The sequence below is a fragment of the Streptomyces sp. NPDC087440 genome (assembly GCF_044744005.1).
Classification (GTDB): Bacteria; Actinomycetota; Actinomycetes; order Streptomycetales; family Streptomycetaceae; genus Streptomyces.
Map to the genome: position 1 here is coordinate 294547 of NZ_JBIUXN010000006.1, position 57671 is coordinate 352217.

General features: G+C 71.0%; 49 protein-coding genes (2 of these 49 only partly in view). 28 read left to right on the forward strand and 21 right to left on the reverse strand.

Annotation, left to right across the window (positions count from 1 at the left end; genetic code table 11):
- A protein-coding gene (locus ACIO3O_RS16000; protein WP_401745723.1) for a LysE family transporter crosses the window boundary here: on the forward strand, window positions 1-220 show its 3' portion. It extends 389 nt beyond the left edge of the window; only the last 220 of its 609 coding nucleotides appear in the window; its start codon lies off the left edge, out of view; the stop codon is at window positions 218-220.
- A gap of 22 nt (window positions 221-242) precedes the next feature.
- On the opposite strand, the gene ACIO3O_RS16005 is transcribed toward ACIO3O_RS16000, so the two are convergent.
- Both ACIO3O_RS16005 and ACIO3O_RS16010 read right to left on the reverse strand, forming a co-directional pair.
- Window positions 243-1478 (reverse strand): pyroglutamyl peptidase, encoded by a 1236-nt coding sequence (locus ACIO3O_RS16005; protein WP_401745725.1) that lies wholly within the window; start codon window positions 1476-1478, stop codon window positions 243-245.
- Between the two features lie 194 nt (window positions 1479-1672).
- Window positions 1673-2242 carry a TetR/AcrR family transcriptional regulator gene (locus ACIO3O_RS16010; protein ID WP_401745727.1) on the reverse strand — a complete coding sequence of 190 codons (570 nt, stop codon included), beginning with the start codon at window positions 2240-2242 and terminating at the stop codon, window positions 1673-1675.
- A 187-nt stretch (window positions 2243-2429) separates the two neighbouring features.
- On the opposite strand from ACIO3O_RS16010, the gene ACIO3O_RS16015 reads away from it, so the two are divergent.
- Entirely contained in the window at window positions 2430-4886 is a 2457-nt protein-coding gene (locus ACIO3O_RS16015; RefSeq protein ID WP_401745729.1) for a glycoside hydrolase family 3 protein, read from the forward strand.
- Window positions 4887-4979: 93 nt separating this feature from the next.
- Here the strand turns inward: ACIO3O_RS16015 and ACIO3O_RS16020 are convergent, their stop codons facing one another.
- Window positions 4980-5891 (reverse strand): SGNH/GDSL hydrolase family protein, encoded by a 912-nt coding sequence (locus ACIO3O_RS16020; protein WP_401745912.1) that lies wholly within the window; start codon window positions 5889-5891, stop codon window positions 4980-4982.
- 369 nt (window positions 5892-6260) lie between these two features.
- On the opposite strand from ACIO3O_RS16020, the gene ACIO3O_RS16025 reads away from it, so the two are divergent.
- A complete protein-coding gene (locus ACIO3O_RS16025; protein WP_401745731.1) occupies window positions 6261-6755 on the forward strand; it encodes a DUF3145 domain-containing protein in 495 nt (164 codons plus the stop codon).
- Between the two features lie 113 nt (window positions 6756-6868).
- The gene (locus ACIO3O_RS16030; RefSeq protein WP_401745734.1) at window positions 6869-8464 is read left to right on the forward strand and encodes a PQQ-binding-like beta-propeller repeat protein; all 1596 of its coding nucleotides are present in this window, start codon (window positions 6869-6871) and stop codon (window positions 8462-8464) included.
- Window positions 8465-8578: 114 nt separating this feature from the next.
- Here the strand turns inward: ACIO3O_RS16030 and fabF are convergent, their stop codons facing one another.
- The 5 genes from fabF to fasR all read right to left on the reverse strand — a co-directional run bounded on the left by fabF (window position 8579) and on the right by fasR (window position 13472).
- Window positions 8579-9847, reverse strand: coding sequence for a beta-ketoacyl-ACP synthase II (fabF, locus tag ACIO3O_RS16035; protein WP_401745736.1), 1269 nt, complete (start codon window positions 9845-9847; stop codon window positions 8579-8581).
- 121 nt (window positions 9848-9968) lie between these two features.
- A complete protein-coding gene (locus ACIO3O_RS16040; protein ID WP_401745738.1) occupies window positions 9969-10217 on the reverse strand; it encodes an acyl carrier protein in 249 nt (82 codons plus the stop codon).
- Between the two features lie 69 nt (window positions 10218-10286).
- Window positions 10287-11318: a ketoacyl-ACP synthase III gene (locus tag ACIO3O_RS16045; RefSeq protein ID WP_401745740.1), complete on the reverse strand. Its 1032-nt coding sequence runs from the start codon at window positions 11316-11318 to the stop codon at window positions 10287-10289.
- A gap of 13 nt (window positions 11319-11331) precedes the next feature.
- The gene (locus tag ACIO3O_RS16050; RefSeq protein WP_401745742.1) at window positions 11332-12252 is read right to left on the reverse strand and encodes an ACP S-malonyltransferase; all 921 of its coding nucleotides are present in this window, start codon (window positions 12250-12252) and stop codon (window positions 11332-11334) included.
- A gap of 89 nt (window positions 12253-12341) precedes the next feature.
- The gene (gene fasR / locus ACIO3O_RS16055; protein ID WP_401745914.1) at window positions 12342-13472 is read right to left on the reverse strand and encodes a fatty acid biosynthesis transcriptional regulator FasR; all 1131 of its coding nucleotides are present in this window, start codon (window positions 13470-13472) and stop codon (window positions 12342-12344) included.
- A gap of 315 nt (window positions 13473-13787) precedes the next feature.
- Here fasR and ACIO3O_RS16060 point away from each other — a divergent pair, with 315 nt between their 5' ends.
- Window positions 13788-14444: a pirin family protein gene (locus tag ACIO3O_RS16060; protein WP_401745745.1), complete on the forward strand. Its 657-nt coding sequence runs from the start codon at window positions 13788-13790 to the stop codon at window positions 14442-14444.
- Here ACIO3O_RS16060 and ACIO3O_RS16065 read toward each other — a convergent pair.
- Window positions 14438-16183: a serine/threonine-protein kinase gene (locus ACIO3O_RS16065; RefSeq protein ID WP_401745748.1), complete on the reverse strand. Its 1746-nt coding sequence runs from the start codon at window positions 16181-16183 to the stop codon at window positions 14438-14440. The genes ACIO3O_RS16060 and ACIO3O_RS16065 overlap by 7 nt on opposite strands.
- A gap of 132 nt (window positions 16184-16315) precedes the next feature.
- Between ACIO3O_RS16065 and ACIO3O_RS16070 the strand changes: the two genes are divergently transcribed.
- Both ACIO3O_RS16070 and ACIO3O_RS16075 read left to right on the forward strand, forming a co-directional pair.
- A complete protein-coding gene (locus ACIO3O_RS16070) occupies window positions 16316-16540 on the forward strand; it encodes a toxin-antitoxin system HicB family antitoxin (protein ID WP_401745750.1) in 225 nt (74 codons plus the stop codon).
- Window positions 16527-16892, forward strand: a complete 366-nt coding sequence (locus ACIO3O_RS16075; protein WP_401745753.1) for a fic family toxin-antitoxin system, toxin component — start codon at window positions 16527-16529, stop codon at window positions 16890-16892. The genes ACIO3O_RS16070 and ACIO3O_RS16075 overlap by 14 nt, the downstream gene beginning before the upstream one ends.
- A 36-nt stretch (window positions 16893-16928) precedes the next feature.
- Here the strand turns inward: ACIO3O_RS16075 and ACIO3O_RS16080 are convergent, their stop codons facing one another.
- The 3 genes from ACIO3O_RS16080 to ACIO3O_RS16090 form a co-directional block, all read right to left on the reverse strand.
- Window positions 16929-17090, reverse strand: a complete 162-nt coding sequence (locus tag ACIO3O_RS16080; protein WP_401745755.1) for a hypothetical protein — start codon at window positions 17088-17090, stop codon at window positions 16929-16931.
- 23 nt (window positions 17091-17113) lie between these two features.
- A complete protein-coding gene (locus ACIO3O_RS16085; protein WP_401745757.1) occupies window positions 17114-17935 on the reverse strand; it encodes a serine hydrolase domain-containing protein in 822 nt (273 codons plus the stop codon).
- 63 nt (window positions 17936-17998) lie between these two features.
- Window positions 17999-18496 (reverse strand): GNAT family N-acetyltransferase, encoded by a 498-nt coding sequence (locus ACIO3O_RS16090; RefSeq protein WP_401745760.1) that lies wholly within the window; start codon window positions 18494-18496, stop codon window positions 17999-18001.
- Window positions 18497-18606: 110 nt separating this feature from the next.
- Between ACIO3O_RS16090 and ACIO3O_RS16095 the strand changes: the two genes are divergently transcribed.
- Window positions 18607-19077, forward strand: a complete 471-nt coding sequence (locus ACIO3O_RS16095) for a MerR family transcriptional regulator (protein WP_401745761.1) — start codon at window positions 18607-18609, stop codon at window positions 19075-19077.
- Between the two features lie 8 nt (window positions 19078-19085).
- Window positions 19086-20111: an aldo/keto reductase gene (locus tag ACIO3O_RS16100; RefSeq protein WP_401745763.1), complete on the forward strand. Its 1026-nt coding sequence runs from the start codon at window positions 19086-19088 to the stop codon at window positions 20109-20111.
- A 56-nt stretch (window positions 20112-20167) separates the two neighbouring features.
- On the opposite strand, the gene ACIO3O_RS16105 is transcribed toward ACIO3O_RS16100, so the two are convergent.
- From ACIO3O_RS16105 to ACIO3O_RS16135, 7 genes are all read right to left on the reverse strand, one after another.
- Window positions 20168-21379: an acyltransferase gene (locus ACIO3O_RS16105; protein ID WP_401745764.1), complete on the reverse strand. Its 1212-nt coding sequence runs from the start codon at window positions 21377-21379 to the stop codon at window positions 20168-20170.
- Between the two features lie 189 nt (window positions 21380-21568).
- Entirely contained in the window at window positions 21569-22597 is a 1029-nt protein-coding gene (locus ACIO3O_RS16110; RefSeq protein WP_401745766.1) for an alpha/beta hydrolase, read from the reverse strand.
- A gap of 422 nt (window positions 22598-23019) precedes the next feature.
- On the reverse strand, window positions 23020-23700 hold the full coding sequence (locus tag ACIO3O_RS16115) for a response regulator (protein WP_401745768.1): 681 nt from the start codon (window positions 23698-23700) through the stop codon (window positions 23020-23022).
- A complete protein-coding gene (locus tag ACIO3O_RS16120) occupies window positions 23697-25199 on the reverse strand; it encodes a sensor histidine kinase (protein ID WP_401745771.1) in 1503 nt (500 codons plus the stop codon). Before ACIO3O_RS16120 ends, ACIO3O_RS16115 begins: the two co-directional genes overlap by 4 nt.
- 123 nt (window positions 25200-25322) lie before the next feature.
- Window positions 25323-26231 carry a DUF4429 domain-containing protein gene (locus ACIO3O_RS16125; RefSeq protein WP_401745773.1) on the reverse strand — a complete coding sequence of 303 codons (909 nt, stop codon included), beginning with the start codon at window positions 26229-26231 and terminating at the stop codon, window positions 25323-25325.
- 84 nt (window positions 26232-26315) lie between these two features.
- Window positions 26316-27542 carry an alpha/beta hydrolase gene (locus ACIO3O_RS16130; protein ID WP_401745775.1) on the reverse strand — a complete coding sequence of 409 codons (1227 nt, stop codon included), beginning with the start codon at window positions 27540-27542 and terminating at the stop codon, window positions 26316-26318.
- A 254-nt stretch (window positions 27543-27796) separates the two neighbouring features.
- The gene (locus ACIO3O_RS16135; RefSeq protein WP_401745777.1) at window positions 27797-28444 is read right to left on the reverse strand and encodes a TetR family transcriptional regulator; all 648 of its coding nucleotides are present in this window, start codon (window positions 28442-28444) and stop codon (window positions 27797-27799) included.
- Window positions 28445-28678: 234 nt separating this feature from the next.
- Between ACIO3O_RS16135 and ACIO3O_RS16140 the strand changes: the two genes are divergently transcribed.
- Together ACIO3O_RS16140 and ACIO3O_RS16145 are read left to right on the forward strand one after the other, a co-directional pair.
- On the forward strand, window positions 28679-30172 hold the full coding sequence (locus tag ACIO3O_RS16140) for an MFS transporter (RefSeq protein WP_401745916.1): 1494 nt from the start codon (window positions 28679-28681) through the stop codon (window positions 30170-30172).
- A gap of 185 nt (window positions 30173-30357) precedes the next feature.
- A complete protein-coding gene (locus ACIO3O_RS16145) occupies window positions 30358-30735 on the forward strand; it encodes a peptidase inhibitor family I36 protein (protein ID WP_401745780.1) in 378 nt (125 codons plus the stop codon).
- Here the strand turns inward: ACIO3O_RS16145 and ACIO3O_RS16150 are convergent.
- Both ACIO3O_RS16150 and aceE read right to left on the reverse strand, forming a co-directional pair.
- Window positions 30716-31519, reverse strand: a complete 804-nt coding sequence (locus ACIO3O_RS16150) for a potassium channel family protein (RefSeq protein WP_401745783.1) — start codon at window positions 31517-31519, stop codon at window positions 30716-30718. The genes ACIO3O_RS16145 and ACIO3O_RS16150 overlap by 20 nt on opposite strands.
- Before the next feature lie 65 nt (window positions 31520-31584).
- Window positions 31585-34317: a pyruvate dehydrogenase (acetyl-transferring), homodimeric type gene (aceE, locus tag ACIO3O_RS16155; protein ID WP_401745786.1), complete on the reverse strand. Its 2733-nt coding sequence runs from the start codon at window positions 34315-34317 to the stop codon at window positions 31585-31587.
- Window positions 34318-34788: 471 nt separating this feature from the next.
- Between aceE and ACIO3O_RS16160 the strand changes: the two genes are divergently transcribed.
- The 17 genes from ACIO3O_RS16160 to wecB form a co-directional block, all read left to right on the forward strand.
- Window positions 34789-35229, forward strand: coding sequence for a DUF3052 domain-containing protein (locus ACIO3O_RS16160; protein ID WP_401745789.1), 441 nt, complete (start codon window positions 34789-34791; stop codon window positions 35227-35229).
- A gap of 119 nt (window positions 35230-35348) precedes the next feature.
- On the forward strand, window positions 35349-35807 hold the full coding sequence (locus ACIO3O_RS16165; protein WP_401745791.1) for a peroxiredoxin: 459 nt from the start codon (window positions 35349-35351) through the stop codon (window positions 35805-35807).
- Between the two features lie 184 nt (window positions 35808-35991).
- Window positions 35992-36567: a TerD family protein gene (locus ACIO3O_RS16170; protein ID WP_401745794.1), complete on the forward strand. Its 576-nt coding sequence runs from the start codon at window positions 35992-35994 to the stop codon at window positions 36565-36567.
- A 102-nt stretch (window positions 36568-36669) separates the two neighbouring features.
- Window positions 36670-37245, forward strand: coding sequence for a TerD family protein (locus tag ACIO3O_RS16175; protein ID WP_401745796.1), 576 nt, complete (start codon window positions 36670-36672; stop codon window positions 37243-37245).
- 49 nt (window positions 37246-37294) lie between these two features.
- Complete coding sequence (locus tag ACIO3O_RS16180) at window positions 37295-38440, forward strand: DUF475 domain-containing protein (RefSeq protein WP_401745798.1); 1146 nt, start codon at window positions 37295-37297, stop codon at window positions 38438-38440.
- 153 nt (window positions 38441-38593) lie between these two features.
- Complete coding sequence (locus ACIO3O_RS16185) at window positions 38594-39349, forward strand: Tellurium resistance (protein ID WP_401745801.1); 756 nt, start codon at window positions 38594-38596, stop codon at window positions 39347-39349.
- A gap of 298 nt (window positions 39350-39647) precedes the next feature.
- Complete coding sequence (locus tag ACIO3O_RS16190) at window positions 39648-40253, forward strand: hypothetical protein (protein WP_401745803.1); 606 nt, start codon at window positions 39648-39650, stop codon at window positions 40251-40253.
- A gap of 39 nt (window positions 40254-40292) precedes the next feature.
- A complete protein-coding gene (locus tag ACIO3O_RS16195) occupies window positions 40293-40445 on the forward strand; it encodes a hypothetical protein (protein ID WP_401745806.1) in 153 nt (50 codons plus the stop codon).
- A gap of 1 nt (window position 40446) precedes the next feature.
- Window positions 40447-41805: a glycosyltransferase family 2 protein gene (locus ACIO3O_RS16200; protein ID WP_401745808.1), complete on the forward strand. Its 1359-nt coding sequence runs from the start codon at window positions 40447-40449 to the stop codon at window positions 41803-41805.
- A complete protein-coding gene (locus ACIO3O_RS16205; RefSeq protein WP_401745811.1) occupies window positions 41802-42734 on the forward strand; it encodes a septum formation family protein in 933 nt (310 codons plus the stop codon). The genes ACIO3O_RS16200 and ACIO3O_RS16205 overlap by 4 nt, the downstream gene beginning before the upstream one ends.
- Window positions 42731-44419, forward strand: a complete 1689-nt coding sequence (locus tag ACIO3O_RS16210; RefSeq protein WP_401745814.1) for a hypothetical protein — start codon at window positions 42731-42733, stop codon at window positions 44417-44419. The genes ACIO3O_RS16205 and ACIO3O_RS16210 overlap by 4 nt, the downstream gene beginning before the upstream one ends.
- 157 nt (window positions 44420-44576) lie before the next feature.
- Window positions 44577-48059: an isopeptide-forming domain-containing fimbrial protein gene (locus ACIO3O_RS16215; RefSeq protein ID WP_401745817.1), complete on the forward strand. Its 3483-nt coding sequence runs from the start codon at window positions 44577-44579 to the stop codon at window positions 48057-48059.
- Window positions 48060-48291: 232 nt separating this feature from the next.
- On the forward strand, window positions 48292-51456 hold the full coding sequence (locus ACIO3O_RS16220) for an isopeptide-forming domain-containing fimbrial protein (protein WP_401745821.1): 3165 nt from the start codon (window positions 48292-48294) through the stop codon (window positions 51454-51456).
- A 296-nt stretch (window positions 51457-51752) separates the two neighbouring features.
- Window positions 51753-52430 carry a hypothetical protein gene (locus ACIO3O_RS16225; RefSeq protein WP_401745824.1) on the forward strand — a complete coding sequence of 226 codons (678 nt, stop codon included), beginning with the start codon at window positions 51753-51755 and terminating at the stop codon, window positions 52428-52430.
- 253 nt (window positions 52431-52683) lie between these two features.
- Window positions 52684-54321, forward strand: coding sequence for a hypothetical protein (locus tag ACIO3O_RS16230; protein WP_401745827.1), 1638 nt, complete (start codon window positions 52684-52686; stop codon window positions 54319-54321).
- 345 nt (window positions 54322-54666) lie between these two features.
- On the forward strand, window positions 54667-56595 hold the full coding sequence (locus tag ACIO3O_RS16235; protein ID WP_401745830.1) for a hypothetical protein: 1929 nt from the start codon (window positions 54667-54669) through the stop codon (window positions 56593-56595).
- A gap of 51 nt (window positions 56596-56646) precedes the next feature.
- Window positions 56647-57671, forward strand: the 5' portion of a protein-coding gene (gene wecB, locus ACIO3O_RS16240; RefSeq protein ID WP_401745833.1) for a non-hydrolyzing UDP-N-acetylglucosamine 2-epimerase. The gene runs 124 nt beyond the window's last position; 1025 of the gene's 1149 nt are visible here — the first part of the coding sequence; it begins with the start codon at window positions 56647-56649; the stop codon falls past the right edge of the window.

The following is a 57671-nucleotide window of genomic DNA, read 5'->3' on the forward strand; positions in this document are numbered from 1 at the left end:
GACGTTCACGCAGGTCGTCGGGCCCGACACGGCGCTGTGGCAGCAGGCGGGGTACGGGCTGTTCATGTCCGCCGCGCACTTCGGGTGGTTCGCGCTGGTGGCCCTCTTCTTCTCGGACGGGCGGCTGCGCGCGGCCATGCTCCGCCGCCAGAGGGCCCTCAACCGGGGCATCGGCTCGGTGCTGGTGGGGCTCGGGGTGACGCTGGGGTTCGCGCGCTGAACCCCGGCGTCACCCTGGTCGGCTACTTCGCCGCGGCCACCCGCAGCACCTCCCGCACCTGCGCCACGATCTCCGACCGGTTCTTCACGAACACCGGGTCGGTGATCTCGGTGCTGTTTGTCTTGTCGAACTCCAGCACCGGCGTGTGCAGATGACCGCCCGGGATCTTCAGGCCGAGCCGGTCGCGCAGCAGCGTCGCCCGGTAGGCGATCTCGTTGGAGAGGTAGTCGCCGCCGCCCCCGGCCCGCGCCGCCGAGCCCGGCGTGGGCCCGTCCGGGCGGACCACCGGGCCGCTCTGGCCCGCCGGGATCTCCGTCACCGACGTGTTGTCGTACACCGGGAACGGACCCGTGCGTGCCGCGACGATGCGCCGGTACGGGAGCGAGGTCGTCGTCCACTGGGGCTGCGAGGCGGGGTCGGCGACCGGGACGAGACCGGTCCGGCCCACGTTCAGGTTGTCGCCGAAGCCGCCCCGCCACGCCCCGTTGAACCGTTCGACGTCGAAGCGGCCCGGCCGCCCCTGGCTGATCGTCGTGAACAGGTCGACCCCGCGCAGGTGCGGGCGCAGCGCCCGCTCCACCTCGCCGTCGGCGAAGTCGTCCCAGCGCACCGGGAAGACGGCCGTCTCGATCCGGGCGTACCGCCCGTCGGCGGTACGGATCACGGTGCCGTCCAGCGCCAGGGCGGTGGCCCCCGACGGATTGCCGATCCGGATGTCACGGTCCAGCGTGAACGGGTCGAAGCCCGTCACCAGCACCCGCCGCAGGTTCTTCGCGGCGGAGAAGCGGATGCTGTCCTGGCCCCGCGAGGACCGCTCCAGCTGTTCCAGGAGACGGTTCCTGTCCCGGTCGGAGAGGGCGAAGTGCGGTGCCCAGGAGCGGAGTTCGCGGGTCAGGGCCAGGCGCGCCCAGTACAGGGGGCGGTCGTCGCCCCGGCTCAGGTCGCCGCCCGCCGGGCCCCGTCCCTGCACCCGGTCCACGGCCCGCCGCCACAGCTGCGCCCCGTGCCGTTCGGCGATCTCCTGCGCCCTGCGGTACGTCGTCGCCCCGGCCAGCGCCTTCGCGAAGCGGGGTGCCGCCGCGTCGAAGCCGCTGCGGCGCAGGATCTCCCGCGGGGCGGCCCGCTCCAGCCGGGCCTCCTCGACCGTGACGGCCGCCGTCCGCTGTGCCGGGTCCGCCTGCGCGGCGACGGCGGGCAGGGCCGTCGTACAGGCGAGGGCGGCCAAGACCAGTGCGGCCGTCCGTGTGCTGCGTCGCATCCCGCGTCCTTCCGTGGTGCCTCGTACCGACGAGGCCCCAGTATCGGAGCGCGACCACCGTTGCGGAAGGGGGAGTTGGGGCGACCGTGTCACCCCGGGGCCGTGCCCGACGCCGTCCGCAGCTGCCGCACGATGTCCGACCGTACCGGCGGCGAAGTCGTCCCGGTGGGCCGGTCCGTCGAAGCCCCTGGCCGTCAGGGCGTCGGCCGCAGCAAGGACAGGAAGTCCCGGAACGCCCCGGGCATGTCCACCGACCCGGGGTCCAGCAGCCATTGGTACTGCAGCCCGTCCATCACCGCCACCAGAAGCGGAGCCGCCTGCTCCGGGGTCAGTCCGCCGGGCAGTCGGTCCCCGTACTCCGTGCGCAGCGCCCCCGCCATCCCCTCGCGCACGAGCGCGTACCGCTGGGTGAAGAACTCCTTCGCCGGGTGCTCGTCCGTCACGGACTCCCCGAGCAGTGCCGAGAAGGTCTGCACGACGCCGGGGCGCATCGCGTTGTAGTCCACCAGGGACGCCATCAGGTCCAGCCGCCACGCCTCGGGGCTGAGCCCCGCCCCGCCCGTGTCCCACTGGTCCCGCTCCTCCAGGACGGCCACCAGCAGCGCCTCCTTGGTCGGGAAGTAGTGCAGCAGCCCCTGCTGGGTGAGGCCCACACGCTCGGCGACGGAGGCCAGCGACGCCCCCCGGTAGCCGCGCTCGGCGATCACTTCGAGGGCGGCCCGCAGGATCTCCGCCCGCCTCTCCTCGCTCCTGGCCCTGGCCATCCCCGTACGTCCTTCCCTGTGCATCCCCTGTGATCTTGCTGGTCAGGACGGTACGCCATGCCCGGACGACCCCTCCGGGCATGGCGGAAACCACCCCGCATCACGAAAAGATAACGAACCCTACCGCCCTACAGGTAATCGGAGTATCTATGGGGGCACCAGCAGATCTCAATGAGGAGGTACGGCCGTGGCAGGCGAGCCCACCACCCAGCACACCCGTGACGAGCAGCTCCGCGAGGACGTCGTCAGCGCCGCACTCGGCAAGCTCGACCTCGACGCCAAGGCCCGCCTCCTGGCCGGGCAGGACATGTGGTCCATCCCGGCCCTCCCCGAGATCGGGCTGAAGTCCCTGGTCTTCTCGGACGGCCCGATCGGCGTCCGGGGCGTGCGCTGGACCGCCGACGACCCGTCGATCGCGCTGCCCTCGCCGACCGCGCTCGCCGCCACCTGGGACCCGGAGCTGGCCCGCCGCGCCGGCCGCCTCCTCGCGCAGGAGGCCCGCCGCAAGGACGTGCACGTCCTCCTCGCCCCGACGGTCAACCTGCACCGCTCGCCGCTCGGCGGCCGCCACTTCGAGTGCTACTCCGAGGACCCGTACCTGACCGGCGAGATCGGCTCCGGCTACGTCAACGGCGTCCAGGACGGCGGGGTCGGCACCACGGTCAAGCACTTCGTCGGCAACGACGCGGAGACCGACCGCTTCACCGTCAACAACCTCATCGACCCGCGCCCGCTGCGCGAGCTCTACCTCGCCCCCTTCGAGGCGATCGTCGCCAACGCCCACCCGTGGGGCATCATGTGCGCCTACAACTCGGTCAACGGCACCACCATGTCCGAGCACCGCTACCTCCAGAACGAGGTGCTGCGCGGCGAGTGGGGCTTCGACGGCGCGATCGTCTCCGACTGGATGGCCGCCCGCTCCACCAAGGGCGACATCGAGGGCGGCCTCGACGTCGCGATGCCCGGCCCGCAGACCGTGTACGGCGAGGCCCTGGCCGGTGCCGTCCGCGCCGGTGAGGTCGAGGAGTCCGTCGTCGACGAGGCCGTACGCAATGTCCTGCGCCTCGCCGCCCGCGTCGGCATCCTGGACGGCGCCCCGGCGGTCGTCTCCGAGCTCCCCGCCGAGATCGACGGCCAGGCCGTCGCCCGCGAGGTCGCCCACCGCGCCATCGTCCTCGTACGCAACGAAGCCGACGTCCTCCCGCTCTCCTCCAGCGGTACGGTCGCCCTCTCCGGCGCGGCAGCCCGCGACGCCCGCGTCCTCGGCGGCGGCTCCGCGACCGTCTTCCCGGAGCGCATCGTCTCCCCGCTCGACGGCCTGACCGAGGCCCTCCCGGCCGGGTCCCTCACGTACTGTGTCGGCGCCGACCCGAGCGACGAGCTCGCGGTCGCCGACAAGGGCTTCGAGCTGCGCGCCGTCTGCCGCGACGAGAACGGCGAGACCCTCGGCGAGGGCTCCCTCCCCAACGGCCAGGTCCAGTGGATCGGCGACGACCTCCCCGAGGGCGTCACCCACGACAACCTGCACACCATCGAGGTCACCGGCACCTTCACCCCCCGCGAGACCGGCGAGCACGTCTTCGGTACCCGGGGCCTGGGCCGCTTCACCCTCTCCGTCGGCGGCGAGACCTTCTACGACGACTTCCACGGCCCGCGCGAGGGCGCCGACCCGTTCGAGTCCTTCTTCGGCGCCCCCGAGGAGCGCGGCCGCACCCACCTCACCGAGGGGCAGCCGGTCACGGTCTCCCTCACCCACACCGTCCAGAAGAACACCGGCTCGCCGCTCACCGCCGTGATGTTCTCCCTCTCCCACCTCTCGCCGCAGCGCGACGAGGACGAACTGATCGCCGAGGCCGTCGAGGCCGCGCGCGGCGCCGACACGGCGGTCGTCGTGGTCGCCACCACCGACCGCGTCGAGTCCGAGGGCTTCGACCGCACCGACCTGACCCTCCCGGGCCGCCAGAACGACCTGGTCCGCGCCGTCGCCGCCGTCAACCCGCGCACCGTCGTCATCGTCAACTCCGGCTCCCCGGTCGAGCTGCCGTGGCGCGAGGAGGTCTCCGCGATCCTCCTCACCTGGTTCCCGGGCCAGGAGGGCGGCGCGGCGCTCGCCGACGTCCTCCTCGGCGCGCAGGAGCCGGGCGGCCGCCTGCCCACCACCTGGCCGGTCGCCTTCGCTGACGTCCCGGTCACCCAGGTCACCCCCGCCGACGGCGAACTCCCGTACACCGAGGGCGTCTTCATCGGCTACCGCTCCTGGGAGAAGGCGGGCACGGCTCCCGCCTACTCCTTCGGCCACGGCCTCGGCTACACCACCTGGTCGTACGAGTCGGTCACCGTCTCCGGCACCACCGCCACGGTCCGCCTCACCAACACGGGCGCCCGCGCGGGCCGCGAGGTCGTCCAGGCGTACGTCGCCCCGAGTGCCGACACCGTCGAGCGTCCGGCCCGCTGGCTGGCCGCCTTCGCGAGCGTCACCGCCGAGCCGGGCGAGACGATCGAGGTCACCCTCGACCTGCCGCGCCGCACCTTCGAGATCTGGGACGAGCCGGCCGGCGGCTGGAAGCTGATCGAGGGCTCCTACGAGGTCCAGGCCGGCCGCTCCATCGCCGACCGCCGGGTGAGCGCGACCCTGGAGGTCTGAGCCCCCGCCGCCGGGCCCGCACCCCTCGGGGCGCGGGCCCGGCAGCGGTGCACGGGGGAAGGGGCGGGCCCGGTCGAGGGGGCCGGGCCCGCCCTACTGCGCGCCCGTCACCCCTCGGTAGGCGATCTCCGCCAGCCGCCCCTGGCCGTCCAGACTCGGGTGGAACCAGTCCCACTGGCTCAACTGGGTTCCTGTGAAGGCGTAGTCGAAGACGGCGCCCCGGTCGTACCGGCACTTCGCGTCCCGCCCGCACACCTCCGCGAGGACCGCGTTGTACGCCACCACGCGCTCGCGCACCGCGTCCCTGCGCGCCACCGCCGACGCGTCCACCGCGTCCGCGTCGCCCAGCATCGACGGGCAGATCCCCAGCTTCCACACCTGCTTGCCGAGCGGATTGCCCCGCCCCTGCGACCACAGCCGCTTCAGGTCCGGCACGCTCGCCACGTACACCTGCGTCTTCGGCAGCGTCTCCCGCAGTTCTCGCAGCGCCCGCTCGAACGATCGGCGGAAGTCCGCCACCGGTGTCATCTGCCCGACCGAGCTGCGGCACGCGTCATTGGCCCCGGTCATCACCGTGACCAGCTCCGGCCGGTGCTCCGCCGCCCGCTCCATCTGCCGGGGCAGGTCGGAGATCCGCGACCCGGTCACCGCCAGGTTCCAGCTGTGCTGCGCCGCACCGGACGCGCCCAGCAGCCGTACCGCCAGGCTGTTCACGGACGCGTTCGTGCCGGTCGCCCAGGACGCCTCCGGACAGTCCGCGAGAACGGCGCATGCGTCGAACCCGCGTGTTATCGAATCGCCGACGGCAACGAGCGAGGACGGCGACCGGTCCCACGTGGGAGTGGGTTTCGGGGTGGGCTTCGCGACGGCCCGCGAGGAGGGTTCGCCGGACGCCGCGTCCGCCCCGCCGCCGGAACACCCGGCGACCAGCGCGACCAGGGCCGACACCGCCGCCGCAGCCGTGCGCAGCCGCCGCACGGGCCCCTTCGTACCGCTCTCCCGCATGTCCGTCATCCCTCCGCGCCGTGGCCGTCCGGTGTACCCGGGGTGGAAAAGCCCGGAATCCAGCCACAAACCCGGTAATCTCCCCGCCCCCGGACCGACAGTACGTCACCCTCCGGCGCGCGCCGCACGGTAGCTTTTCCCCACCGGAGCCGCACCGGGCGCGGCACAGGGCGACGAGCTGCCCCGCCCCATCGGCCCCGGTAAATTACATGACGTCACATACTGTCCCTTTTCAGGAGTTTCACTCCCGATGCTGTTTACTGTTGACAACCTCGGGAGCCGGCCAGGCGTGTCACCTCGACCGCAGGGCGCAGGGAGCACGAGGCCGCAGGTGTTCGCGAACCTCGACCCAGACAGCAGGAGGTCCCGGTGACGACACGTGGAGTTCTCTACGTCCACTCCGCGCCGCGCGCGATGTGCCCCCACGTCGAATGGGCGGTGGGTTCCGTCCTCGGTGTGCGCGTCGGACTCGACTGGATCAGGCAGCCGGCCGCGCCCGGCACCTGGAGATCCGAGTTCTCCTGGCAGGGCAGGGCGGGCACGGCCTCGAAACTGGCCTCCGCCCTGCGCGGCTGGGACATGCTGCGCTTCGAGGTGACCGCCGAGCCCTGCCCCACCGCCGAGGGCGAGCGCTACAGCTCCACCCCGGCGCTCGGCATCTTCCACGCGGTGACCGGCATGCACGGCGACATCCTCATCCCGGAGGACCGGCTGCGCGCCGCCCTCGCCCGCTCCGTGCACGGCGAGAGCGACCTGGAGGCGGAGATCTCCCGGCTGCTCGGCAAGCCCTGGGACGACGAACTGGAGCCCTTCCGGTACGCGGGCGAGGGCGCCCCCGTGCGCTGGCTCCACCAGGTCGTCTGACCGGACCCCGCCCGACCTCCCCTCCCGGTTTCGGCCTCCGCCGACCGCCCCGGCCATGATCGGGATAGATTCCGCCCACAGTTGATCGAGTTTTTACCTGTGGGGGGTACGCGGTGCGTGTGGGTCAGGTGGTGGCAGGGGCCGCCGTCGTCGTCTCGGGGGGCCTGGTCGCGGCAGCGATACGGTTCCACATCGAGGATTCCCGGCTGGAGCGGCTCGAAGGCGTCTGCACCGGCGAGACCTGTCTGCCCGGCTCGTCCGCCGTCGACGGCTGGGCCCACACCTTCACGATCTTCGGCGCGCTCGCGCTGCTGATCACCGGACTGATCTTCCTGGGCGTCGTCGCACCGCCGCTCAAGGACCGCGACGGCAAGATCACCGGCCCCTCCCCGCACCGCAGGCGGGGCTGGATCGCCCTCCCGCTGGCACTGGCGGGCGTCGCCGCGTTCCTGTGGCCCGCGGGCGCCTGGGCCACCTCGCTGCCCGGCAAGGCCCGCTCGGTGGCCTGGTCCCTCCCGTACGAGAAAACGGGACCGCGCAACGGCGGCTCCAGCACGCCCACCGACTGGATCCTGCCCGCCGGCCCGAACCTGGTGCGGGCCACCCCGGACGCGCTCACCGCGTACTCCCTGGCCGACGGCAGCCGCCGGTGGAGCACCCCGGTGCCGACGCGCCGCACGGTGTGCGGCACCGACACCCGCACCGCCGGGGGCCTCGCCCTCGTCGGCTACGCCCGCTTCGACCAGCCGTGCGCCGAGCTGACCGCCGTCGACCTCACCACCGGCAGGACCCGCTGGCAGCAGAAGCTCCGCTTCGACCCGTACGACTCCAGAGCCGCGACCGGCACCTTCGCCCTGGCGGGCCGTACCGCCGTCGCCGTGGAGACGGACCGGCTGCGCGCCTTCGACGCGACCACCGGCAAGCCGGTCTGGACGCGGCCGTTCACCACGAAGCGGCTGTGCACGGCCGGTGCACTGGACGCCTCCGCGGACCGCGTCCTGCTCGTCGAGGAGTGCCGCAAGGACTACATCGCGGAGACCACCGTCTCCCGGCTGATCACCCTCGACGCCGCCACCGGCAAGCAGCTCTGGCGCGCCGTGCTCCCGGTGGAGTCGTCCGCGCTGAGTGCCTGGTTCGCCGCCACCTCGCCGCCGGTGCTGCGGATCAAGGAGCGGGACCAGCGCGGCGTCGACGCCTTCCTGTCGTACGACGACAAGGGGCGCGCCCGCGCGGTCCTGAAGGTGTCCCGGCACGCGACCGGCACCCCGAACGCCAACTCCGAGGCCGAGGGCCTCATCGGGCTCACCGTGCAGGCGAGGGTGGTCGGTGATCGGCTCGTCACCGGGGTGATCACGCCGGGGGAGACCGGGGTGCGCTGGGTCGGCGCGTTCTCGCTGGCCACCGGAGAGAGGCAGTGGCTCAAGCGGCTGCCCGACACGGCCACGGCGCTGCTGGCCGGCACCGACGGGCGGCTCAGCGTCCTGCTGCGGGGCGACGAGACGCCCTACCTGGCCGGGTACGACCTGCGCACCGGGCGCAGGACCGAGGCCCCGCTGGGCGTCCTCGGGTCGCGCACCCCGAACCCCTCGTCGGCGTCGCTGTTCCAGGGTCCTGGCTCCACCGTGGTCGTGGTCAACGGGGACAGGCCCAACGAGTACAGCAGCGACAAGCGGCTCTCGGAGCCCGCCCCGGTCTTCGCGATCCGCTGAGCCGGGTCCGCTGAGCCGGGTCCGCCGAGCCGCTTCGTACCGTACGGAGGGAAACAGGCGAAGGCCCGCCCCCGCGAGAAGCAGGGGCGGGCCTTCGTGACGTACGGGAACCGATCAGACCGTGCGGAACGCCAGCACCACGTTGTGGCCGCCGAAGCCGAACGAGTTGTTGATCGCGGCGATCGTGCCCTCGGCCGGGAGCGCGCGCGGCTTGTCGCGGACGATGTCCGCCTCCGCCGCCTCCGGGTCGAGGTCGTCGACGTTGATGGTCGGCGGGGCCGTGCGGTGGTGCAGCGCCAGGACCGTGGCGACGGTCTCGATGCCGCCCGCACCGCCGAGGAGGTGGCCGGTCATGGACTTGGTGGCGGAGACCGCGACGTGGTCCAGGTCGTCGCCGAGCACCTTGCGCAGCGCCTTGATCTCGGCGACGTCGCCCTGCGGGGTGGACGTCGCGTGCGCGTTCAGGTGCGCGATCTCGGACGGGGCGAGGCCCGTGGCGTCCAGCAGCTGCTGGAGGGCGGCGGCGATGCCCCGGCCGGTCGGCTCGGGCTGCGCGATGTGGTGCGCGTCGGAGGACAGGCCCTGGCCGACGGCCTCGCAGTACACCTTCGCGCCGCGTGCGGCGGCGTGCTCGGCGGACTCCAGGACGACGATTCCGGCGCCCTCGCCCAGGACGAAGCCGTCACGGGCGGTGTCGTAGGGGCGCGAGGCCTTCTCGGGCTCGTCGTTGTTCTTCGACATCGCCATCATGTTGGCGAAGGCCGCGATCGGCAGCGGGTGGATGGTGGCTTCGGTGCCACCGGCGATGACGACGTCGGCGCGACCGGAGCGGATCATCTCGATCGCGTAGCCGACGGCCTCGGCGCCCGAGGCGCAGGCGCTGACCATGGAGTGCACGCCCGCGCGGGCGCCCATCTCCAGGCCGACGTTGGCCGAGGGGCCGTTCGGCATGAGCATGGGGACGGTGTGCGGGGAGACGCGGCGGACGCCCTTCTCCTTCAGCACGTCGTACTGGTCGAGCAGAGTCGTGATGCCGCCGATGCCGGAGGCGATGACCGTGCCCAGGCGCTCGGGGGTGATCTTCTCGTCCTCGCCGGCCTTGGCGGTGAAGCCCGCATCGGCCCACGCCTCGCGGGCGGCGATGACGGCGAACTGCGCGGAACGGTCCAGCTTGCGGGCGAGCGGCCGGGGCAGCACCTCGGACGGGTCGACCGCGGCCTGGGCGGCGATGCGCACCGGCAGGTCGGCGAAGCGCTCGCCCTCCAGGGGGCGGACGCCGCTGCGACCGGACAGCAGACCTTCCCAGGTCGACGCGGCGTCGCCACCCAGCGGTGTAGTTGCGCCGATACCGGTGACGACCACGGTGCGATTGGTCGGGCTCACAGGAATTCTTTCTCCACGTGTAGAGGGGGAATCTTTACGGCGCCACCGCCGGGTGGCGAGTGCAGCGCTACAGGTGGACAGCCCCGCGGACGGGGCGGCCCGGTCCTGGCCACAGGCCTGATCAGGCCTGGTGCTCCAGGATGTACTTCGCGGCGTCGCCGACCGTCTTGAGGTTCTTGACGTCCTCGTCGGGGATCTTCACGTCGAAGCGCTCTTCGGCGGCGACGACGACCTCGACCATGGACAGCGAGTCGACGTCCAGGTCGTCGGTGAAGGACTTGTCCAGCTGGACGTCCTCGGTGGGGATACCGGCGATCTCGTTGACGATCTCGGCGAGACCGGCGACGATCTCTTCCTGCGTGGCGGCCATGACGGCGCTCCTTCGGTTAAAGGTGAATCGGAAGGTGTGGGCGGTCCCGGGTGGAATCCCGGAATCGCCCTAGGGGAGGGTAACGACAGTCGCGGCGTAGACGAGACCCGCCCCGAAGCCGATGACCAGGGCGGTGTCCCCGCTCTTGGCCTGTCCGGTGGCCAGAAGCCGCTCCATCGCGAGCGGGATCGAGGCTGCCGAGGTGTTGCCGGTGGTTTCGATGTCACGGGCGACCGTGACGTGCTCCGGCAGTTTGAGAGTCTTCACCATCGAGTCGATGATCCGCATGTTGGCCTGGTGCGGAATGAAGACGTCCAGGTCTTCCGGCGAGATCCCGGCGGCGTCCAGCGCCTGCTGGGCGACCTTCGCCATCTCGAAGACGGCCCAGCGGAACACCGCCTGGCCCTCCTGCGTGATGGCGGGGAACTTGACCTCGCCCTTGCTGTCCAGCGGCATCTGGGAGACGTCGCCGATCTGCCACTTGTCCCAGGCGACGGTCTGCTTGATCGTCTCGGACTTGTCGCCCTCGGAACCCCACACGGTCGGGCCGATGTGCGGCTCGTCCGAGGGGCCCACGACGACCGCGCCCGCACCGTCACCGAACAGGAAGGCCGTCGCACGGTCCTCCAGGTCGGTGAGGTCGCTGAGCCGCTCCACGCCGATGACCAGCACGTACTCGGCCGAGCCTTCCACCACCATGCCCTTGGCGAGGGTCAGGCCGTAGCCGAAGCCCGCGCACCCGGCGGAGATGTCGAAGGCCGCGGGCTTCCCCGCGCCGATCTTGTCGGCGATCTCGGTGGCGACGGCCGGGGTCTGCTTGAAGTGCGAGACCGTCGAGACGATGACGGCGCCGATCTGCTCCGGGGTGATCCCGGCGTCGGCGATCGCCTTCCCGGAGGCCTCGATCGACATCATCGCCACGGTCTCCGTCTCGGAGGCCCAGTGGCGGGTGGCGATGCCGGAGCGCGAACGGATCCACTCGTCGGAGGAGTCGATCTTTTCGAGGATCACCTCGTTGGGCACCACCCGGGTCGGGCGGTAGCCGCCGACCCCGAGGATGCGCGCGTACGGGGCACCCTTGCTGGGCTTGATCTTCGCCATGTTGGCTCGCTCCTTACGCGCTCGCGTGCTCGGCGAGGAGCGCGCGGGCCGCGTCGAGGTCGTCGGGGGTCTTGAGCGCGAGGGTCTTGACGCCCGGCAGGGCGCGCTTGGCCAGCCCGACCAGCGTGCCGCCGGGGCAGACCTCGATCATCGCGGTCGCGCCCAGCGTCTGGAAGGTCTCCATGCACAGGTCCCAGCGGACCGGGTTGGAGACCTGGCTGACCAGGCGCGAGACGACCTCGGAACCGGCGGCCACACGCTGGCCGTCGGCGTTCGAGACATACGTCAGGGTGGGGTCGGACACGTCGAGGTCCTGGGCGGCCTTGCCCAGTTCGGCGACGGCCGGAGCCATGTGCTCGGTGTGGAACGCGCCGGCCACCTTCAGGGCCACCACGCGGCGCACGCCCTCGGGCTTGTCGGCCTCCAGCGCGGCGAGCTGCTCGGCGGTGCCGGCGGCGACGATCTGCCCGGCGCCGTTCACGTTCGCCGGGGTGAGCCCCAGCTTCTTCAGGTGCGCGACGGTCACCTCGGGGTCGCCGCCGAGCAGGGCGGACATGCCCGTCTCGGTGACGGCGGCGGCCTGCGCCATGCCGAGGCCACGCGTCCGTACGAAACGCAGTGCGGCCTCTTCCGACAGCACACCGGCGAACGCGGCGGCGGTGATCTCACCGACGCTGTGTCCGGCGACGGCGCCGGCCGAGGAGATGTCGCCGAGCGCGGACGCCGAGAGGAGACCGGCGGCGACCAGCAGCGGCTGGGCGACGGCGGTGTCACGGATGGCGTCGGCGTCGGCCTTCGTGCCGTAGTGGACGAGGTCGAGACCGATGGCGTCGGACCAGGCCGCGATGCGGTCGGCCGCACCGGGGAGGTCGAGCCAGGGGGTCAGGAAGCCGGGCGTCTGAGCGCCTTGGCCGGGAGCGACGAGTACGAGCACCCTCACACTCTCTCTTGTGGGCGGCGTCTTCTGCCCGTGGGGACTGGGACGAAGAACCGACGGTCTCATTGTTTGTATCCGACAAAAGTCTAGGACGGCTGTTCGCCGTCGGCCAGGCGCCCCAGGATCAGGGCGATACGGAGCGTAAAGGCCGAGCGGACGTCGGACGGCGACCAGCCGGTGACGTCCGTCACACGTCGAAGCCGGTAGCGCACGGTGTTGGGGTGCACGAAGAGCATCCGCGCGGCCCCCTCCAGGCTGCTCGCCTGCTCCAGGTACACGCTCAGCGTCTCCAGGAGCGCGGACCCGGCCTCCTCCAGCGGTCTGTAGATCTCCTCCACCAGCTGCTCCCGCGCGCCACGGTCGGAGGCGATCGCCCGCTCCGGCAGGAGATCGTCCGCCAGAACCGGCCGCGGGGCGTCCTGCCAGGCCGTGCACGCCTTCAGCCCGGCGGCCGCCGCCTGGGCGGAGCGGGTGGCCGCCAGGAGGTCCGGGACGACGGGTCCCGCGACGACGGGCCCGGCGGCGTACGGTCCGATCAGCGCCTTCGCGACCTGCAACGGGTTGTCGCTGCCACCGGCGATGACGACCAGCCGGGTGCCGAGCACCCCGGTCAGCACCTGGAGCTTGGCGTGCCGGGCGGCCCGCCGGATGGCCTCCACGGTCAGCTCGGAGTCCCCGTCGGGGGCGGTGCCGAGGACGACGCACACATGCTCCGGCGCGTTCCAGCCCAGCGCGGCGGCCCGTGACACGGCCCCCTCGTCGGCCTCCCCGGACAGCACCGCGTTGACCACGAGCGACTCGAGGCGCGCGTCCCAGGCCCCCCGGGCCTCGGCTGCCTGCGCGTACACCTGGGCGGTCGCGAAGGCGATCTCCCGGGCGTACACGAGCAGCGCCTCGCGCAGCACGGACTCGTCGCCCGGCGCGGCCACCTCCTCGATGGCCGACTCCATGACCTCGATGGTCGTACGGACCATCTCGACGGTCTGGCGCAGCGTGATCGCCCGGGTCAGCTCGCGCGGAGCCGTCCCGAACACGTCGGTGGAGATCGCCTGCGGGGTCTCCGGATGCCGGAACCACTCCGTGAAGGCGGCGATACCGGCCTGCGCGACCAGGCCGATCCACGACCGGTTCTCGGGCGGCATCGCCCGGTACCAGGGCAGCGTCTCGTCCATGCGCGCGATGGCGCTCGCGGCGAGGGAGCCGGAGGACTGCTCCAGCCGCTTGAGCGTCGCGGAGTGCGGGTGGGCGTCGTAGACGTCGTTCGCGGCGGCCGCTTCGGCCTCTGCCTCGGCTGCGGCGCCTGCCGCTTGCGTTTCGGGATCGGATCGGGGCACGGGGACAAGACTGCCTCATCCGGCGACGGGCGTGGTCGGCAGGCCGGGGTGACCGGGCTGTCGGCGGGCTCGGGCGACCGGCTGTCGGCTGTCGGCGGGCTTGCGCGGTCGGTCCGTCGGCAACCTTGATCGGTCGGCCCGTCGGCAGCCTCGGGCGATCGGGCTCCGGGGGCGTCCGGGCCGCCCTAGGCTGGCACCGTGATTTCCGTACGACGCGCAGCCGACCGGTACCGGGGCGGCGACCCGGCCGCCGGGATCGAGTCCTTCCACGCCTTCTCCTTCGGCCACTTCTACGACCCGGACAACCTCCGCTTCGGCCCCGTCCTCGCCTGCAACGAGGAACGCCTCGCCCCCGGCGCGGGCTTCGACGAGCACCCGCACAGCCACACCGAGATCGTCACCTGGGTCGTCGAGGGAGAGCTGACCCACCTCGACTCCACCGGCCGTGCCACCGTCGTACGCCCCGGCGACGTCCAGCACCTGAGCGCGGCGGACGGCGTGCGCCATGTGGAGCGCAACGCGGGCCCGGACCCCCTGGTCTTCGTCCAGATGTGGCTCGCCCCGCTGACCCCGGGCGGCGACCCCGCGTACGAACTGGTCCGGGGCATCGCCGACACCACCCCCTACGACCTGGCGGCGGCGGGCGCCACGCTCACCGTGCGCCGCCTGGCCGGGGGCGAGCGGGCGGACGCGCCCGGGACCGGCTACCTCCATGTCGTACGGGGAGAAGCGGCCCTGGGCGGGGACCGGCTGGCGGCGGGGGACTCGGTGCGGATCGGGGGCGAGGCGGACCTGGAGCTGGTGGCGGCCGGCCCCGCCGAGGTGCTGGTCTGGGAGTTCCGGGAGGCTCAGTAGCCGCTGCCCGACGGCTCCTCCGCGTTGCGCCACACGGTCAGGTCGAGGGTGACGTAGTCGGCGGGCTCGGAGGCGGCGGAGCGGCCCCGGTAGGTGATCAGGGCGATGTGCCCGGACTGCGTGTGCACGCACAGCTGGGAGCCCCTGGACACCTGGCTCAGGGTGATGCGCTCGGTGAAGCGGGTCTCCTCGCGACAGGTCTTCAGGGAGCCCTTCTGGGAGTTGTTGAGGAGGGAGACCTTCTCGCCGTTGCTGCCGAGGTAGCGCTCGTCGCTCCAGTAGTAGAAGTCGGCGTCGTCCTCGTAGGCGGCGTCGCCGGAGTGCAGGGGCTTGGGCGGGGAGTCGGCGAAGCGGATGTAGTAGTCGTTGGTGAGGTGCACGCCCGTGTAGGTGACCGGCTTGGGGTCGGGCCGGGGCGTCCCGGAGGCGCGGGTGCCGCCGCCGGTCCCGCTCCTCCCGTCGGGGCCGCGGTCGCTGAGCCCGGCGACCACGGCCGCGCAGCCGCCGACCGCGACGACGCCGAGGACACCCAGCACGATGAGCGCGATCACGCCGCCGCTCATCTTCTTCTTGGGCGGCGGGGCCCAGGAGCTGGGCGGGGTGTGGGAGTGCATCGGATACGGGGCCGAGTGCAGGCTGTGCTGCGGACTGGTCGGGTACGAGGCCGGGCCCGCCGGCGTCGGCTGTGCGGGGTAGGGGGGCTGGGCGGGCACGGCTGCGGGCGGCGGCGGGGGAGTCGCCGGGGTCGCCGGGGCCGCGGTGGCCGTCGGGGCGTGGTGCAGGGCCGGGCCGGGGCCCGCCGGGGTCGCGTTCAGGGAGGTGCGCATCGCCGCCCAGGCCTCGGTGCGGCGGTGGATGTCCGCCTCCATCGGCTCGGGGAGCCAACTGCCCTGCTGGGACAGGGGGGTGGGCGACGCGGCCCGGCACAGTTCGATGATCCCGGCGGGGTCGGGGCGGTCCGCCGGGTCCTTGGCGAGGCAGCGCGCGAGGAAGTCCAGCTCCGCCGGGAGCCCGGTCAGGTCGGGCTCCTCGTGCACGATCCGGTACAGGACGGCATGCGAATTGCCCTGCCCGTACGCCGAGTTGGCGAGCGCGGCGAACACACCCACCTGCCCGAGCGCGAACACGTCCGACGCCGGGCCGACCGCCTTGCCCTCCGCCTGCTCCGGCGACATGAAGGCGGGGGTGCCGACGGTGACGCCGGTCCCGGTGAGGGCGGTGGCGTCGGCGGCCCGCGCGATCCCGAAGTCGATGACGCGGGGCCCGTCCGAGGCGAGCAGCACGTTCGCGGGCTTCAGGTCGCGGTGCACGATCCCGGCCCCGTGGATCACCTTCAGCGCCTCCGCCATCCCGGCGACCAGCCGCAGCACGGTCGCCGCCGGGAACCTCCCGTGCTCCCCGACGGCCACCGCGAGGGACGGCCCGGGAACGTACGCCGTGGCGAGCCACGGCCGTTCGCCCTCGGTGTCGAAGTCGATGACCGGCGCGGTGTACAGCCCCTGCACCCGCTGCGCCGCCTGCACCTCGGACCGGAACCGCTGCCGGAACCCGGGGTCGTCCCCGAGCTCCGGCCGGATCACCTTGACGGCGATCGGATGCCCGCCGGGCGTGTACGACAGGTACACCTGCCCCATGCCCCCCGCCCCCAGACGCGCGGCGATGCGGTAACCCGCCACCGTACGGGGGTCGTTGTCCACGAGAGGCTGGAACTGCCCCCCTGCTGTCGTGCCCTGGTGCATGTGCCGTCCCCGTCGCTCGACCCGTTGCCGTGATGTGTAGGGCGGAGGGTATCGGAACGCGTGTTCCGGAGGACGCTCGCAGGCTCTGGCCACGGCTGGCGTACACGCGCTAGTCCGCGCTAGCGTCGTCGGGTGACGACCAAGACGCAGTTCAACGTCCGGATGTCCGCAGACGCCGTCGCGGCGGCCAAACTGGCGGCGGCGGCCGAACGGATAAGCCTCAACGAGTACATCGAGCGGCTGGTGACGGCCGACACGGACGTCAAGCGGGCGGCGTCGTTGGAGTACGCGGAACAGTTCCTGGACGAGTGGGGCGACTTCATCGAGAGCGAGGTGGCCCGTCATGCTCGCGGTTGATCTGGCCTGGGTGCTCGACGTGGCCCAGAAGGCGGGGGTCGCGGACCCCGCCCCGGAGGATCTCGGAGTGGCCATCGGGGCAGTGGAACGCCACGGTGCGCAGCTGATGGGGCGGCCCGTCTACAACGGGGCGTTCGTACGGGCGGCCGCCCTGGCGCACGGCCTCAGCCTGAACTGGCTGGAGCGGTCCAACGTACGGGTCGCCGCCACCTGCGCCGTGCGCTACCTGCATGAAGCGGGAGTGCCGGTGCGTCCGGACAAGGAGGGAGTGGCACGGCTGACCGCCGAACTGCTCGACCCGCAACGTACGGCGCAGAGCATCGCGGACACCCTCCGGTCACTTCCCCGCTGAGCCCCGCCGGGCGCGGGGATACGGGAACGGGCCCGTTCAGGCCCGTTCCCCGACCCCGCGCCTGCGGGCGCAGAGCCGGGCCAGGCCGACGAAGGCGGAGGACTGGAGGGCCAGGATGAAGGGCCGGTCCGACCACGGGATCGCCGCCAGCGGGGCGATCGCCAGTACGACGCACAACCAGAAGAGCCAGCGGTACACGGTGTGCCGCCCCCTGTCGGGACTCAGGCGGTGCGCGCCTCGGCGAGCACCGCGTCGATGTACGGGGGCCAGGCCTCGGCCGCCCACGGGCCGAAGGCGCGGTCGGTCAGGGCGACGATCGCGAGGGAGGCGTCCGGGTCGACCATCAGGAACGTACCGGACTGGCCGAAGTGCCCGAACGTGCGCGGCGAGGCCGAACTGCCGGTCCAGTGCGGGGACTTGGAGTCGCGGATCTCGAAGCCGAGACCCCAGTCGTTGGGGTTCTGGTGCCCGAAGCCGGGGAGGACGCCCTTGGTGCCGGGGTAGTGCACGGTGAGGGTGGCCTCGGCGACCGTGCGCGGGTCGAGCAGGCGCGGGGCCTGGAGCTCGGCGGCGAACCGGGCCAGGTCGTCGACGGTGGAGACGCCGTCGCGGGCGGGGGAGCCGTCCATGGTGGTCGAGGTCATGCCGAGGGGCTCCAGGACCGCCTGGCGCAGGTACTCGCCGAAGGGGATCTCGGTGGCCTTGGCGATGTGGTCGCCGAGCGCGTCGAAGCCCGCGTTGGAGTACAGGCGGCGGGCGCCCGGCTCGGAGGTCACCCGGGGCTCGTCGTAGGCGAGGCCGCTGGTGTGCGCGAGGAGGTGCCGGACGGTCGAGCCGGGAGGGCCGGCGGGCTCGTCCAGCTCGATGGCGCCCTCCTCGTACGCCACGAGCGCGGCGTACGCGCCCAGCGGCTTCGACACCGAGGCGAGGGGGAACCGGTGCGCGATGTCCCCGTGCACCCCGAGGAGGGTGCCGTCCGCCCGCACCACGGCGGTGGCGGCGGTGGGCACCGGCCAGGACTCGATCATCGACACGCTCTGCATCCTCCGAGCCTAACGGTCGCCCCCGCCCGCCCCGCGCGGGGCTCCCCGGGGCCCCGGTCGACGTCAGAGGGTGAGGCGCATGTCCGGGGCGGAGCGGCGGGTGAAGCCCAGCGCGGTGTACAGGGGCTCCGCCTCCGTGGAGGCGCTCAGGCCGACCTGGACCACCTCCCGGTCGCGGAACCAGGACAGGAGCGCGTCCATGCAGGCCCGTGCGTGACCCCTGCGCCGCGCCCGGGGGTCGGTCGCGACCGAGAAGACGTGGCCCCGACCGCCCGTCGGATCGCCCGGGCCGCCGATGCGGTAGTCGATCGTGCCGACGGCGAGCGACCCCAACCGCCCGCTTCCGTCGGGGTGTTCGGTGACGAAGGCCGCGAAGTCGCCGTCCGGGAGGGACAGTCGCTTGCGCAGCCCCGGCAGGGCCCCGGCCTGCCAGTCCCGGGGGGCGGGCTCGTCGCCCGACATCGAGTCGAGCATGATCTGCCGCAGCCGCAGCACTTCCGCCGCGTCCTCGGCCGTCGCACGGCGCGCCGGGGGAGGGGCGGAGGGGGTCGCATCGTTCATGCGGGGCACGGTAGTCGCGTACGGCAAGATTTTCTTCCGTCGCGTACGGCGGGAATCTCTTCCCGATTGTGCTTGCTTCGAGTGCACTCGAAGGTCCTAGCGTGGTGGACATGACGGTGATCGACAGCAGCCCCGTGCAACTCGCCCCCACCCACCCGCAGGACCCGTGCGCCCCGGGCGGCGGCCACCCCCTTCCCGAGGGCCGCGACCACTACACGATCAGCCAGGTCGCCCACGTCACCGGGCTGACCGCGCACACCCTGCGCTGGTACGAGCGCATCGGGCTCATGCCGCACGTGGACCGCTCGCACACCGGCCAGCGCCGGTTCCGCAACCGGGACCTGGACTGGCTGCGTTTCGTCGGCAAGCTCCGGCTGACCGGCATGCCGGTCGCGGACATGGTGCGGTACGCCGAGCTCGTCCGCGAGGGGGAGCACACCTTCGAGGCGCGCCAGGAGCTGCTGGAGTCCACCCGTCGCGACGTGCGCGCCCGCATCGCGGAGCTGCAGGACACGCTCGCCGTACTCGACTACAAGATCGACCTCTACGCGGATGCGCGTCGGACGTCGGAGAGGTACTGAGACCGAACATGACGGACACCACCTTCCCCATCCCCACCACCCGCCTCGGCGGCCCCACCGGCCCCGAGGTCGGCGTCCAGGGCCTCGGCTGCATGGGCATGAGCTTCGCGTACGGCCCCACCGACGCCGGTGAGGCCCGGGCCACCCTCGAGCGCGCCCTCGAACTGGGCGTGACGATGTTCGACACGGCGGCGGCCTACGGGGACGGGGACAACGAGGAGTTCCTCGCCCCCTTCGTCGCGGCGCACCGGGACGAGATCACCGTCGCCACGAAGTTCGGCCTCGCGATCGACCCCGCGGACAACACCAAGCGGATCATCAGCAACGACCCCGCGTACATCCGCCGTTCCGTCGACGAGAGCCTGACCCGCCTCGGCGTCGACGTCATCGACCTCTACTACATGCACCGGCGCGACCTGAACGTCCCCGTCGAGGAGACCGTCGGCGTCATGGCCGAACTGGTCGCCGCGGGCAAGGTCAAGCGGCTGGGCCTGAGCGAGGTCACCGGCCCGGAGCTGCGTGCCGCGCACGCCGTGCACCCGATCGCGGCCGTGCAGTCGGAGTGGTCGCTGTTCAGCCGCGACATCGAGGCGGGCGTCGTCCCGGCGGTCGCGGAGGTGGGCGCCACCCTGGTCGCGTACTCGCCGCTCGGCCGGGGCTTCCTCACCGGCTCCTTCGCCAGCGCCGAGAAGGACCTCACCGAGGGCGACTTCCGCCGCCACCACCCCCGCTTCAACGGCGACAACGCCGAGGCGAACGCCGCGCTCCTCGACCCGGTCCGCGAGATCGCCCGCGCCCGCGGCATCACGCTCGGGCAGGTCGCCCTGACGTGGGTGCAGCAGCAGGCGCAGGTGCACGGACTGTCGGTCGTCCCCATCCCCGGCACCCGCAAGCGGGCCCGGGTGGAGGAGAACACCGCCGCCACCCGCCTGCGCCTCTCCGCCGACGAGCTGGCCCTCCTCGAACCGATCGCCGGGCAGGTGTCGGGCGGCCGGTACGCGGACATGTCCTTCGCCTCGGCCGGCCGGGAGTAGCGGCCGGGTCCCTGGCAACCGGGCCCCGGGCGGCCGGTCCGGGGGCGGCGGGGCGCTCACGCCAGCCCCAGCGCGAAGACGGTGAAGCCCGCCGCGAGCAGTCCGGTGACTGCCCGGCGGGCCTTCGTCGCGCCCAGCGCGGTGCGCCCCGGGTTCTCGAAGACCCGGGCGTACTTCCCGATGACGACCAGCAGCACCGCGAACAGCGGAATCCACATCAGCCGGGCCGCGATCCACCCCAGGGTGACGGGCGCCTCGGTGAGCCCGGGGATCGTACCGAGGTACGAGGCGGGGACGGCGGCGGCGAGCATCGCGGTCTGGTGCCAGCACAGGATCGTCATCGCCGACAGGTTGATCACGACGACCGGCGCCCACAGCGCGGGCCGCCGCAGCACCCTCCCGATCCGGTCCTTGAGCAGGATCGCGGCACCGCTCTGGGCGGCGGCCAGCGCGAGGACGAGTAGCGACGGCGGGTGCGAGTTCGTACGGTCCTGGCCGGGGACGCCGACCATGGACGCCGGGTAGTGGAAGGCCAGGAGCAGCACGGCGAACAGGACGGTGCCGCCGATCAGCAGTACGTACGCGGCCCGCTTCCCGAGCCGCTTCTCCCCCCATGCGACCCCGAGTTGATACGCGAACAACCATCCCGGCAGCAGGTTCAGCAGACTCACCCAGGACGGCACGGCCTCCGCGTACGGCCCGTACCGCAGGAAGTCGACGACCGCGACGGACCCGATCAGCGGGACGGCCGACCAGGCCCCCGCCCGCCGGGCGACCCGTACGCACACGGGCGTCAGCGCGGTGATCACCGCGTACACCCCCACGAACCACAACGGCTGCACGACCAGCTTCGCCCCGGTCCGCAGGGTGGCCTCGGGCACCCCGAGCCCGTACAGCAACGGCACCGTGAGCGCCCACACGGCGGTCACCCCGAGCACGGGCCGCCCCAGCCGCACCAGCCGCCCCTTGAGCCACTCGACGCTGGTCCCCTGGTGCCTGGTGTACGAGAGAACCGCCGCGTACCCGCCCACCAGGAAGAAGATCCCCAGCATCTGAAGCACCCAACTCAGCGGCGAGAGCCCGGAGAAGGTGCTGAGCGGACTGGCGTTGTGCAACGACCCGACCTCGGCATCAACACGGAACCCCCCGAGCAACCAGTGCCCCGTGGGCACCGCCAGCAGGGCAAGCGCCCGCAGCCCATCGACGGCCCGGTCCCGGTGGACGGGCGTCCGCGCATCAACCTTCGCGGCAAGAGAGTTGAGTGACATGGGAGTTCCTTCGATCTCTGGGAGGGAGCGCCCCTTCAGGGGCGCGGGGAACTGCGCGACCAGCCACAACGCACCCGCACAAAACCGCGCACAGCGCCGCAGGCTTTAGGTGAAGGGGCGGGGCTGGGGACCCTTTGCCCAGCCGGTACGGGCTGAACGATCTGCCTGGCAGCGGGCCCCACCGGGCACTCACCCCGCCTCCCGGGCAACCACCCCGAACCCCCGCAACGACTCCGTCCCCGGCACGAAGTACCCGGTATGCCCCACCGCGTCATCCGCCGCTATCCGCCGCGCCCCAAAAGACGCCGAGGCGGGGTCCACCCCATGCCCCACCCCCAACACCTCGACATTCGGAACGCGCCCGACCCAGTCCGTCGGATCCTTCGCCGCCCACACCCGCGCCGAAGTCCCCAGCTCCGCCGCCGAGTCGGCCCGCATCCCGGGCGAGCCGAACGCCACGATGTCCGCAGCATCCAGCCGCGCCGCCGCCAGCCCGCACACCACCGACCCGTAGCTGTGGCAGAACACCGCCGGGTCCGGCGCCCCCACCGCGTCCAGCCCGTCCGCGAACCGGGCCAGCCGCTCCGCGCCCGCCTCCGCGAGCCCCCCGGTCGCCGCGTCGACGCCGACGCCGACCGGGGTGGTGTACCCGGCCCAGGCCACGACCGCCGTGTCCGGACCCGTCTCGCCGCGCAGGCTCCGGGCCATCCCGGCGGGCGTCCCGTACGGGTCGTTCTTCCGGTCGAAGCTCCCCGCGTCGATGTCCGACCCGGGCACGATCACCGCGACGTGCCGGGCGCGACCCAAGTCCCCGTACACCTCGGCCACTTGGCCGCGTCCGCGCGGGTCGAAGGCGAGGATCTGCCGCACCGGCGCGAGCAGCCGCCCGAAGCGTCCGTCGGCGGCGAGGGCCGCCCGGTTCGCCGCGTACCGCAGGGCGACGGGGGCGCCGTCGAGGTTCCCGACGACCAGGGGGTGCCGCCGTACGAGCTCCGCCCGCCGCTCGGGGCTCAATCCCCGGAAGAAGGCGGCCACCTGGTGCGGAGTGCTGCCCGCCGGATCGATCAGCCCCTCGCTCCGCCAGGCGGCGGAGCCCGGCGGCGGTCCGGTGACGGGGGTCTGCGCGTCGGCGGAGACCCATCCCGCGGTGCCCGCGACCATCGCCGCGACGAGCGCGACGGCGGCGAGCGTCCTCCTGAATCGGTGCGACCGCTGCATGGCCCCGCCCCTTTCCGCACCTCGCGGCCCTTCCGCGGTGTGCTGTCCTGACAGCACGGAAGGTAGGAAGAAGGTGGGTCGGACCGCGTCACACCAGGGAGCCAACTCGCGAGTGATACCGCAGTACGGGAGGTTTTCCGCAGGCGGGAGGGGGGTGCTGCCCCCACCCCCGGGCGTACGGTTGCCTCCCTCGGCCGGTGGGGGAACAGGGCTCGCACGACCGCCGCGCCGCCCCCGCGCCGACCGCGAGAACGCACCCTGTGGCGCACGTCACAGTCCTCGTATCCCGCAGGTACGGTCTGGTCCTGGCCGCACCGGCCCACGCCGACGGGGGCAGGACCCGCGCATGCCCGCTCGGTCGCCCGGTCTCGGCCCGCACCCTCGGCCGCCCGGTCTCGGCCCGCGCCCTCGGCCGACCCGTCTTACCCCGCGTCGCCCGGGGCCACCAGCCCCGACTCGTACGCGAAGATCACCGCCTGGGCGCGGTCCCGCAGGTCCAGCTTGGCCAGCACCCGGCCGATGTGGGTCTTGACCGTCTGCTCCGCCAGGATCAGCCGGTCCGCGATCTCCTGGTTGGAGAGACCGCGTGCGATCAGCTCCAGCACCTCGGTCTCGCGCGGGGTGAGCCCGCTCAGCCGCAGCGCCGGGTTGCGCCGGGGGACCGGCCGCTGGGCGGCGAAGTCGGCGATCAGGCGCCGGGTCACCGAGGGGGCGAGCAGCGCCTCCCCGGCCGCCACGACCCGTACCGCCGCGATCAGGTCGGCGGGCGGGGCGTCCTTCAGCAGGAACCCGGAGGCCCCGGCGCGCAGGGCCTCGTACACGTAGTCGTCGACGTCGAAGGTGGTCAGCATCAGCACCTTCGGCCGCCTCTCAAGGCCCGGCGGCGGGTTGAGGATCTCCCGGGCGGCGGCCAGGCCGTCCATCTCCGGCATCCGTACGTCCATCAGCACCACGTCCGGATGGGTGTGACGGCTGACCTCCACACCCTGCCTGCCGTCGGGGGCCTCGCCCACCACGTCGATGTCGGCCTGCGCCGAGAGCAGCGCGGCGAATCCGGCCCGCACCATGGCCTGGTCGTCGACGATGATCACGCGAATGGTCATGGGGCGGAGGCATCCTTCTGTTCGGGCTCGTCGTGCTCGTCGTGTTCGCCGTGCTCGTCGGGCCTGTCGGCAGCGGGCGGCTCCGCGGCGGCGGACGCCGTCAGCGGCAGCCTCGCCGCCACCCGGAACCCGCCGTCCGGCAGCGGACCGGTGTCCAGCGTGCCGCCGGTCAACCGTACGCGTTCGCGCATCCCGACCAGCCCGTGCCCGCCCGCCCCCTTCGCCTCGACCCGCGACGTCGGCTCCGGGGCGGGCCCGTTGACGACCAGCACCAGCAGGTCCGGCCCCTCCGGGCGCACCGACACCCGGGTCACCGCCCCCGGCGCGTGCCGCACCACGTTCGCCAGGGCCTCCTGCACGATGCGGTACGCCGACAGGTCCACCGCCTGCGGAACCGCCGGGCTCCCGGGCCCCGGCCCCAGCTCCGCGGCGATCGACAACTCGGCCGGAACCCCGGCCCGTACCGTCGCCTCCACCAGCTGCTGAATCCGGTCCAGCCCCGGCTGCGGCGCCCGCTCGCCCTCCGTGCCCTCGCTGCGCAGCACCACCAGCAGCCGCCGCATCTCCGTCAGCGACTCCCGCGCACTGGCCGCGATCGAGGCGAACTCCTCCTGCGCCGCGTCCGGCAGCCCGCCGATCCGGTACGGCGCGGAGTCGGCCTGCACGGTGATCATCGACATGTGGTGGGCGACCACGTCGTGCAACTCCCGGGCGATCCGGGTGCGTTCCTCAAGGAGCGTGCGGTGGGCGCGCTCCGCCTCGCTGATGGTCTCCTGCTCCACCAGCGCCCGCTGCGCCTCGCCGCGCTCGCGCAGCGCCCCGCCGATGATCAGCACCGCACCGGCGAGCACGATCGTCAACACCTGGGTGCCGTCGCTCAGTTCCGGCTCCAGCTGACCGAGCACCAGCCCCGTGACGGCGGTGACCACCCAGACGCCCACCAGCGCCGCCCGCCGCTCCCGCAGGGCCAGCCCGAAGAGCAGGAACAGCATCCCCACGATCGTCGGCGCGGGCCACGGCCAGATCCCCTTCCCCGGTTGCAGCGGCCCCACCAGGAACGTCGCCGCCGCCACCCCGGACGGGAACACGACCCACCACGCCTGGAGCGGCCGGTGGGCGATCAGCAGCAGCGGCAGCGCCTGCCCGGCGCCGACCGCCCCCGCGATGCCGCCGGACAGTCCGTAGTCGTTCGTCAGCACCTGGATGGTGACCGGCAGCAGCACCGCCGTCAGGGCCAGCGCCACCGCGTACGGCAGCAGCCGCTGCCAGCGCTTGGGGGCGTCCGCCAGCAGGGGAGCGGCCGGGTGGGAGGAGTGCGTGAGCGCGTACAGCATCTCCCGCAGCAGCCGCCCCGCGGCAGCGACCGGCCCGCCGCGCCCGGCGGCCCGCGGGGCGGACGTCGGCCCGGACGTCGGCCCGTGCGGGGGCCCGGACGGGGCGGACGCGGGTCTCGGCGGGGCGGTGGGGCGCGGCGGCGGAGGCGGTGTCGGTTCGTTCATGGCTTCCTCGGCCTAGGCACCGGACATGGCTTCCTCAGCCTAGGCACCGGACCCGTTTGCGCACGTCATACCGGGGACCGGAACCCGGCCTCATACCGTGGTACCAGAAGCCTCCGCCCGCCCCTACAGCTCCGCCAGCAACTCCGCCTTCTTCGCCGTGAATTCCTCGTCCGTGACCAGACCCGCCTGGTGCAGCTCGCCCAGGTGCCTGATCCGTTCCGCGATGTCCGCCGGGTCCCTGCGCCCCGCACCGACCGCGTCCACCGACACCCGGTCCAGGGCCGCAGCCGCCGGAACCGTGCTCCGTACCGCCGCGAGAACGGCCGCCGCGAACGGCAGCGACTCGTGCACCGGCCCGTACCCCAGCCCGAACACCACCGCCGCCGGGTCCTGGTCGGCGGGCCCGGCAACCGTCCCGCCTTCGGTGGACCCGTCGCGCCGCAGCAGCCGCAGGTGCCCGTCGAAGAAGTCGGGGGAGCGCCACTCGACCCCGCCGAGGGAGGCCACCGGGAAACTCTGGTCGCCGACCTTCCACTTGGCGGAGGAGGCCCCGGTCCAGAACCACCGGAACGTCACCTGGGTCCCGTCGAACCCGGCCTTCCCGTCGTACGCCTTGAACTGCAGCGGCCCCTCGGGCGGCGCCACCAGGAACCGCTCCGCGGGCTCGCCCTCGGCGAGGCCCGTGTCGGCGCCCGCCGCGCGCACCTGCTCCCGCAGCTCGTCCGCGTAGTACTCCGCGAGCACCTCGCGCTCCGCGGGCAGCACCAGCCGGTACGGGTCGCAGCCCTCCTTGAGCTGTCCCGCGGCGGCGTCCATCAGCGGATCGGCGCCGCGTCTGGGCACCGCGTGCAGCACCACCGTGCCGCGCTTGCCCGGGGTCAGCGTCACGTCGGCCAGCGCCTCGTGCGGGATGCGCCGCTCACCGAGCGCGGAAAGCAGCTTCGGCGTACGTATCCCCCGTTCGAAGCGGATGAGCACGGAGTCGCTGTCGAACTCCCAGGTGGCATGAATTCCGGCCAGCACATCACCCATGCGGCTCATCGTATGCGGCGTCCGCCCACTCGTCGCCCCTCGGCGACCCGCCCGATTCCCGGCCTTCTACGCGCGTCGGACACCTCAGACCCCCTCGCCGGGCCCGCCGGGACCGCTCGCGATCCCGTCCCGGCAGGCCGTCTTGCCGTCCGCGCAGTCCACCTCGGCGTACGCCCCGACGCCGATCCGCGCGAAATTGCCGATGCTGTCGGTCCCCGGAACGAAGTACCCGGTGTGCCCGACGGCGGTCCTCGCCGACAGCACCCGCGCCCCGAACTCCGGCGAGACGGGGTCGCTGCCGTGCCCGAGCCCGCCGAGCTCCAGGTGCGGCACGTCCGCGATCCAGTCGTCGGCGTCCCGCATCGCCCACACCCGGGCGTCCGAGCCCAGGTCGGCGGCGGTGTCGGCACGCATCCCGGGGCTGCCGGAGACCGCGATGTCGGTGACCCGGTCCGGCAGTTCGCGGGCGGCGAGCCCGCACACCACCGATCCGTAGCTGTGGCAGAACAGCGCCACCGGCGCCCGCCCCGGGAGCACCCCGGCCAGCGCGACCAGCCGCCGCGCCCCCGCCTCGGCGGGTGCGCCGACCATGGCGTCCATGCCGAGCCCGGCGGGCGCGGTGTAGTCGGCCCAGGCGATCACGGCGACCTTCGTGTCCGGGTCGGCCTTGCGCTCCTCGTCGTACAGGGAGGTGGCCATGCCGACGGGCGAGGAGTAGCGCAGGAAGGTCCGCTCGAAGTTCACCACGTTGGTGTCGACGCCCGGCACCACCACCGAGATCCGCTCGGCCCGCTCCAGGTTCCCGAAGACCTCCGCGACCCGCCCGCCGCCGTCCGGGTCGAACGCCAGCACCTGCCGCTTGTCGCGCAGCAGCGCCGCGAACCGGTGCATGCGCCGGTCGGCGTCCGCCTTGCCCGCACGGGACAGCCGGTTGTCGTGCACGCGGGCCGCCTCGGTGTCCCGGGCGGTGGCGAGCGCGTACCGGTTCGCGGAGTAGCGCAGCGGGACGGGCGCCCCGTTGAGGTTGCCGACGACCAGCGGGTGCTTGCGGGCCAGCGCGGTCCGCCGCTCGGGGGCGAGCCCGTCGAAGAAGTGGGCCACGCTGGTGGGGCTGCCCGTGGGGTCGGGCAGCCGGCGGCCGTCGAAGCTGCCGGTGCTCCAGGCGGTGAAGGCCTCCTTGAGCGACACGTTCGCGTCGCGCTGGTGGTGGATGGCGGTCCAGCCGGTGATCGCGAGCATCACGAACACCACGGCCAGCGCGAGCAGCGCCCGCCACGCGGTCAGGGTGGGGGAGGAGTCTGGGGAAGTCACTGCGGGACACCCTAGGAGAATCCCCGGGGTCCGTGTCCATTCCGTGATGCGGATCACGTTTCGATAAAGGTGCTCAGGTCAGGGTGTGTATACGGGTGCTCCAGGCAACCCGTACCTGTTCGGGCCTACCGCGCCTGTCAGCCACATGACGGCGTGTACCGGCCACATCGCGGCCCGTCGCGGCGGCTCCCCGGCGCGTCCTTCCGGACCCGGGCCTCAGCGCCAGTCCCCGCCCGGCGCGGGCTCCCGGCGCCTCAGCGCCAGTCCCCGCCCAGTGCGGGCTCCAGGAGGTCCAGGCAGCGTGCCGTCATCTCCCGGATCGCCTCCAGGCTGGCGTCCTCCCGCTGCCCCCACATCCGTCCGGTCAGCCGCATCACCCCGCCGAACGCGGCCACCGCGATCCGCGGCCTGAGGTCCTCGTCCACGTCGAGGCCCTCCCGCTCGGCGATGACCGTCGCGATCGCGTCCTCCAGCTCGGTGGATCGCCGCAGATGGACGGCGAGGAGCGCCGGGGTCGACTCGATCATCTGGTACGTCCGCATGTGCAGCTCGATCGGGACCACGGCCTGGATCGCCTCGCCCACCGACTCCCACGCCCAGGTCACCGCGTTGCGCAGCGCGGTGAGCGGGTTCTCGTGGGGAGGCCGCTCGCGGACCGCGTCCAGGAAACGGGCCTCCACCATCGCGACCACCGTGAAGGCGACCTCTTCCTTGGAGGCGAAGTAGCGGAAGAAGGTGCGCTGGGAGACCTCCACGGCCTCCGCGATCTCGTCGACGGTGGTCCGCTCGTACCCCTGTGTGGTGAACAGCTCCAGTGCGACGCGCAGCAGGGAGTCGCGGGTGCGGCGCTTCTTGCGCTCACGCAGCCCGGTCGGTCGCACCGCTGCCAGCTGCTCCGCCATCGTTCTCGGGTCCTGCTCTCTCGATTTCGCCTGCTCAGCTTACCTGTGAGCTACGTGACAGTTACCGGCTTGTGAATTGGTTCGTCAACTGTCAGTGGCTGTCACTAATCTGGAAGCATGACTGCACAGACCACGCTCGACAAGGTGCCGCCGGGCCCCGACCCCGTACCGCAACAGACCAAGGGGCTTCGCGGCCACCCGTGGCTGACGCTCTTCGCCGTGGCGATCGGCGTGATGATGGTCGCCCTCGACGGCACCATCGTCGCCATCGCCAACCCCGCCATCCAGAAGGACCTCGGCGCCTCGCTCGCCGACGTCCAGTGGATCACCAACGGCTATCTGCTCGCTCTCGCGGTCGCCCTGATCACCGCGGGCAAGCTCGGTGACCGCTTCGGCCACCGCCAGACCTTCCTGATAGGCATCGCGGGCTTCGCCGCGTCCTCCGCTGCGATCGGCTTCTCCACGGAGATCGGCCTGGTCATCGCCTTCCGCGTGCTCCAGGGCCTGTTCGGCGCGCTGCTCATGCCGGCCGCGCTCGGCCTGCTGCGCGCCACCTTCCCCGCCGAGAAGCTGAACATGGCGATCGGCATCTGGGGCATGGTCATCGGCGCCTCCACCGCGGGCGGCCCGATCGTCGGCGGCCTGCTCGTGGAGCACGTCTCCTGGCAGTCCGTCTTCTTCATCAACGTGCCCGTCGGCGTCATCGCGCTCGCCTTCGGCCTGGTCGTCCTGCGCGACCACCGCGCCGAGAACGCGCCGCGCTCCTTCGACATCCCCGGCATCGTGCTGCTCTCGGGCGCGATGGGCTCGCTCGTCTACGGCCTGATCAAGGCCGGTGAGTCCTGGGGCTGGGACGGCACCAACACCTGGCTGTGCGTGGGCGGTTCGGTCGTCCTCTTCGTGGTCTTCGGGATCTGGGAGACCAAGGCGAAGGAACCGCTGATTCCGCTGGCCATGTTCCGCTCCGTGCCGCTGTCGGCCGGTGTGGTCCTCATGGTGCTGATGGCGTTCGCCTTCATGGGCGGCCTCTTCTTCGTGACCTTCTACCTCCAGGGCGTGCACGGCCTGAGCCCGGTCGACAGCGGGCTGCACCTGCTGCCGCTGACCGGCATGATGATCGTCGCCTCGCCGGTCGCGGGCCTGCTCATCACCAAGTTCGGGCCGCGCGTGCCGCTGGTCGGCGGCATGGTCTGCACCGCCGTCGCCATGTTCGGCATGTCCCAACTGGACGTCGGTACCGGCACCCTGACCATGTCGCTGTGGTTCGGCCTGCTCGGTCTCGGCCTCGCCCCCGTCATGGTCGGCGCCACCGAGGTCATCGTCGGCAACGCCCCGCTGGAGCTCTCCGGCGTCGCGGGCGGCCTCCAGCAGGCCGGTATGCAGGTCGGCGGCGCGCTGGGCACGGCCGTGCTCGGCGCGGTGATGTCCTCGCGGGTGAGCGCCGAGTTCGGCGGCAACTGGAAGGACGCCGGGCTGCCGGGGCCCGCTCCGGCCGGTCTGGAGCAGGCCGCCGAGTTCGGCATGGTCCCGGCCGAGGCCGCCAAGGCGCCGGGCATGACGCCGGAGGGGTTCAAGGTCGTCACCGGTGTCATCCATGACACGTTCGTGTCGGGCATGGGCTTCGCCTTCACCATCGCGGGCGGCGTCGCCGTCGTTGCGGCCCTGGTCGCCTTCCTCACCAAGCGCGGCGAGAACGCGGACGCGGCAGGCGGCGGCGTCCACATCTGACCCGCTCCCGGATCCCTCCGGTCTCTCCGGACGCGTCAATTCCGCGCCCACACAGCCCCGCCGGACCGGTTCCGGCGGGGCTGTCGCCTATCCGGGTGATCCGCCGCAAGCCCCCTTCCGTACCCCTGTTTCCGCAGGTCACAGTGCTGACAAGCGATCGACCGTACGCAACCGGGGGGACCCTCATGAAGCTGCTCGCCACCACCGCACTCGCCACCACCGCGCTGGCCGCCGGCGCCCTGCTCCCGCAGAGCACCCCGCCCGCCCGCGCGGCCGTCCAGCTCGGCACCTGCGCCGCCGGTGAGCTCTGCCTCTGGCAGAAGCCGGACTTCAAGGGCAAGCGGTACGCCCACGAGCTGTCCGGCACCGACATCGAGAGCTGCATCCCGCTGCCCCCGGGCGCGGACGCCCAGGCCCTCGCCAACCGCACCGGACGCCCCGTCACCACGTACCAGTCGGCGGAATGCGCCGAGACCGGTGAGTTCGACACCTACCCCGGCAAGGGCAGCTGGGTGCCCCAGTCGCCCTACCGGGTGCGGGCGTTCAAGATCTGGGAGAGGTGAGGCCGGGAGACTGTATTCCGGGTGACTGGGCGGGGACCTCGGGGACCGTCTCCGCGGCGCTGAGCCGCCCCACCTCGGCCCGCAGCTCCTTGATCTCCGTCGTCAGGGCTTCGAGGAGCGCCGTCTGCCGGCGCTCCTCGGCGTCGTCCCGCTCGAAGCGGGAGATGAACCAGGCCGCAATGTTCGCCGTGACCACACCGAGCAGCGCGATCCCCGACAGCATCAGGCCCACCGCGATGAGCCTGCCGAGGCCGGTGGTGGGGGAGTGGTCCCCGTAGCCGACCGTGGTCATCGTGGTGAAGGACCACCACACGGCGTCACCCAGCGTCTTGATGTTCCCGCCGGGAGCGTCCCGCTCGACCTCCAGGACGGCCAGCGAGCCGAACATCAGCAGCCCGACCACCGACCCGCCCACGTACGCGGTCAGCGTTATCTGCGGCGACATCCGCGCCCGCCGCCCCACCAGCAGCAGCGTCGAGACCAGCCGCAGCAGCCGCAGCGGCCTGGCCAGCGGCAGCAGCACCGCGATGAGGTCCAGCGGATGGCTGCGGACGAACAGCCACTTCGCCGGGGCCAGCACCAGCCGCACCAGATAGTCCAGCGCGAACGCGCCCCACACGGCCCACTCCGCCCACAGGCACGCCCGGTGCACCCCGCGCGGGGCGTCCGGGGCCACGATCGGGACGGCGTACGCGACGGCGAAGGCGAGCGCCAGGACCAGCAGCGGCGTCTGGGTGTGCCGCTCCCACCGGAGCTGGGCTGTCTGCTGCTTCATGCCCGGCATCGTAAGACGCACGAAGGCGGTGGGAGCCCGAGGGCTCCCACCGCCTTCACGGCACTACGGGGTGCTTACGCGTCGCCGCCCGCGGCGCCCGGGTCGGCCGCCTTCACGTCGAGCAACTGGTAGCGGTCCACCGCCTGCTTCAGCGCCGAGCGGTCGATCTTGCCCGCCTTGGCCAGCTCGGAGAGCGTCGCCAGGACGATCGACTGCGCGTCGATGTGGAAGAAGCGACGGGCCGCGCCTCGCGTGTCCGCGAAGCCGAAGCCGTCCGCACCGAGCGAGGTGTACGCCCCCGGCACCCAGCGCGAGATCTGGTCCGGAACCGAACGCATCCAGTCGGAAACCGCCACGAACGGTCCCTCGGCGCTCTCCAGCTTCCGCGTCACGTACGGCACGCGGATCTCCTCCTCGGGGTGCAGGAGGTTGTGCTCCTCGCACTCCACGGCCTCGCGGCGCAGCTCGTTCCAGCTCGTCGCGGACCAGACGTCGGCCTTGACGTTCCACTCGTCGGCGAGGATCTGCTGCGCCTCGACCGCCCACGGCACGGCCACGCCGGAGGCCATGATCTGGGCCGGGATTTCGCCCTTGTCGCCGGTCTTGAAGCGGTAGATGCCCTTGAGGATGCCGTCGGCGTCCACGTTCTCCGGCTCGGCCGGGTGCTGGATCGGCTCGTTGTAGACGGTCAGGTAGTAGAAGACGTCCTCGGCGTTCTCGCCGTACATCCTCTTCAGACCGTCCTGCACGATGTGCGCGATCTCGTACCCGAAGGCCGGGTCGTAACTGACACAGCCCGGGTTGGTCGAGGCCAGCAGCTGCGAGTGGCCGTCCGCGTGCTGGAGGCCCTCACCGGTCAGCGTCGTACGACCGGCGGTCGCGCCGAGGACGAAACCGCGCGAGAGCTGGTCGGCCATCTGCCAGAACTGGTCACCGGTGCGCTGGAAACCGAACATCGAGTAGAAGACGTACACCGGGATCAGCGGCTCGCCGTGCGTGGCGTACGCGGAACCGGCGGCGATCAGCGAGGCGGTGCAGCCCGCCTCGGAGATGCCGTCGTGCAGCATCTGACCGGTCGGCGACTCCTTGTAGGCGAGGAGCAGATCGCGGTCCACGGCCTCGTACTGCTGGCCGAGCGGGTTGTAGATCTTCGCACTCGGGAAGAACGCGTCCATGCCGAACGTGCGGTACTCGTCGGGCGCGATCAGCACGAACCGCTTGCCGATCTCCTTGTCCCGCATGAGGTCCTTCAGCACACGGACAAACGCCATGGTCGTGGCGATCGACTGCGAGCCGGAACCCTTCTTCGCAGCCGCGTACGTCTTGTCCTCGGGCAGTGCGAGGGGCTTCGCCCGCACCACGCGCGAGGGCACGTAACCGCCCAGCGACTTGCGGCGGTCGTGCATGTACTGGATCTCTTCGGAGTCGCGGCCCGGGTGGTAGTACGGCGGTGCGCCGCCCTCCAGCTCCTTGTCCGCGATCGGGATGTGCAGCCGGTCGCGGAAGCGCTTGAGGTCCTCCGCCGTCAGCTTCTTCATCTGGTGGGTCGCGTTGCGGCCCTCGAAGTTGGGGCCCAGCGTCCAGCCCTTGACCGTCTGCGCCAGGATCACCGTCGGCTGGCCCTTGTGCGCCTTGGCCGCCGCGTACGCCGCGTACACCTTCTTGTGGTCGTGGCCGCCGCGGCCCAGGTGCAGGATCTGCTCGTCCGACATGTCCTTGACCATGTCGCGCAGCCGCTGGTCGTCGCCGAAGAAGTGCTCGCGGATGTACGCGCCCGTCTCGGTGGCGTACGTCTGGAACTGGCCGTCCGGCGTGGTGTTCAGCTTGTTGACCAGGATGCCGGTGCGGTCCTGCGCCAGCAGCGGGTCCCAGGAACGGTCCCAGACCAGCTTGATGACGTTCCAGCCGGCGCCCCGGAACTGCGACTCCAGCTCCTGGATGACCTTGCCGTTGCCGCGCACCGGGCCGTCGAGGCGCTGGAGGTTGCAGTTGACGACGAAGGTCAGGTTGTCCAGGCCCTCGCGGGCGGCGATCGACAGCTGGCCCAGCGACTCGGGCTCGTCCATCTCGCCGTCGCCCAGGTACGCCCAGACGTGCGACTTCGAGGTGTCGGCGATGCCGCGCGCCTCCATGTAACGGTTCATCCGCGCCTGGTAGATCGCGCCGAGGGGGCCCAGACCCATCGAGACGGTCGGGAACTCCCAGAAGTCCGGCATCAGGCGCGGGTGGGGGTACGAGGACAGCCCGTTGGGGAACTTCGACTTCTCCTGGCGGAACGCGTCGAGCTGCGTCTCGGTCAGTCGGTCCAGCAGGTACGCGCGGGCGTAGATGCCCGGCGAGGCGTGCCCCTGGAAGAAGATCTGGTCGCCGCCGTCGCCGTCGTCCTTGCCCCGGAAGAAGTGGTTGAAGCCCACGTCGTACAGCGAGGCGGAGGACGCGAAGGTGGCGATGTGGCCGCCGACGCCGATGCCCGGACGCTGGGCCCGGGAGACCATCACGGCCGCGTTCCAGCGGGTCGCGTTGAGGACCTTGCGCTCGATCTCCTCGTCGCCGGGGAAGAACGGCTCGTCCTTGGTGGCGATGGTGTTGACGTAGTCCGTGCTGCGCATCTCGGGCACGGCCACGCGCTTCTCGCGGGCACGCTCGATCAGGCGGAGCATCAGGTAGCGGGCGCGCTCGCGGCCCCGCTCGTCGACGGCCGCGTCAAGCGAGTCGAGCCATTCCTGGGTCTCCTCGGGATCGAAATCCGGGACCTGGCTCGGCAGGCCACCAATGATGATCGGGTTGCGATCGGTTCCGGAAGCCACGCTGTTCCTTCACTGGTAGGGAAAAGACCTGGTGCGCCAAGGGCTGTCGCGCCGCAACCATCGTGTACCCAGGGGACGCAAACGTCATCTCTACTGAGCAGTAACCGAGGGTGTCCGCAGGCAGGGACCGACCGCCCGGCCGACGCCCGAATACGGCATCGGTCAAATCGCAACCTTACGCCCAACCCGTTCAAGTGTTCCGTAAGGCCGTTCGCCCCCGATGGGCGCACCGAAGCCGCAGAATGTGCCAAAGCGGTCCTAATGGTGTGGGATGAATCACTGCACGGGCTCGTGGAGCCGCCAGGAGTTGCGGCGGGGCCGCCCCATCCGTCACCGTTTCGGCGGTCTGGGCGGCCGGGTACTTGCGCGATCGGTCCCGCCCGTGTGGACTACGGCCAATGCCGCGCACGCGCGCGGCACCGAATGCATCGCTGAAAAAGCACTTCCCGAAAAAAGATCAGGAGGCAATCCGTGAGCGCGACCGCGGACCACGCGGAGGAGCGGACCAACCCTGCCGCGAGGCTGGGTTTCCAGCCCGAGCAGGTGGTCCAGGAGATCGGCTTCGACGACGATGTCGATCAGGAGCTCCGCGAAGCCATCGAGGAGATCATCGGCGGCGAACTCGTCGACGAGGACTACGACGACGTGGCTGACGCCGTCGTCCTGTGGTTCAGGGACGAGGACGGCGACCTGACGGACGCGTTGGTGGACGCCACGCAGCTCGTCGACGACGGCGGCACCGTCTGGCTGATGACTCCGAAGACCGGCCGTGACGGCTATGTCGAACCGAGCGACATCAACGAAGCCGCGACCACCGCCGGTCTGTCCCAGACCAAGAGCATCAACGCGGGCAAGGACTGGACGGGCAGCCGTCTGGTCTCGCCGAAGGCGGCGAAGTCCGGCAAGCGGTAACGGCCGGAAACACCTCATGCGGTACCGAAGGACCCCCGTCGACGCAGGTCGGCGGGGGTCCTTTGCGTAGGCTGGCGGCAGATTCACCGCATCGGCCCAACGAAGGGAAGCGCATCTTCATGGCGATCGAGACGGGCGCCCAGGCCCCCGACTTCACGCTCAAGGACAACCACGGCCGCACCGTGCGCCTGTCCGACTTCAAGGGCGAGAAGAACGTCGTGCTGCTCTTCTACCCCTTCGCCTTCACCGGCGTCTGCACCGGCGAGCTGTGCGCCCTGCGCGACGAGCTGCCGAGGTTCCAGAACGACGACGTGCAGCTCCTGGCGGTCTCCAACGACTCCATCCACACCCTGCGCGTCTTCGCCGAGCAGGAGGGCCTGGAGTACCCGCTGCTGTCCGACTTCTGGCCGCACGGCAACGTCTCGCGGGCCTACGGCGTCTTCGACGAGGAGAAGGGCTGCGCGGTGCGCGGCACCTTCATCATCGACAAGGAGGGCACGGTCCGCTGGACCGTCGTCAACGGCCTCCCCGACGCTCGTGACCTGAACGAGTACGTCAAGGCCCTCGACACGCTCTGATCCGCGCGCCAGCCTTGGGTCCCGGAGAATTTCCCGGTTCCGGCAATCCGCGGGACCGCAAGAATTCGGGACTTAAGTCCTGCCGTGACGGGAACCGGTCACTAGGATCAACACGTTGATCCGTATGCCATGCACTACGGGGGCAGGGCCTCTCCTGAGCCCCTCGACACACTTTGGAGGACTCGTGGGAGTCAGCCTCAGCAAGGGCGGAAACGTCTCGCTGACCAAGGCCGCCCCGAACCTGACGGCCGTCGTCGTCGGTCTGGGCTGGGACGCGCGCACCACCACCGGCGGTGACTTCGACCTCGACGCCAGCGCGCTGCTGACGAACGACGCGGGCAAGGTCGCCAACGACTCGAACTTCGTCTTCTTCAACAACCTGAAGAGCCCCGACGGCTCCGTCGAGCACACCGGTGACAACCTCACCGGTGAGGGCGACGGCGACGACGAGGTCATCAACGTGAACCTGGCCGGTGTCCCGGCCGACGTCGCGAAGATCGTCTTCCCGGTCTCGATCTACGAGGCCGAGTCCCGCCAGCAGAGCTTCGGCCAGGTCCGCAACGCGTACATCCGCGTCGTGAACGCCGCCGACGGCAGCGAGCTGGCGCGCTACGACCTGAGCGAGGACGCCTCGACCGAGACCGCCATGGTCTTCGGCGAGCTCTACCGCAACGGCGCCGAGTGGAAGTTCCGCGCCATCGGCCAGGGGTACGCCTCGGGCCTGCGCGGCATCGCGCAGGACTTCGGCGTCAACGTCTGAGCCGAGCAGGCAGCACTCTCGTCGTCCGGCGCCGCACTTCTCCAGTGCGGCGCCGGACGCGCAGAGCCGTAGTTCCGTTACCGCGGGGAGGAAGAAAAGATCATGGGCGTCACGCTCGCCAAGGGAGGCAATGTCTCCCTCTCCAAGGCCGCTCCGAACCTCACCAAGGTGCTGGTCGGACTCGGCTGGGACGCACGTTCCACCACCGGGGCCGACTTCGACCTGGATGCCAGCGCACTGCTGTGCCGGGACGGCCGGGTGCTCGGCGACGAGTACTTCGTCTTCTACAACAACCTCAAGAGCCCCGAGGGCTCCGTCGAGCACACCGGTGACAACCTCACCGGCGAGGGTGACGGCGACGACGAGTCGCTGATCATCGACCTGACGATGGTTCCGGCCAATGTCGACAAGATCGTCTTCCCGGTGTCGATCCACGACGCCGACAACCGGGGCCAGACCTTCGGCCAGGTCAGCAACGCCTTCATCCGCGTGGTGAACCAGGCCGACGGCCAGGAACTGGCCCGCTACGACCTCAGCGAGGACGCCTCCAGCGAGACGGCCATGATCTTTGGCGAGGTCTACCGGTACGGCGGAGAATGGAAGTTCCGCGCCGTTGGGCAGGGGTACGCATCCGGTCTGCGGGGCATCGCTCTAGACTTCGGGGTCAACGTTTCGTAAAGCCCCGCTCCCAGCGGGGGAGAGCACCACTCAATCGATGGGGTAGCCAGTGGTCCTGAAAACCTTCGGCTGGTCGTTCGCGGTGACCGCGCTCGGCCTGGTCGCGGCGGTTCTCTACGGGGGGTGGACCGGCTTCGGAATCGTGGCGATCCTGTCCATCCTGGAGATCTCGCTGTCCTTCGACAACGCGGTGGTCAACGCCGGGATCCTGAAGAAGATGAATGCCTTCTGGCAGAAGATCTTCCTCACGGTCGGCGTGCTCATCGCCGTGTTCGGCATGCGTCTGGTCTTCCCCGTCGTCATCGTGGCCATCAGCGCCAAGATCGGGCCGATCGAGGCCGTCGACCTGGCGATGACCGACAAGGACATGTACAAGCAGCTGGTGACCGACGCGCACCCGTCGATCGCCGCCTTCGGTGGCATGTTCCTGTTGATGATCTTCCTGGACTTCATCTTCGAGGACCGGGACATCAAGTGGCTCGCCTGGCTGGAGCGCCCGCTCGCGAAGCTCGGCAAGGTCGACATGCTGTCGGTCTGCATCGCGCTGATCGTCCTGCTGATCACCTCGATGACCTTCGCGGTCAACGCCCACCAGCACGGTGGCACACACGTCAACAAGGCCGAGACGGTACTGATCTCCGGCATCGCCGGCCTGATCACGTACCTGATCGTCGGCGGTCTCTCCGGCTTCTTCGAGAACAAGCTGGAGGAGGACGAGGAGCGCGAGCACGAGGCCGAGGAAGAGGCCAAGCGCTCGGGCAAGAAGAACACCGGCATGGCCCTGGCGGGCAAGGCCGCGTTCTTCATGTTCCTCTACCTGGAGGTCCTGGACGCGTCGTTCTCCTTCGACGGCGTCATCGGCGCCTTCGCCGTCACCAACGACATCGTCCTGATGGCGCTGGGCCTCGGCATCGGCGCGATGTACGTACGTTCGCTGACGGTCTACCTGGTCCGCCAGGGAACCCTGGACGACTACGTCTACCTGGAGCACGGCGCGCACTACGCGATCGGCGCGCTCGCCGTGATCCTGCTCGTCACCATCCAGTACGAGATCCACGAGGTCATCACCGGCTCCGTGGGTGTCATCCTGATCGCCTGGTCCTTCTGGTCCTCGGTACGCCGCAACAAGCGGATCGCGGCCGAGGAAGCGGCGGGCGGAGCGGATTTTAAGAAGGAAGTCTCCTCCGGGGTCTGACCCGAAGCGAGGTCCCGCCCGCGCGCGGGTGTGACCCGGAGAAGATTGAGGAACGCTCCCAACGGGGCGGCCACAGGGCGACACCGCCCCTGTGGCCGCCCCGTTGGGCGTGTCCGGCACGGGCGGGGAGCGACAGAGGTGGGGTGGGGCCCGATGGCCTTCTGGGACAGCATTCGCGACAGCCTCGGCGGCTGGCGGGGGAGTTCGGCACAATTCGACTCCGGCAGCGCCGCGACCAACTCCATCGAGCTGACCAAACGGCACCCCACGGTCTCGCTCGGCAAACAGGGCGCCGACACCGGCAGCCTGCGCGTCAACCTCTCCTGGCGGATGCGTACCTCCGACATCGGCGGCCGGCAGAAGCACGACGGCAATTTCCTGAGCCGCCCCTTCAAGTTCTTCCAGCCCGAGACCGTCCAGGCGCACACCCAGGGCGTCGTCAACGTCGACCTGGACCTGGGCTGCCTCTACGAGCTCAACGACGGCAGCAAGGGCGTCGTCCAGCCCCTCGGCGGCTTCTTCGGCGACATGAACGCGCCCCCGTACGTCAAGCTCAGCGGCGACGACCGGTTCGGCGCCCCCTCCGGCGAGACGATATTCATCAACCTCGACCACCGCGAGGAGATCAAGCGGCTGCTGGTCTTCGTCTACATCTACGACCAGACCCCCGCCTTCGACCGCACCCACGCCGTCGTCACCCTCTACCCCAGCAACGGGCCCCGGATCGAGATCGCCCTCGACGAGCGCGCCCCGCAGGCCCGCTCCTGCGCCGTCTTCACGATCGAGAACGGCAAGGAGGGGCTGACCGTGCGCCGCGAGGTGAAATTCGTCTACGGATTCCAGGCCGAACTGGACCGCCTCTACGGGTGGGGACTCCAGTGGGGACGCGGGTACAAGACCAAGGCCTGAAGCCCGCCACAGCACCGTGAAACGTCAACGCCGTCCACTCGTGGGCGGCGTTGAGCATATTTAAACCTCCATTACTGCATTTCCGCTGCACTGTTCGAGTGGCGAAGAAAACCACTGGCGTGCCGGGCTGAAGAAATCTGACCAGCTTTTAGCTGGTCAATTAATCTCTGGCACGGAAAGTCAGTGGCCGGGGAATTCCGGCGGGATCTTCGGTATCCCGTTCTCCGGCCGTATTCCGGGTCCTGGTGCGCCTCTTGCGCACCGGGCCGGGAGCGGCGATGGAAGGACGGAACACGGCGTGTCAGCCGCAGCCCCACCAGCACCACCGAGACCGCGCAGTGCGCACGAAACCAAGCCCGAGCCCCCCGGCGCCCAGCGGGTCCGGTCCGCCCTGGCCGTGGCCATGGTGGTCTGTGCCTTCGCCGCCGTGCTCGGGGAGGCGTACTACCGCCGTTACGAGGCCCACATCGGCGGCTTCCTGATCCAGGAACTCCTCGGCGCCTGGGTGCACAACGTCCCGAACCACCCGGACTTCTACTTCCAGCTCGGCGAGTCGGTCATGGGCCTCCGTATTTCCTACGGTTGCAGCACCAGCATTCTCGTCTTCCCGGTGCTGCTTGCTTCCGCACTCTGCCTGCGGGGCCGCGGAAATGTCGGGCGGGTGCTCCTGGCAACCGGAATCGCTATTGCAATCGTATTTATTACGAACTGTATGCGACTGCTCATCATTGCCCAGTTCGTCGGCAACTGGGGAGTCCTCGCCGGATTCGGCTGGGGCCACACGGTCGTGGGTTCGCTCGTCGTGCTCGTCGGCATTGTCGTCGCGTACTTCCTCTACATGCGCATCCTCTTCGCCGATCAGGACGGGCGAAAAGGGCGCTGGGAATCCGTCTCGCACCGGTAATCGCGGCACTCGGCACTCGAAGAGGTCCAAGGAAACGACATGTACCAAATCCCCAAGAAGCCGGGCGGCCTGGCGATGACCGGAGTGCTCTCCTTCGGCGTCAAGATCGCGATCGCGGCCGTCACCATCGCCGTCGGAATCCTCCTCGTCCGCTGGGCGATGATCCGCCGCCGCGCAGCCAGGGAGCAGTGACATGACCCTGCTGCCGATCTCCATCGCACTCTCGCTGCTGCTGGCCGTCATCTTCCTGATCTACGTCACCATGCTGGTCGAGCGATACGTGCGCTACCTGCGCCACGAACCGGCCGACCCGTCCGCCTTCACCTGGCACTTCGTCATCCCCGCGCTCAATGAGCAGGCGGTGCTCGGCGACACCCTCGACTACCTGACCGGCACCTTCCCCACCGCCAACGTCTGGGTGATCGACGACGCCTCCGAGGACGCCACCGCGGCCATCGCCACCGAGCGTGCCCGCGGCAACGACCGCGTCAGGCTGCTCAGCCGGGTGCTGCCGCTGGCCCGTACCGGCAAGGGCGACGCGCTCAACCACGCGTACAAGCAGATCGCGGCCGGCATCCCGGCCGACGAGCAGGACCACCACGTCATGATCGTCGTCGACGCCGACGGCGTGCCCTCCGCGAACCTCCTCCAGGTCTGCGCGGGCGAGAAGCTCTTCGGCGACGAGGGCATCGCGGCCGTCCAGGTCGAGGTCCGGATGATCAACCGCGACGTCCGGCAGCCGCTCCAGGACGGCAGCCGGTTCGCCAACTGGTACGCCCGCACCCTGGTGCGCCTCCAGGACATCGAGTTCCGCGGCCCCATCTCCGCCATGCAGATGCTGCGCGGCCGCACCGGCACCATCAACGTCGGCGGCAACGGCCAGCTGGTCCGCATGTCCGCCCTGTCCTCCATCGCCGGCGAGACGGGCGAGCCCTGGGGCCAGGCGCTCCTGGAGGACTACGAACTGGGTCTGCGCCTGATGCTGCGCGGCTGGCGCAACGCGTACACCGTCGACTCCTGGGTCGAGCAGGAGGGCCTGTACGAGCTGTCCCTGCTGCTCGCCCAGCGCACCCGGTGGGCGCAGGGCTCCATGCAGTGCCTGCCCTACCTGCGCAACGTCTGGGCCAGCCGCAACTTCACCAACAGCGGCCTGGTCGAGGTCACCTACTACCTCTTCCAGCCGTGGATGCAGATCGTCGGCTCGATCGTCTTCCCGATCCCGGTCCTGGTCTTCATCCAGAACAACAGCCTCTACACCGAGTTCGTCGGCGAGTACCTGCTGTTCGGCGGTGCGCTGATGTTCGCCTTCTACGCGGCCATCGGCCTCGGCGAGTTCGTGATCTGGGGCTACCTCTACCGCCGTTACTCCGAGACCGCGATCAGCGTGCCGCGCGCGCTCGGCTGGGGCTTCGGTCTCATCGCGTACAACTTCCTGATCTACGTCATCGCCTGGCGTGCCCTCTTCCGCCTCCTCGGCGGCCGGCACGAGTGGCCCAAGACCCTCCGTAACGCCGAGACCTTCGGTGGAGCGGGCGGAACGGGGCCCCGGTGAACCCGACCCTGACGTCGTCACCGCGGCGCCACCGGCGCGCAGGGCTCGTGGCCCTGCGCGCCGCGCTGGCGGTCGCCGCGCTGCTGGGCGCCACGAGCTGCACTCCCGCGTTCACCGTCGGGCAGGGGCCGCTCGCCACCGACTGGCGCGACGGCACCTGCCACCGGCTGACCTCGGCCTTCGACGCCGGGCTCGAAGTCGTCTCCGAGAGTGCGCCCTCGGTCGTCTGCAACAGCCCGCACAACACCGAGACGCTCTCCGTCAAGACGCTCACGGGCCCCGTCGCCGCCTATGACGAGCGGCCCAGCCCCTTCCTGATGGCGACCTCGATGGGCCCGCTGTGCCCGGTCAAGGAACTGGCCGACCATCTCGGCGCGCGCGTCGACCAGCCGTTCTACGGCATCCACGTCACCGCCTTCGGCCCCACCCGCAAGGAGTGGAGCCAAGGCGTGCGCACGGTGCGGTGCGATGCGGTGATGGAGCACGAGAAGGGCAAGGAATTCCAGAGCTTCATGCTCAGCCGCCCCTTCAAGAACATCCTGCGCGAAGGGTCCGGCACCCGCTTCCGGCTCTGCCGCACCACCGTCGGCAAGGAGCTGCGCAACGTCGGCTGCGACAAGCCGCACCAGGCTGAGTCGGCCGGATTCACGCCCCCGGTGAAGGGGCGGATCACGCCCGAGGAGCGCTGCGCCAGGACGGTACGGGCCTACATGGGCGGCCGCGCCCTGCCCGCCCGGTACGCGCTCCTGCCCGATCCGAAGATCGCGCACTCCGACCAGGCGGTGCACTGCTGGGTCGGCCAGGCCGACGCCAGCGAGCTGAGAACCGGTTCCCTCTACGTCCCGAAGGGCGCGGCCACGGCCGCCTTGAAGGGCTCGGCGAAGAAGGACCGTACGAAGGACCGCACCACGACAGGCGGATCGTCATGACCTCAGTGATTCCCGAAGGATCGAAAGTCTCCCAGGACGCCGACGCCGCCACGTCCGAAGAGCGGCACGCCGCCGTCTACCGGCCGACGGTGAGCACCACCTCCCGCATCCGGCGCACCGCGCTGATCGTGGGAGTCCTGGCGGCCGCCGCGATGCTCGCGCGGCTCTTCCTCGGCGGCACCGTCGGCATGGCCGACAACTACGACGGCCACCGGCTCACCTGCCAGCTCGACGTCATCGTGCACGACGCGGACACCCGCCGTGCCTTCGAGTTCATCACCACCCGCTACGACGAGCACACGTGGTACGGCGAGACCTGCGGATCGGGCGGCGAGGTCTACGCCTCCACCGCCCGCTACCTGCTGGAGGCCGCCAAGGCCGTCACCCCGCTGTTCGGCTACGCGGGCGCTCTGGACCTGCGGGTCCTCGGGATGATCTGCGCGCTGCTGTTCGGCGCGGCCACCGCCCTGCTGTTCGTGTCGCTGCCGCTGAAGACCTGGATGCGGGCCCTGGTGACCGGGCTTCTGGCCGCGGCCACCCTCGACTCCACGGTGGCGCTGTACTTCATCTCGCCGCTGAACGAGTCCGCCGCGATCGTCGGCATGGTCTTCGTGCTGGCGATGATGTTCCGGGTGGTGCGCCGCCAACAGGCGCACTGGGCCGACCTGTTGGTGCTGACCGGCGTCACGGTGTTCACCGTCCTGGCGAAGACGCAGACGGCGACCGTGGTGCTCGCGGTGCTGCCGGTGCTGCTGCTGCGCCCGGTGAAGCTGCCCTGGCAGAAGAAGGTCCCGGCCCCTTCGGGCGGCGGGCTGCTGCGGGGCTCCGTGCGCGGTCTGCTGGTGCGGCTGCCCGCACTCGCGCTCGCGGGCGTGCTGGCGCTGACCACGGGCGCGTACCAGGCCGCCAAGCCGATCTGGTTCCAGGAGATGTACAACTACCACCAGGTCTTCGTGGAGCTGCTGCCGAACAGTCCCACCCCCCAGGAGGACCTGGCCGAACTCGGGCTGCCGCCGCGCTTCGTGGAGCACACCGGCACCCGCCTCAACGGCACCGGCCTCACCTGGAGCGACGACTACCGGCTCTTCTACGACCAGGTGAACACCCCGCTGCTGATGTCCTTCTACGCCCGGCACCCGGAGCGCCTGATCGGCATGGCGGACCGCGGCATGGTCGGCATGGTCAACGGCCGGGCCAGCTACCTCGGCAACTACGCCGAGAACACGGGCAACGCCCCCTACGCCAAGGACTGCCGGGTCTGTCTGATCTCCGGCGCCTTCCACCTGGTCAAGCCGGTGCGCTGGGTCGTCTTCCCGGCCCTGTGGTTCGGCTCCATCGGGCTCGGCCTGTGGATCGCCACCCGCCGCCGGCTCAGTCCGGGTCTGCGCGGCACCGGCGTGATCCTCGCCGGGATGTCGGTGGCCACCCTCGCCCAGTTCTGGGCCGTGATGTTCAGCGACGGCAGCAACGACCTGGACAAGCACATGTTCTTCACCTGGTACGGCACCGCGCTGCTGCTGGGTCTCCTGCTCGCCGCCCTGGTCGCGCTGGAACAGGCGTCCAGGCCGGTGGCCGGACTCGCGGGGGTGCCGGGCCAGCCCGGCAGCACACCCGCGAAGTCCGGCGTGCGACCGCACGTCCCCTCTCCTGCGAAGGAGGACACCGACACCGGCTCCGGCGCATGACGGCAAGGGCCCCGGAACAGAGCATGCCGGTCTCCACTCCGCACCCCTCACCCATCAACCACCAGACAGAGAAGGAGGATTGATGTCAGTCGACCCCGTTCGACACAGCGGCCGCCCATGGCCCTCGAAACTCAGACGTCGATTCACCAAGGCAGGCGTGGTCACCGTTGGTGTCGCCACGCTGATGTCGGCCGTGAACGCGCCGGCGTTCGCCGCCGACCAGCCCGCTCCGGGCGGCAAGCGTGCCGTGTTCGCCGACACCATCGACTTCGGCGAGCCGCCCACGGCGTCGCTCTCCGACTTCAACAAGGGCCGCTTCCCCTGCGGCGGGTACATCAACCAGGGGCCCAGCACCCAGGAGGTCATCGCCACCTGGTCCGGCGGCTCCGGCTTCTGGGGCGGCGGCGCCTGCCCGGCGAACAGCGTCGCGCCCGGCACGCAGAGCGGCATCGGCTTCAAGACCGCCGTCAACCAGGTCGAAGAGGTCGAAAAAGAGTTCCAGATGGCCGAGGTGTCGCGTTACAACAACGTGATCACCGGTGGCGGATCGAACCCCGAGACCACCGGCAAACTGCACTTCTTCCTCCAGCGGAAGGACGTGGTCTGCACCTGGAAGGTCATCGAGACCGACAACCGTCCCGGTGACGTGCCGGACCCGGTCACGATCGACTGCGGCGGCACCATCGAGCCGTTCACCTCCGCCAACGGCAAGAAGTACGAGCTGGACCTGCGCGGCTTCCGCGAGGGCGTCCGAGACCCCTCCGGCAAGGTGACCTGCCAGTCGACCAACCCGCTGATCCAGACCTGGCAGACGGAGGAGCGCACCACCACCGGCGCGTGCCTGTACGCCCGTCTGGTGGGCGTTCCGCAGCAGCTTGAGGTCAAGAAGACCGTCGACAAGGCCACCGCCCAGTACGGCGACGTCGTGACCTACACCGTCACCGGCACCAACACCGGCACCGCGCCCCTCAACCCGGCGACGATCACCGACGACATGACCAGGGTCATGGACGCCGCGGAGATCACCGGTGTGCAGTCGGCGACCATCGACGGCCAGCCCGCCGACCCGCCCACCTACGACGCGGCGACCAAGAAGCTCACCTGGAGCGGGAACCTGGCCGTCGGCCAGAAGGTGGAGATCACCTACCGGGTCCGCACCAAGAAGCTCGCGGGCACCGACAACGAGCTCGACAACGTGATCACGGCGCCCGACTCCAACTGCGCCAACGGCTCGGCCGCCGAGTGCAAGACCAACACCAAGATCACCGAAGTGCCGCTCAAGGTGAAGAAGTCCGTCAGCCGGACCACCGCCGAGGCGGGCGACACCGTCACCTACACCGTCGAGGTCGAGAACCCCGGCAACGCGCGCGGTGAGGTCGAGGTCGTCGACGACATGACCCAGGTCCTGGACGCCGCCGACTACACCGGCACGTCCGGCGCCAAGGTCAACGGCACCGACACCGTGGCCGCCACCTTCGACGCCTCGGCCAAGAAGCTGACCTGGAAGGGTCCGCTGGCCGCGGGCGCCAAGCTGGTCCTCACGTACGACGTCAAGATCAAGAACCCGCTCGCGGGCGACAAGAAGCTCGACAACGTCGTGAAGGTCGAGGGCTCCAACTGCGAGGCCGGCACGGCTCCGGAGTGCAAGACCCAGGTCACCACGATCGAGACGCCGCTCAAGGTCAAGAAGGTCGTCGACCGTACGACCGCGGAGTCCGACGACATCGTGAAGTACACCGTCGAGGTCGAGAACCCGGGCGCGGACCGCCTCTCGGTCACCGTCACCGACGACCTGTCCAAGGTGCTGGACGCCGCCGACTTCGACGGGACGCCGAGCGCGACCGTCGACGGCGCCCCTGCGGGTACGGCGGCCTTCGACGCGGCGGGCCAGAAGCTGACCTGGACGGGTCCGCTGGCGCGTGGCAAGAAGCTGCTCCTCACCTACCAGGTGAAGGTCAAGAACCCGGCCTCCGGGGACAAGCTGCTCGACAACAAGATCAGCGTGCCGGACTCGAACTGCGTGGCCGGCTCGGCCGACCCGCTGTGCCAGACCAACGTGCGGATCGTCGAACAGCCGCTGAAGGTCCGCAAGACGGTCGGCCAGAAGGTCGCCGGCTCCCGCAACGTGGTCGAGTACACGATCGTGGTGGAGAACCCGGGCGCCGCCCGCAACCCCGTCACCGTCACCGACGACCTGACCGAGGTGCTCGACGCGGCCACCTTCCGCGCCCCGGCGACCGCCACGGTCAACGGCGCGCCGGCCGCGGCCCCGGTCTACGACGCGGCGACCAAGAAGCTGACGTGGACGGGTCCGCTGGCCCGCAACGACAAGCTGGAGATCACCTACCGGGTGCGCACCCCGCTGGTCGCCGCCGGTGACAAGCAGTTGGACAACGGCGTTGTCGTGCCGGGCTCCAACTGCGAGACCACCGCCGACGCCGCATGCCGCACCAGCGTGCCGGTCGCGGACCTGACGACCGCCAAGGCGGGCCGTCCCAGGACGCCCAAGGTGGGGCAGACGTACACCTTCGAGATCACCGTCACCAACACCGGCAAGGTCGATCTGGTGGGCGCCGCCGCGGCCAAGGTCGTCGACGACCTCACGGACGTGGTGGACGACGCGGTCTACAACAACAACGCGCGCGTCACGTCCGGCCCTGCCGGACGCCTGACCTACTCGGCGGCCGGCAAGTCGCTCACCTGGCAGGGCGACCTGCGGGTCAACGAGAGCGTGAAGATCGTCTACACGGTCACCGTGAGGCGCCAGAACCGCGGCGGCAACAATTTCGTGAACAACGTCCAGGGCTCCGGCTACGACCTGGCGACGCTGCGCAGCCTGCGGCGTGCGGTGGACGATGACGACGAGGCGGGCAAGGACATCGGCCACTGCGAGACCGGTGACCCGACCTGTTCCGCGGGTGGTGGCATCGCCTACCTCGACACGGCGAAGACGGCGTCTCCGGCGAAGGTCAAGCAGGGCGAGAAGGTGACGTACACCTGGAGCCTGAAGAACACCGGCAAGGCCGAGGTCGAGGGCGACCCCGACTTCGACTACGTCGTGGACCCGATCCCCGGCGTGCTGAAGTACGCGGACTACAACAACGACATCAAGGTCGTCGAGGGTCCGGGTTCGGTGTCCTTCGCGGAGGGCCGGCTGAAGTGGACCGGTCCGCTGAAGATCGGTGAGAAGGCGGTTGTGACCTTCAGTGTCACCGTGCGCAAGGACGCGCTGAAGGGGCTCCCGAAGGGCAAGGGGGCCATGATGGGCAACACGGTCAACACCGAGTACAACTGCTGGCCGGGCGACCCGAACGAGCCGCCGGAGAAGGTGTGCTCGGCGACGGTCGAGATCGTTCCGCCGGTCCCGCCGAAGCCCGATCCGTGCAGCCACAAGCCGGGTGCGAAGAACCCGTGCAAGCCGGTCAAGCCGGTCAAGCCGTGCAGCCACAAGCCCGGTGCGAAGAACCCGTGCAAGAAGCCGGGCGGGCACAAGCCCCGGCACACGGCGATGGGCGGCACCGGTCAGCTCGCGGAGACCGGTGGTGACACCGATTCGCTGCTGGCGATCGGCGGCGTCTCCGGTCTGCTGCTGCTCGGCGGCGGTCTGACCCTGGTGGCCGCGCGCCGTCGCAACCACTGAGGTCAACAGGTGGATGCCGTGAGGCATCTGACTGAGCGTCAGGACAACAACTGAACAGCACGTCGAAGAAGGCGAAGCCCGCACCGGTGCCCCCGGTGCGGGCTTTTCCCGTCTTCTGCTGATCTTTCCGGGTGCAAGCAGGGCGCATACGGGTGTCTACGCGCTGCCCGAGCGGCTCGGCGGCCTACGGTCGGCAGCCCCGTCCACCTGCTAGGAAGAAAGCGGAGGATTGATGTCAGTCGCCTCTGTCAGACCCGGCGGGCCGCTCGCGCCCGCCGTACTGAGACATCGGTTCACCCGGGCCGGTGTCGTCACCGTGGGCCTGGCCACGCTGATGTCGGGCACGACCGTGCCCGCCTTCGCCGCCGATGCCCCCGCCCCGCGCAAGAACCGCGCAGCGTTCGCCGACACCGTCGACTTCGGAAGCGCCCCGACCACCTCCATCTCCGACTACGACAAGACCACCTTTCCCTGCGGTGGTCTCATCAACCCGGGGCCCAGCACCGACGAGGTGATCGCCACCTGGTCGGGCCACCGCTCCTGTCCGGCGAACAACGTCAACAACCAGAGCGCCATCGGCTTCAAGTCCTCGGTCAAGCAGGTCGAGGCGGTCGAGGTCGAGTTCCAGATGGCGGAGCTCTCCCGCTACAACAACGTCATCCGCACCATCGGCACCGATCCCGAGGTACGCGGCAAGCTGCACTTCTTCCTCCAGGGGAAGGACGTGGTCTGCACCTGGAAGGTCATCGAGACCGACAACAGGCCGGGCCTGGTGCCGGACCCGGTGACCATCGACTGCGGAGGCAACGTCGAGCCGTTCACCTCCGCCAACGGCCGCCGCTACGAGCTGGACCTGCGCGGCTTCCGCGAGGGAATCCGGGACGGCTCGGGCAAGGTGACCTGTTCGCCGTCCAACCCGCTGATCCAGACCTGGCAGACGGCGGAGAACTCCACGACCGGTGCGTGCCTGTACGGCCGCCTGGTGGGCATCGACCCGCCGCCGCCCAACCTGAAGCTGAAGAAGTCCGTCGACAAGAGCGCCGCGCAGAACGGCGAGGTGGTGACCTACACCGTCGACGCCACCAACATCGGCGACGACGACATCAAGCCCGCCGTGATCTACGACGACATGACCAAGGTCATGGACGCCGCGCAGATCCACGGGACGCAGAGCGCCACCATCGACGGCGCCCCGGTCGCCGCCCCGACGTACGACCCGGGCAACCAGCGGCTCACCTGGAGCGGTGACCTCCCCAAGGGCAAGACGGTCCGCCTGACCTACCAGGTGCGGGCCAACAAGAAGCCGAGCGGCGACCAGCAGCTCGACAACCTCGTCACGGCGAACCGGTCCAACTGCGAGGCGGGCTCCACCGAAGCCGACTGCAAGACCAACGTCAAGCTCACGCACGTGCCGCTGAAGGCGAAGAAGACCGTCAGCAGGCCGACGGCCGAGGGCGCGGACACCGTCACCTACACCGTCGAGGTGGAGAACCCCGGCATCGCGCGGGACGAGGTGCAGGTCGTCGACGACATGTCGGCCGTCCTGGACGCCGCCGACGTCACGGGCGCGCCCGCCGCCAGGGTCAACGGCGGGGACGCCGCCGTGCCCCTCTTCGACGCCGCCAACAAGCGGATCACGTGGAAGGGCCCGCTGGCCGCGGGCGCCAAGCTGGTGCTCACGTACGACGTGGTGGTCAAGAACCCGCTCACGGGCGACAAACTGCTCGACAACGCTGTGCGCGTCGACGACTCCAACTGCGAGTCGGGCCGGGCCGCGGAGTGCCGGACGAACGTCAGGCTCGTCGAGCAGCCGCTCCAGGTCAGCAAGAGGGCGAACCAGAAGGTCGCCGGATCGAGCAACAACGTCACCTACACCGTCGAGGTCCGCAACCCGGGCGCCGACCGGGACGTCGTCACGGTCACCGACGATCTCACCGAGGTGCTCGACGCCGCCGCGCTGCGGGGTGCGCCGACTGCCGACGTCGACGGCGCTCCGGCCGCTGCGCCGGTCTTCGACCCGGCCGTCAGAAAGCTGACGTGGACGGGGCCGCTGGCCCGCGGGGCGAAGCTGACCCTCACGTACACGGTCAGGACGCCGCGGATCGCCTCCGGCGACAAGGTGCTGGACAACGCCGTCACCGTGCCGGACTCCAACTGCGCGAGCGGTGGCGGGGACGCGCAGTGCGTGACCCGGGTGCCGGTCGCGGAAGTGGTGACCGCGAAGGTGGGCAGGCCCACCCGACCGAGGGCCGGGCAGAAGTACTTCTTCGAGGTCACCGCCTGGAACACCGGCAAGGTCGACCTGGTCGGGTCCGCGGGCCCCCGGATCTTCGACGACCTGACGGACGTGCTGGACGACGCGGTCTACAACAACGACGCCCACGTGGCGTTCGGGCCCGCGGGCCGGATCACCTACCGGCCCAACACCGCACCGCAGCTCACCTGGCAGGGTGACCTGAGGGCCGGTGAGTCCGTGCGGATCGTCTACTCGATCACGGTGAAGCGCAGGAACTTCGGCAACATGATCATCGCCAACCGGCAGCGGTCCAGCTACGACCTGTCGTCGCTGCGCAGCCTGCGGCGTGCGGTGGACGATGACGACGAGGCGGGCAAGGACACCGGCCACTGCGAGACCGGTGACCCGACCTGCTCCACGGGCGGCGGTATCGCCTACCTCGACACGGCGAAGACGGCGTTCCCGGCGAAGGTCAAGCAGGGCGAGAAGGTGACGTACACCTGGAGCCTGAAGAACACCGGCAAGGCCGAGGTCGAGGGCGACCCCGACTTCGACTACGTCGTGGACCCGATCGCCGACGTGCTGAAGTACGCGGACTACAACAACGACATCAAGGTCGTCGAGGGTCCGGGCTCGGTGTCCTTCGCGGAGGGCAAGCTGAAGTGGACCGGTCCGCTGAAGATCGGTGAGAAGGCGGTCGTGACCTTCAGCGTCACCGTGCGCAAGGACGCGCTGAAGGGGCTCCCGAAGGGCAAGGGGGCCATGATGGGCAACACGGTCAACACCGAGTACAACTGCTGGCCGGGCGACCCGAACGAGCCGCCGGAGAAGGTGTGCTCGGCGACGGTGGAGATCGTGCCGCCCACCGTCGTGCCGCCGATTCCGCCGAAGCCCGACCCGTGCAGCCACAAGCCGGGTGCGAAGAACCCGTGCAAGCCGGTCAAGCCGGTCACGCCGTGCAGCCACAAGCCCGGTGCGAAGAACCCGTGCAAGAAGCCGGGCGGGCACAAGCCCCGTCACCTGCCGCAGGGCGGGCGGAGCGGGATGCTCGCCGAGACGGGCACCGGGACCGACGCGCTGTGGGCCATCGGCGGTCTCTCGGGTCTGCTGCTGCTCGGCGGCGGACTCACCCTGGCGGCCGCACGCCGTGGCGGTCACTGAGGTTAACCAGCCAGGCTCATAGGGCATATGACGGCCCGTCATCACAACTGAAGAGTTCCACGGACAGGAGTGAGGCCCGCACCGCCCGGTGCGGGCCTCGCGTCATGTCGCGGCGCCTGCGCGGCCGTTCCGCGGTGCTACTGGCTTGTCATCTGCTGATCGGCGTCATTGACCTTGCCGGGTGCAAGCGGTGGGCGCACGGGTGTCTGCGGCCGATTGGGGCGTGGCGTCGACCTACGGTCGAGGCGCCCCGGCAAACCGATCGCCATCCGGCCGGCCCTTCCGTTGGAGAAAACATGATGCGTAGGCGTGTTGTCGCTGTTGCTCTGCTGCTGGGCAGCTTGATCGGCCCAGCCGGAACCGGCTGGGCCGCGGCACGGGCCGAGCGCCCGCCGAAGGGGCCCGAGGCCGTCAGGATGGACGGGCGCGGTGTCCTGGCCACGCTGTCCCCGAGCGGCCAGCAGGTGATGCCCGGGCAGCGGGTGGACGGCGTCATCACGGTCACCAACGACACGACGAACGTGACGCCGGAATCGGTGCGCATCCTCCTGTACAACGACAGCTCGTATCCCTCTTGGTACACGAGTTACACCTGCCCGGCCGGGTGGGTGGACCTGGACGGCGGCGACCCGAAGAACCCGCAGGCGGGCTGCAAGTGGGCCGTGGACGCGGACGATCTCGACGGGAAGGAGTGGCCCCCGGGCTCCCGTGCCGAGATCCGGGTGACGTACGAGGTGCCGGCCGACGCCGAGCCGGGGGCGGTGCGGATCTTCTCCGGCACGACGTCCTTCTACGACCCGCGAAGTGCCTCAAGCATCACCAACTACACCGACATCGACGACTTCACCGTGGTGCCACGGGCCGAAATCCCGCTCGTCGACCCGTGGGTCCTCGGCGGGGCGGCGCTCGCACTCGCCGCAGTCGTCTACGCACGTCGTCGGCGGGACGGTGCGGGGGCGCGCATCGCGGTCTGACGGCAGCCGGGGTCGAGGGCGGCATCTGACGAAGAGTCAGATGCCGCCCTCCGGTGCGTCTGAATCCCGTTAGGCCGATGCAAGTAACCGATATGTCCATTAGGGGGCGAAATGCTATAGAAATCAGCATATTCATCCCCGGATGTTGATATGCAGAGCACGGAAAGATCACCAAGTGTGTTCGTGCTCTCACTCCTGGGTACGCAGGGGGCGGCGGACGCACTGTCGGAACACCACCTCTTGGAGACAGCAAGTGTCAGCCAGTTCAGCAGTCCGCAGCACGAAGCGGGTGACCCGCCGCCTCCCCGCCGCGGTCGTCACCGGCTCCCTGGCCCTCTCGGCCTTCATGTCCACCCCCGCGTTCGCGGACACGGCGGCCGCGGACGCCGCGACGGTGAAGACCGTCAAGCACGACGACAACCCGATCGCCGCCGTCGCCAAGAAGATGGCCGCCAAGATCACCGCCGAGACCAAGGCCAGGATGGCCAAGGACAACCCGGTGATCGCCGCAGCCTTCGCCGAGATGGACCGCAACGCTCCGGGCAACGACCGGGTCCGCAACCGCACGGCGCAGCTCCTGGTCGACCAGGTCCGCGAGCTCGCCGCGCAGTCCCCGTCCACGGGCATCGCGAACAAGGCCGCCATGGCCTCCCCGTTCCCGGTCAAGGAGACCTTCTCCGGCGCCTCCGCCCCGGACTGGAAGCTGGCCGGCTCCGCGAAGCTGGACGGCGGCTGGCTGCAGCTGACCCCGGCGCAGAACGACCAGAAGGGCGTCGCCCTCCTCCAGAAGGCGTTCCCCTCCACGCAGGGCTTCACCGTCGAGTTCGACTACGCCGCCCACGGCGGCACGAAGTTCACCGACGGCCACACCGGCTTCGACCACTACGGCGACGGCTTCAGCGCCTTCCTGATCGACGGCGCCAAGGACACCGAGGCCGGTGCCACCGGCCCCGGCCTCGGCTACTCCTGCGCGTTCTGCAAGCCGGGCGACCCCCGCCCGGCCCCGCGCACCGGCGTCACCGGCGGCTACATCGGCGTCGGCTTCGACGAGTACGGCAACTACTCCTCCGACGCGGCCGGCAACGGCCACGGCACCGAGCCCTTCGGCGGCTACGACAACGCGCTCGGCTACTCGCCCGACTCGGTCGCGGTCCGCGGCTCCGGCGACGCCAACACCGGCTTCGAGTACCTGACCGGCACCAAGCCGGGCGCGGGCATCGAGGGCGACCGCGCGGCCGGCAAGAAGGTCAAGCTCAGCTACGACGGCAAGGGCCGCCTCACCGTCACGCTGAACGGCAAGGTCGTCATCAAGGACTACGACATCACCAAGGGCAAGGGCCAGGCCGCCCTCCCGGCGACGCTGAAGCTCGGCTTCGGCGCCTCCACCGGTGGTGCGACGCGCAACTACGAGATCCGCAACGTCGTCATCGACGCCCCGGCGGACCTCGCGCTCGTCAAGACCGGCACGGCCAAGGTCAAGGAGGGCGGCAAGGTCTCCTACACCCTGACCGTCACCAACAAGGGCCCGGCCAGCGCCATGGGCGCCATGGTCGCCGACGCCGTCCCGTCCTCGATCTTCGGCGTCACCTACAAGTGCGCCGCGAGCAACGGCGCCAAGTGCGGTGCGGGCGCCTCCGGTTCGGGCAACAACATCAACGCCAAGGTCGACGTCCCGGTCGGTGGCAAGGCCACCATCACGATCATGGGCACCGCGTCCCGCGCGGGCAAGGTCGCCAACACGGCCAAGGTCACCCCGCCGCCCACCGTGACGGACCCGAACACCAAGGACAACACGTCCACCACGACCACCACGGTCGACAAGACGGACAAGCCGAAGCCCAAGCCGAAGCCGAACGGCGGCGGCCACAAGCCGGGCTGGGGCCAGGACTGACCCACCGGGCGCCGGGACCGACAGGCCCGGCCCGTGCCTGGCCTGACCGGCCGAGCCCCTGCCGGGGCCGGTAGGTCAGGTCACGGCAGGGACCCACGGTCCCGGCCCCCTTCCGACGGCGGGCGCACGACGACGTGCGCCCGGCCGCCGGACCCATGGGCCATCTGCCCCGGCACCGTCGAGTGCCCCGGGCGGCCCCTGCGCGCGAGCGCCGGGCCCCGTACCCCTCCTCAGCGCAGCGATGCGTGCGCAGTACGGCCTCCGGGCCGGGGAGGCGGCGGCCTCGAAAACCGCCCCTCCCCGCCCGGCAGCCTCCCGTCCCCCGCCCAGCCCCGAGGAGTGCGCATGGTCGCCCGAGCAGACGCGGTTCCCGCATCGGCCACCCATGGCTCCCCTCCTCCTGCCGACGCCGCTGCCTCCCGGCTGCTCCCCTGGTGGAACACGGCGCTGACCCTCGGCGGGGCCACCGCACTGGTCCTCCTCGGGTTCCGGCGCCGCTGGGTCGCCGACGAGACCCTCGTCCACCTGCGCACGGCCCGCCAGTTCTTCGCCGGGAACGGGCTCGTCCTCAACGCGGGCGAGCGCGCGGAAGCCTTCCTCAGCCCGCTCTGGCAGGGGCTGCTGCTCGCCCTCGGTGCCTTCACCCCGGCTCCCGCACTGCCGCAACTCGCCGTTGTGCTGGGCCTTTTGCTGGCCGCCGTGGGGCTCGCCCTGGCCGTCGACGGCGCGCGCGTCCTGCACGGCCACCTCCTGGGCCGCCCCCTGGTGATGCTGCCCGCCGGACTGCTGGTGCTGCTGGCGCTGCCGCCCGTCTGGGAGTTCAGCGCCGCCGGACTCGACACCGGCCTGGTGTTCCTGTGGACCGCCGCGGCCTGGCGGCTGCTGATCGCCTGCCGCCCGCAGGGCGGCGCGGGCGAGGTGTTCACCGTTCCAGCGGGCATGCTCCCGTACCTCGCGGCCCTCGTCGCCGGACTGGGACCGCTGGTGCGGCCCGAACTCGGCCTCGCCTCCCTGGTGTTCGTCGGCGCACTGCTGTGGATGCTGCGCCCCGCCCGGCGCACCACGCTCGGGATGCTGGCCGCCGCGCTGGCCCTCCCGGCTGCGTACGAGACGTTCCGGGCCGGGTACTACGGCCTGCTGCTGCCGCTGCCCGCCGTCGCCCACGAGGCCACCGGCGTGCACCACGAACGCGGCCGCCTCTACCTCGAAGACTTCGTCGACTCCTACTGGATGCTGCTGCCGCTGGTGCTGCTCGGCGGACTGGGCCTGATCTACTCCTTCGCCGACAAGCTGGTCGCGCCGCGCCGTACCCCGCTGGAGGCGACCGTGCTGCGGCAGGGCCGGGGCAGCGTCCTCGCCGGGGCGCCGGTGCTCGCCGGGGCGCTGCTCGCACTGTACGTCTGGCGGGTCGGCGGCGACCAGCTGCACGCCCGCGCCGTGCTGCCCGCGCTGTTCACCCTGCTGCTGCCGGTCATGGCGCTGCCCGTCCGGCGGGTGCTCGTCACGGTGGTCGCGGCGCTCGCCGTCTGGGCCGCCGTGTGTGTCTCCCCGCTGCGGATGCCGTACGACGGCGGGGACGGCCGGTTCTTCGACGCCCGCGCCCACATGGTGCAGACGACCGGCGACCGTCACCCCGGCGAGCGGGCCTGGAGCGCCGCGTTCCCCGCACTCGGCCGGGCGGCGCACCTGCCCGCCCTGTGGTACTTCGACGCGGGCCCCGCGCAGGGCAACTACCGCTCCCTGCCGCTGACTTCGCGCGGGGCACGGCCCGTGGTGGCCGCCGGGTTCGCCGGTGCGGCGGGCAGCGCCGCCCCGCTGGACTCCGTCGTCGCCGACATGTGGGGGGCGGGCGACCCGCTCGCCGCCCACCTCGTGCCGGTGACGGGCTGGTGGCCCGGGCAGGAGAAGTACCTCGGCAACGCCTGGCTGTTCGCCCGGTACGCGGCCCCCGCCACCGCTCTGCCGGGCCCCGGCGTGCTGACCCGCTACCAGGACGAGGCCGCCGTCACCCCGGGCAGTGTCGCCGCCGCCCGCCGGGCGCTGGGCTGCGGGCGGCTTGCCGAGCTCCGCGAGTCCACCACGGCGCCGCTCACCCCGGACCGTTTCGTGGCGAACCTGGTGGGCGCCGTCCAGCGCACCCGGCTGCGCATCCCCCGCGAACCGGCCGCCGCCGTAAGGGAGTTCTGCCCCGGCAAGGGCACCCCCGCACTGGACCCCAAGAACGGTCACCGGCCCCCCGCCACCCCCGTGCGTGACGCCCCCCGCACCCCCTGAACCACTCCTCTGCCGTACCTCCCCCATCCCTTCTCTCCCCACGAGGTGCCCTTGAACGCGCAGCCAGCGGCCGTGCCCTGGAGCCAGACGCTGATCAGACCCGACGGACCCCCGGTCACCGTGGTCCTCGGCACCCGGCCCGAGATCATCAAGCTCTCGCAGGTCAGCCGCCTCCTCGGGCCCCGCGGCCGGGTCATCTTCACCGGCCAGCACTACGACCCCTCGCTCACCGACACCTTCTTCACCGGGTTCCGGATGCCCGCCCCGCACGCCACCCTGCGCGGCGTCGGCGGCACCTCGCAGATCATCCAGATCTCCCGGATGATCACCGACCTGGGCAACCAGTTCGCCGAGGAGCGCCCGAGCGCCGTCGTCGTCCAGGGCGACACCAACACCGTCTCCGCCGCCGCCCAGGCCGCCCACTACTGCGGCATCCCGGTCGTCCACGTCGAGGCGGGACTGCGCAGTTACGACCGGAACATGCCCGAGGAGATCAACCGCCGGGTCGCGGGCACCGTCACCGACCTGCACTGCGCGCCCACCGCCACCGCCATGAACAACCTGCTCGGCGAGGGCGTCGACCCCTCGCGGATCGAGCTGACCGGCAACACCATCGTCGAGGCCGTGCAGCTGTCGCTGCCGCCCGTCGAGAACTCGCTGCGGTTCCTGGAGCACGTGGGGGTGCAGGACGACGCGTACGTACTGGCCACCATCCACCGCCCCGAGAACACCGACGATCCCGAGCGGCTGCGCTCGATCCTCACCGAGCTGGCCAAGTTCCCGCTGCCGGTGCTGATGCCGCTGCACCCGCGCACCCGGGGCGCGGCCCTGCGTGCCGGGCTCGGCGACGCGCTCGACCGGCTGCACACCGTCGACCCGGTCGACCACCGGCAGTTCCTCTCGCTGGCCCGCCACGCCCGCCTGCTGGTCTCCGACTCCGGAGGCGTGCAGGAGGAGTGCACGGTGCTCAAGAAGCCGCTGCTGGTCGTGCGCAACTCCACCGAACGCCCCGAGGCGATCCAGGCGGGCTTCGCCCGACTGGTCCAGCCCGGGCGGCAGTTGGGCCGAGCCGCGGA

Coding starts and splice junctions, on each gene's coding strand:
- ACIO3O_RS16085 (WP_401745757.1), bottom strand. CDS start 17,935: ATGCAGAGCGTGTCGATGATCGAGTCCTGGCCGGTGCCCACCGCCGCC.
- ACIO3O_RS16120 (WP_401745771.1), bottom strand. CDS start 25,199: ATGAACGAACCGACACCGCCTCCGCCGCCGCGCCCCACCGCCCCGCCG.
- ACIO3O_RS16065 (WP_401745748.1), bottom strand. CDS start 16,183: ATGCACCAGGGCACGACAGCAGGGGGGCAGTTCCAGCCTCTCGTGGAC.
- ACIO3O_RS16235 (WP_401745830.1), top strand. CDS start 54,667: ATGGTCGCCCGAGCAGACGCGGTTCCCGCATCGGCCACCCATGGCTCC.
- ACIO3O_RS16165 (WP_401745791.1), top strand. CDS start 35,349: ATGGCGATCGAGACGGGCGCCCAGGCCCCCGACTTCACGCTCAAGGAC.
- ACIO3O_RS16220 (WP_401745821.1), top strand. CDS start 48,292: ATGTCAGTCGCCTCTGTCAGACCCGGCGGGCCGCTCGCGCCCGCCGTA.
- ACIO3O_RS16020 (WP_401745912.1), bottom strand. CDS start 5,891: ATGCGGGAGAGCGGTACGAAGGGGCCCGTGCGGCGGCTGCGCACGGCT.
- ACIO3O_RS16125 (WP_401745773.1), bottom strand. CDS start 26,231: ATGGGTGATGTGCTGGCCGGAATTCATGCCACCTGGGAGTTCGACAGC.
- ACIO3O_RS16115 (WP_401745768.1), bottom strand. CDS start 23,700: ATGACCATTCGCGTGATCATCGTCGACGACCAGGCCATGGTGCGGGCC.
- ACIO3O_RS16150 (WP_401745783.1), bottom strand. CDS start 31,519: ATGCCGGGCATGAAGCAGCAGACAGCCCAGCTCCGGTGGGAGCGGCAC.
- ACIO3O_RS16105 (WP_401745764.1), bottom strand. CDS start 21,379: ATGTCACTCAACTCTCTTGCCGCGAAGGTTGATGCGCGGACGCCCGTC.
- ACIO3O_RS16225 (WP_401745824.1), top strand. CDS start 51,753: ATGATGCGTAGGCGTGTTGTCGCTGTTGCTCTGCTGCTGGGCAGCTTG.
- ACIO3O_RS16005 (WP_401745725.1), bottom strand. CDS start 1,478: ATGCGACGCAGCACACGGACGGCCGCACTGGTCTTGGCCGCCCTCGCC.
- ACIO3O_RS16210 (WP_401745814.1), top strand. CDS start 42,731: ATGACCTCAGTGATTCCCGAAGGATCGAAAGTCTCCCAGGACGCCGAC.
- ACIO3O_RS16175 (WP_401745796.1), top strand. CDS start 36,670: ATGGGCGTCACGCTCGCCAAGGGAGGCAATGTCTCCCTCTCCAAGGCC.
- ACIO3O_RS16075 (WP_401745753.1), top strand. CDS start 16,527: ATGCTCGCGGTTGATCTGGCCTGGGTGCTCGACGTGGCCCAGAAGGCG.
- ACIO3O_RS16100 (WP_401745763.1), top strand. CDS start 19,086: ATGACGGACACCACCTTCCCCATCCCCACCACCCGCCTCGGCGGCCCC.
- ACIO3O_RS16045 (WP_401745740.1), bottom strand. CDS start 11,318: ATGGCGAAGATCAAGCCCAGCAAGGGTGCCCCGTACGCGCGCATCCTC.
- ACIO3O_RS16010 (WP_401745727.1), bottom strand. CDS start 2,242: ATGGCCAGGGCCAGGAGCGAGGAGAGGCGGGCGGAGATCCTGCGGGCC.
- ACIO3O_RS16135 (WP_401745777.1), bottom strand. CDS start 28,444: ATGGCGGAGCAGCTGGCAGCGGTGCGACCGACCGGGCTGCGTGAGCGC.
- ACIO3O_RS16110 (WP_401745766.1), bottom strand. CDS start 22,597: ATGCAGCGGTCGCACCGATTCAGGAGGACGCTCGCCGCCGTCGCGCTC.
- ACIO3O_RS16095 (WP_401745761.1), top strand. CDS start 18,607: ATGACGGTGATCGACAGCAGCCCCGTGCAACTCGCCCCCACCCACCCG.
- ACIO3O_RS16140 (WP_401745916.1), top strand. CDS start 28,679: ATGATGGTCGCCCTCGACGGCACCATCGTCGCCATCGCCAACCCCGCC.
- ACIO3O_RS16090 (WP_401745760.1), bottom strand. CDS start 18,496: ATGAACGATGCGACCCCCTCCGCCCCTCCCCCGGCGCGCCGTGCGACG.
- ACIO3O_RS16145 (WP_401745780.1), top strand. CDS start 30,358: ATGAAGCTGCTCGCCACCACCGCACTCGCCACCACCGCGCTGGCCGCC.
- ACIO3O_RS16200 (WP_401745808.1), top strand. CDS start 40,447: ATGACCCTGCTGCCGATCTCCATCGCACTCTCGCTGCTGCTGGCCGTC.
- ACIO3O_RS16040 (WP_401745738.1), bottom strand. CDS start 10,217: ATGGCCGCCACGCAGGAAGAGATCGTCGCCGGTCTCGCCGAGATCGTC.
- ACIO3O_RS16195 (WP_401745806.1), top strand. CDS start 40,293: ATGTACCAAATCCCCAAGAAGCCGGGCGGCCTGGCGATGACCGGAGTG.
- ACIO3O_RS16185 (WP_401745801.1), top strand. CDS start 38,594: ATGGCCTTCTGGGACAGCATTCGCGACAGCCTCGGCGGCTGGCGGGGG.